Annotated in this window: 45 protein-coding genes and 1 pseudogene (2 of these 46 only partly in view); 11 read left to right on the top strand and 35 right to left on the bottom strand. The window is 66.1% G+C overall.

Features of this window, described 5'->3' with window-relative positions; all coding sequences use genetic code 11:
* Together AC07M7_RS03230 and gap are read right to left on the bottom strand one after the other, a co-directional pair.
* On the bottom strand, positions 1 to 95 hold the start of the coding sequence (locus AC07M7_RS03230; protein ID WP_495206716.1) for a DUF2339 domain-containing protein. 2,578 nt of this gene lie to the left of the window's left edge; 95 of the gene's 2,673 nt are visible here — the first part of the coding sequence; the start codon lies at positions 93 to 95; the stop codon falls past the left edge of the window.
* Positions 96 to 220: 125 nt separating this feature from the next.
* A complete protein-coding gene (gene gap / locus AC07M7_RS03225; RefSeq protein ID WP_495206715.1) occupies positions 221 to 1,225 on the bottom strand; it encodes a type I glyceraldehyde-3-phosphate dehydrogenase in 1,005 nt (334 codons plus the stop codon).
* Between the two features lie 193 nt (positions 1,226 to 1,418).
* Between gap and AC07M7_RS03220 the strand changes: the two genes are divergently transcribed.
* From AC07M7_RS03220 to AC07M7_RS03210, 3 genes are all read left to right on the top strand, one after another.
* Positions 1,419 to 2,048 carry an OmpW/AlkL family protein gene (locus AC07M7_RS03220; protein ID WP_046984265.1) on the top strand — a complete coding sequence of 210 codons (630 nt, stop codon included), beginning with the start codon at positions 1,419 to 1,421 and terminating at the stop codon, positions 2,046 to 2,048.
* 481 nt (positions 2,049 to 2,529) lie between these two features.
* Positions 2,530 to 3,348: a S1/P1 nuclease gene (locus AC07M7_RS03215; protein ID WP_495206714.1), complete on the top strand. Its 819-nt coding sequence runs from the start codon at positions 2,530 to 2,532 to the stop codon at positions 3,346 to 3,348.
* 11 nt (positions 3,349 to 3,359) lie between these two features.
* Entirely contained in the window at positions 3,360 to 4,160 is an 801-nt protein-coding gene (locus tag AC07M7_RS03210) for an MBL fold metallo-hydrolase (protein ID WP_495206713.1), read from the top strand.
* A gap of 65 nt (positions 4,161 to 4,225) precedes the next feature.
* On the opposite strand, the gene AC07M7_RS03205 is transcribed toward AC07M7_RS03210, so the two are convergent.
* Genes AC07M7_RS03205 through AC07M7_RS03195 form a run of 3 tightly spaced genes read right to left on the bottom strand, consistent with a single transcriptional unit; the run spans position 4,226 to position 6,385 of the window.
* Positions 4,226 to 4,789, bottom strand: a complete 564-nt coding sequence (locus AC07M7_RS03205; RefSeq protein ID WP_495206712.1) for a hypothetical protein — start codon at positions 4,787 to 4,789, stop codon at positions 4,226 to 4,228.
* On the bottom strand, positions 4,786 to 6,027 hold the full coding sequence (locus AC07M7_RS03200; RefSeq protein WP_197618993.1) for a TonB family protein: 1,242 nt from the start codon (positions 6,025 to 6,027) through the stop codon (positions 4,786 to 4,788). The genes AC07M7_RS03205 and AC07M7_RS03200 overlap by 4 nt, the downstream gene beginning before the upstream one ends.
* On the bottom strand, positions 6,020 to 6,385 hold the full coding sequence (locus AC07M7_RS03195; RefSeq protein ID WP_482998441.1) for a BlaI/MecI/CopY family transcriptional regulator: 366 nt from the start codon (positions 6,383 to 6,385) through the stop codon (positions 6,020 to 6,022). Before AC07M7_RS03195 ends, AC07M7_RS03200 begins: the two co-directional genes overlap by 8 nt.
* Positions 6,386 to 6,503: 118 nt before the next feature.
* Between AC07M7_RS03195 and AC07M7_RS03190 the strand changes: the two genes are divergently transcribed.
* Both AC07M7_RS03190 and AC07M7_RS03185 read left to right on the top strand, forming a co-directional pair.
* Positions 6,504 to 7,061 (top strand): flavin reductase family protein, encoded by a 558-nt coding sequence (locus AC07M7_RS03190; RefSeq protein ID WP_495206711.1) that lies wholly within the window; start codon positions 6,504 to 6,506, stop codon positions 7,059 to 7,061.
* A 34-nt stretch (positions 7,062 to 7,095) separates the two neighbouring features.
* Positions 7,096 to 9,048 carry an acetyl-CoA hydrolase/transferase C-terminal domain-containing protein gene (locus AC07M7_RS03185; RefSeq protein ID WP_428709425.1) on the top strand — a complete coding sequence of 651 codons (1,953 nt, stop codon included), beginning with the start codon at positions 7,096 to 7,098 and terminating at the stop codon, positions 9,046 to 9,048.
* 93 nt (positions 9,049 to 9,141) lie between these two features.
* Here the strand turns inward: AC07M7_RS03185 and tkt are convergent, their stop codons facing one another.
* The 13 genes from tkt to AC07M7_RS03120 form a co-directional block, all read right to left on the bottom strand.
* Positions 9,142 to 11,139, bottom strand: coding sequence for a transketolase (tkt, locus tag AC07M7_RS03180; protein WP_495206710.1), 1,998 nt, complete (start codon positions 11,137 to 11,139; stop codon positions 9,142 to 9,144).
* Positions 11,140 to 11,353: 214 nt separating this feature from the next.
* Positions 11,354 to 12,673, bottom strand: a complete 1,320-nt coding sequence (locus AC07M7_RS03175; RefSeq protein WP_046984276.1) for a dicarboxylate/amino acid:cation symporter — start codon at positions 12,671 to 12,673, stop codon at positions 11,354 to 11,356.
* 57 nt (positions 12,674 to 12,730) lie between these two features.
* Positions 12,731 to 14,446 (bottom strand): BatD family protein, encoded by a 1,716-nt coding sequence (locus tag AC07M7_RS03170; RefSeq protein ID WP_046984277.1) that lies wholly within the window; start codon positions 14,444 to 14,446, stop codon positions 12,731 to 12,733.
* A complete protein-coding gene (locus AC07M7_RS03165; RefSeq protein ID WP_495206709.1) occupies positions 14,443 to 16,278 on the bottom strand; it encodes a tetratricopeptide repeat protein in 1,836 nt (611 codons plus the stop codon). Before AC07M7_RS03165 ends, AC07M7_RS03170 begins: the two co-directional genes overlap by 4 nt.
* Complete coding sequence (locus AC07M7_RS03160; protein WP_495206708.1) at positions 16,275 to 17,279, bottom strand: vWA domain-containing protein; 1,005 nt, start codon at positions 17,277 to 17,279, stop codon at positions 16,275 to 16,277. The genes AC07M7_RS03165 and AC07M7_RS03160 overlap by 4 nt, the downstream gene beginning before the upstream one ends.
* Positions 17,276 to 17,725 carry a DUF4381 family protein gene (locus tag AC07M7_RS03155; RefSeq protein WP_495206707.1) on the bottom strand — a complete coding sequence of 150 codons (450 nt, stop codon included), beginning with the start codon at positions 17,723 to 17,725 and terminating at the stop codon, positions 17,276 to 17,278. Before AC07M7_RS03155 ends, AC07M7_RS03160 begins: the two co-directional genes overlap by 4 nt.
* Positions 17,722 to 18,651 carry a DUF58 domain-containing protein gene (locus AC07M7_RS03150; protein ID WP_495206706.1) on the bottom strand — a complete coding sequence of 310 codons (930 nt, stop codon included), beginning with the start codon at positions 18,649 to 18,651 and terminating at the stop codon, positions 17,722 to 17,724. Before AC07M7_RS03150 ends, AC07M7_RS03155 begins: the two co-directional genes overlap by 4 nt.
* Positions 18,652 to 18,659: 8 nt before the next feature.
* On the bottom strand, positions 18,660 to 19,685 hold the full coding sequence (locus AC07M7_RS03145; RefSeq protein ID WP_428709420.1) for an AAA family ATPase: 1,026 nt from the start codon (positions 19,683 to 19,685) through the stop codon (positions 18,660 to 18,662).
* 173 nt (positions 19,686 to 19,858) lie between these two features.
* Positions 19,859 to 21,826, bottom strand: coding sequence for a type IV pilus secretin PilQ (locus AC07M7_RS03140; protein ID WP_495206705.1), 1,968 nt, complete (start codon positions 21,824 to 21,826; stop codon positions 19,859 to 19,861).
* 21 nt (positions 21,827 to 21,847) lie between these two features.
* Positions 21,848 to 22,351, bottom strand: a complete 504-nt coding sequence (locus tag AC07M7_RS03135) for a pilus assembly protein PilP (protein ID WP_046984284.1) — start codon at positions 22,349 to 22,351, stop codon at positions 21,848 to 21,850.
* Positions 22,352 to 22,377: 26 nt separating this feature from the next.
* Positions 22,378 to 23,034, bottom strand: coding sequence for a type IV pilus inner membrane component PilO (locus AC07M7_RS03130; RefSeq protein ID WP_135274935.1), 657 nt, complete (start codon positions 23,032 to 23,034; stop codon positions 22,378 to 22,380).
* Positions 23,031 to 23,909 carry a PilN domain-containing protein gene (locus AC07M7_RS03125; protein WP_495206704.1) on the bottom strand — a complete coding sequence of 293 codons (879 nt, stop codon included), beginning with the start codon at positions 23,907 to 23,909 and terminating at the stop codon, positions 23,031 to 23,033. Before AC07M7_RS03125 ends, AC07M7_RS03130 begins: the two co-directional genes overlap by 4 nt.
* A complete protein-coding gene (locus AC07M7_RS03120; protein ID WP_006388916.1) occupies positions 23,909 to 24,967 on the bottom strand; it encodes a pilus assembly protein PilM in 1,059 nt (352 codons plus the stop codon). Before AC07M7_RS03120 ends, AC07M7_RS03125 begins: the two co-directional genes overlap by 1 nt.
* Positions 24,968 to 25,186: 219 nt before the next feature.
* Here AC07M7_RS03120 and AC07M7_RS03115 point away from each other — a divergent pair, with 219 nt between their 5' ends.
* The gene (locus tag AC07M7_RS03115; protein ID WP_495206703.1) at positions 25,187 to 27,610 is read left to right on the top strand and encodes a penicillin-binding protein 1A; all 2,424 of its coding nucleotides are present in this window, start codon (positions 25,187 to 25,189) and stop codon (positions 27,608 to 27,610) included.
* Positions 27,611 to 27,719: 109 nt separating this feature from the next.
* Positions 27,720 to 28,364: a hypothetical protein gene (locus tag AC07M7_RS03110; protein ID WP_046984289.1), complete on the top strand. Its 645-nt coding sequence runs from the start codon at positions 27,720 to 27,722 to the stop codon at positions 28,362 to 28,364.
* A 144-nt stretch (positions 28,365 to 28,508) separates the two neighbouring features.
* Here AC07M7_RS03110 and AC07M7_RS03105 read toward each other — a convergent pair whose 3' ends face one another.
* The 8 genes from AC07M7_RS03105 to AC07M7_RS03070 form a co-directional block, all read right to left on the bottom strand.
* Positions 28,509 to 29,258, bottom strand: a complete 750-nt coding sequence (locus AC07M7_RS03105) for a hypothetical protein (RefSeq protein WP_088480102.1) — start codon at positions 29,256 to 29,258, stop codon at positions 28,509 to 28,511.
* Positions 29,259 to 29,327: 69 nt separating this feature from the next.
* On the bottom strand, positions 29,328 to 34,439 hold the full coding sequence (locus tag AC07M7_RS03100; RefSeq protein WP_495206702.1) for an ESPR-type extended signal peptide-containing protein: 5,112 nt from the start codon (positions 34,437 to 34,439) through the stop codon (positions 29,328 to 29,330).
* A 69-nt stretch (positions 34,440 to 34,508) separates the two neighbouring features.
* On the bottom strand, positions 34,509 to 35,204 hold the full coding sequence (locus tag AC07M7_RS03095; protein WP_495206701.1) for a pilus assembly protein: 696 nt from the start codon (positions 35,202 to 35,204) through the stop codon (positions 34,509 to 34,511).
* A 17-nt stretch (positions 35,205 to 35,221) separates the two neighbouring features.
* The gene (locus AC07M7_RS03090; RefSeq protein ID WP_495206700.1) at positions 35,222 to 36,352 is read right to left on the bottom strand and encodes a CblD like pilus biogenesis initiator family protein; all 1,131 of its coding nucleotides are present in this window, start codon (positions 36,350 to 36,352) and stop codon (positions 35,222 to 35,224) included.
* Positions 36,349 to 39,072, bottom strand: coding sequence for a TcfC E-set like domain-containing protein (locus AC07M7_RS03085; RefSeq protein ID WP_495206699.1), 2,724 nt, complete (start codon positions 39,070 to 39,072; stop codon positions 36,349 to 36,351). Before AC07M7_RS03085 ends, AC07M7_RS03090 begins: the two co-directional genes overlap by 4 nt.
* A 49-nt stretch (positions 39,073 to 39,121) precedes the next feature.
* Positions 39,122 to 39,628, bottom strand: a complete 507-nt coding sequence (locus tag AC07M7_RS03080) for a CS1 type fimbrial major subunit (protein ID WP_495206698.1) — start codon at positions 39,626 to 39,628, stop codon at positions 39,122 to 39,124.
* A gap of 294 nt (positions 39,629 to 39,922) precedes the next feature.
* On the bottom strand, positions 39,923 to 40,288 hold the full coding sequence (locus tag AC07M7_RS03075) for a NirD/YgiW/YdeI family stress tolerance protein (protein ID WP_197619013.1): 366 nt from the start codon (positions 40,286 to 40,288) through the stop codon (positions 39,923 to 39,925).
* Positions 40,289 to 40,397: 109 nt separating this feature from the next.
* Positions 40,398 to 41,165, bottom strand: a complete 768-nt coding sequence (locus AC07M7_RS03070) for an alpha/beta fold hydrolase (RefSeq protein WP_495206697.1) — start codon at positions 41,163 to 41,165, stop codon at positions 40,398 to 40,400.
* A gap of 93 nt (positions 41,166 to 41,258) precedes the next feature.
* On the opposite strand from AC07M7_RS03070, the gene AC07M7_RS03065 reads away from it, so the two are divergent.
* Entirely contained in the window at positions 41,259 to 42,032 is a 774-nt protein-coding gene (locus AC07M7_RS03065) for an AraC family transcriptional regulator (protein ID WP_495206696.1), read from the top strand.
* Positions 42,033 to 42,269: 237 nt separating this feature from the next.
* Here AC07M7_RS03065 and AC07M7_RS03060 read toward each other — a convergent pair.
* From AC07M7_RS03060 to gmk, 9 genes and pseudogenes are all read right to left on the bottom strand, one after another.
* A pseudogene (locus AC07M7_RS03060) lies at positions 42,270 to 43,372 on the bottom strand (hypothetical protein).
* A 204-nt stretch (positions 43,373 to 43,576) separates the two neighbouring features.
* Positions 43,577 to 44,854, bottom strand: a complete 1,278-nt coding sequence (locus tag AC07M7_RS03055; RefSeq protein WP_164158898.1) for a citrate synthase — start codon at positions 44,852 to 44,854, stop codon at positions 43,577 to 43,579.
* A gap of 296 nt (positions 44,855 to 45,150) precedes the next feature.
* On the bottom strand, positions 45,151 to 45,393 hold the full coding sequence (locus AC07M7_RS03050) for a type B 50S ribosomal protein L31 (protein ID WP_006389217.1): 243 nt from the start codon (positions 45,391 to 45,393) through the stop codon (positions 45,151 to 45,153).
* An 87-nt stretch (positions 45,394 to 45,480) separates the two neighbouring features.
* Positions 45,481 to 46,419 (bottom strand): nucleoside hydrolase, encoded by a 939-nt coding sequence (locus tag AC07M7_RS03045; RefSeq protein ID WP_495206695.1) that lies wholly within the window; start codon positions 46,417 to 46,419, stop codon positions 45,481 to 45,483.
* 459 nt (positions 46,420 to 46,878) lie between these two features.
* The gene (gene recG, locus AC07M7_RS03040) at positions 46,879 to 48,990 is read right to left on the bottom strand and encodes an ATP-dependent DNA helicase RecG (protein WP_495206694.1); all 2,112 of its coding nucleotides are present in this window, start codon (positions 48,988 to 48,990) and stop codon (positions 46,879 to 46,881) included.
* Positions 48,991 to 48,997: 7 nt separating this feature from the next.
* Positions 48,998 to 49,384 carry a RidA family protein gene (locus AC07M7_RS03035; RefSeq protein ID WP_012511991.1) on the bottom strand — a complete coding sequence of 129 codons (387 nt, stop codon included), beginning with the start codon at positions 49,382 to 49,384 and terminating at the stop codon, positions 48,998 to 49,000.
* 260 nt (positions 49,385 to 49,644) lie between these two features.
* Positions 49,645 to 51,807, bottom strand: a complete 2,163-nt coding sequence (locus tag AC07M7_RS03030) for a RelA/SpoT family protein (protein WP_046987317.1) — start codon at positions 51,805 to 51,807, stop codon at positions 49,645 to 49,647.
* A 106-nt stretch (positions 51,808 to 51,913) separates the two neighbouring features.
* On the bottom strand, positions 51,914 to 52,213 hold the full coding sequence (gene rpoZ, locus AC07M7_RS03025) for a DNA-directed RNA polymerase subunit omega (protein ID WP_005410877.1): 300 nt from the start codon (positions 52,211 to 52,213) through the stop codon (positions 51,914 to 51,916).
* Between the two features lie 110 nt (positions 52,214 to 52,323).
* Positions 52,324 to 52,989: a guanylate kinase gene (gene gmk, locus AC07M7_RS03020; RefSeq protein ID WP_495206693.1), complete on the bottom strand. Its 666-nt coding sequence runs from the start codon at positions 52,987 to 52,989 to the stop codon at positions 52,324 to 52,326.
* Positions 52,990 to 53,280: 291 nt separating this feature from the next.
* On the opposite strand from gmk, the gene fdnG reads away from it, so the two are divergent.
* The 3 genes in view from fdnG to AC07M7_RS03005 are tightly spaced (at most 10 nt apart) and all read left to right on the top strand, a layout consistent with a single transcriptional unit that may run on beyond the window.
* A complete protein-coding gene (fdnG, locus tag AC07M7_RS03015) occupies positions 53,281 to 56,349 on the top strand; it encodes a formate dehydrogenase-N subunit alpha (protein ID WP_482998424.1) in 3,069 nt (1,022 codons plus the stop codon).
* Positions 56,350 to 56,359: 10 nt separating this feature from the next.
* Complete coding sequence (gene fdxH / locus AC07M7_RS03010; protein ID WP_006389637.1) at positions 56,360 to 57,277, top strand: formate dehydrogenase subunit beta; 918 nt, start codon at positions 56,360 to 56,362, stop codon at positions 57,275 to 57,277.
* Positions 57,274 to 57,671, top strand: the 5' portion of a protein-coding gene (locus tag AC07M7_RS03005) for a formate dehydrogenase subunit gamma (protein WP_046987320.1). It continues 250 nt past the right edge of the window; the window shows 398 of its 648 coding nt (coding positions 1-398); its start codon is at positions 57,274 to 57,276; its stop codon lies beyond the right edge, outside the window. The genes fdxH and AC07M7_RS03005 overlap by 4 nt, the downstream gene beginning before the upstream one ends.

The raw sequence follows: 57,671 nt of genomic DNA, 5'->3' as shown, positions 1-57,671 counted from the left end.
CGGCGACGCAGGCCGGCAATCATCACCAGCGCCACCACCAGCAGCAGCGGGATGGCCAGCAGGACCAGTACGACCAGGGCTATCAGTGCTTCCATTGCGTGCTTCCATTGCGATCCCGCGCCCCAGCGGCAGCGGTCGACCGGCCCATGCTACGACAGTGCCGGCCCCATAAACGACGAACCCCGGCCAGGCCGGGGTCCGCGTGCGATCTTTGCCGGCCTTACTTGGCGGCGACGACCTTGGCCATTTCCAGGCACTTGTTCGAGTAGCCCCACTCGTTGTCGTACCAGGTCACCAGCTTGACGAAGGTGCCGTCCAGGGCGATACCGGCTTCGGCGTCGAACACCGAGGTGCAGGTTTCGCCGCGGAAATCGGTGGCCACGACCTTGTCTTCGGTGTAGCCCAGGATGCCCTTCAGCGGGCCTTCGCTCTGTGCCTTCACTTCAGCGCAGATCTCCGCGTAGGTGGCTTCCTTTTCCAGCTCGACGGTCAGGTCGACCACCGACACGTCCGAGGTCGGGACGCGGAAGCTCATGCCGGTCAGCTTCTTGTTCAGTTCCGGGATGACCACGCCGACAGCCTTGGCCGCACCGGTGGACGACGGAATGATGTTTTCCAGGATGCCGCGGCCGCCGCGCCAGTCCTTGTTGGACGGGCCATCGACGGTCTTCTGGGTGGCGGTGGCCGCATGCACGGTGGTCATCAGGCCGCGCTTGATGCCCCACTTGTCATTGATGACCTTGGCCAGCGGGGCCAGGCAGTTGGTGGTGCACGAGGCGTTGGAGACGATCGCCTGGCCGGCGTAGGTCCTGTCGTTCACACCGTAGACGAACATCGGGGTGTCGTCCTTCGACGGCGCCGACATGATCACCTTCTTCGCGCCGGCGTCGATGTGCTTCTGCGCGGTTTCCTTGGTCAGGAACAGGCCGGTGGACTCGATCACCACGTCCACGTCCACGTCGTTCCACTTCAGGTTGGCCGGGTCGCGTTCCTGGGTCAGGCGGATCTTCTTGCCGTTGACCAGCAGGTCGTTGCCCTGCACCGCCACGTCGGCCTTGAAGCGGCCGTGCACGGAGTCGTACTTGAGCATGTAGGCCAGGTAATCCGGCTCCAGCAGATCGTTGATGGCCACGATTTCGATGTCGTCGCCGAAGTTCAGCACCGCCGAGCGCAGGACGTTACGCCCGATGCGACCGAAACCGTTGATACCAACCTTGATTGCCATGTTCTCAAGCTCCTGCGGCCGCGTCGGGTGCGGCGGGATGGATAGGGCCCACAAGTCTAGCAAACCGAGCATGGCCACCGTGGGCCAGCCCCTGCCGGCAACGGGCTGGCGGACAGGATTTGATCCGGATCAAAGCGTTAGCGCGGCGTGAGGCCGAGACTGTCGCCATCCACCCAGCAACGAGACTACCCCCATGCGCAAGACCTCCCCCCTGATCGTGGCCAGCCTGGCCGCCGCCCTGTCCCTTGCCGCCGCCCCGGCCATGGCCCAGTCCAAGGGCGACTGGACCGTCTCCGCCGGCGTGCACCAGGTGGCGCCGAAGTCGAACAACGGCTGGCTGGCCAACGGCACCCTGAAGGTCGATGTCGACAACGACGTCAAGCCGACCATCACCGGTGAGTACTTCATCGCCGACAACCTGGGCATCGAAGTGCTGGCCGCGCTGCCGTTCAAGCACGACATCAACATCAACGGCCTCGGCCGCGTGGGCAGCACCAAGCAGCTGCCGCCGGTGGTGACCCTGCAGTATCACTTCAACAGCAAGGGCAAGGTGTCGCCGTTCATCGGTGCGGGCGTGAACTACACGACCTTCTTCAGCGAAGACACCACCGGTGCGCTGAAGGACAGCCGCCTGAAGCTGCAGGATTCGTGGGGTCTGGCCGCGCATGCGGGCGTGGACTTCGCGATCGGCGAGAAGGGCGCGCTGCGCGTGGACATGCGCTGGATCGACATCGACAGCAAGGTGAAGCTGGATGGCGAGAAGATCGGCACGGTCAACATCGATCCGCTGGTCTACGGCGCGTCGTACGTCTTCAAGTTCTAAGCGGTGTGTTGAGTGCGGGGGCTTCGCCCCCGCTCCCCCCGCTACATGCAAAACCCTCGCAGCATGTTGCCCCGGTGATTGCCGGGGCTTTTTTTTTTGCGCGAAAAGCACCGGCATCTGGAACTGGGTGGAGAGGGTTGGGTGATCGGGACACGCCGTAAATACGTCCCTGTAGGCTCGATCGCCGCACCCATGCGGCGAACGGTCCCGATCACCCAACCCTTTCCACCCTTCCCATCTGCGCGCGCGTGCCAGCTCAAGCAAGGGCAAGAGCAGAAGCTGTACATCCGAGGCGTAGTGGTTGCCTGCACTTGCGGGAGGCCGATTTTGATCCTGCATTTGTCTTCGATGTTGCCTTTGACCTTTGCATCCGCCTCCGCGGCCATGTTGGATGGGGCTGCAGGGGCAGGCGCTGCAGCCAGCCCCAAGCAGACCGGAACGCGCCGCTCTTCAATCCACCTCCCCCCGCTAGAATGTGCGCATGAAAGCCCTGCACTCCTTCTTCCTCGCCGCCGCCCTGGCGCCGGCCCTGCTGTCCGTCTCCGCCCCCGTCCATGCCTGGGGCGCGCAAGGCCACCGCCTTGTCGCCGAAGTCGCCGACGCCCGCCTCAACCCCACCGCCCGCGCCGAAGTGGACCGTCTACTGGCCACCGAACCGGACGCCACGCTGGCCAGCATCGCGCCCTGGGCCGACCAGCTGCGTGCCAAGGATCCGGGCCTGGGCCGTCGCTCGGCCGGATGGCACTACGTCAACATCGCCGAAGACAACTGCCATTACGAAGCACCGAAGCACTGCAAGAACGGCAACTGCATCGTCGAAGCCCTGAAGGCGCAGAGCACCATCCTCGGCGACCGCAGCCTGACCGATGGCGAGCGCCTGCAGGCGCTGAAGTTCGTCGTGCACCTGGTCGGCGACATCCATCAGCCGATGCATGCCGGCTACGCACACGACAAGGGCGGCAACGATTTCCAGCTGCAGTTCGGCAACCGCGGCACCAACCTGCACTCGCTGTGGGACAGCGGCATGCTCAACACCCGCAAGCTGGACGACGCCGGCTATCTGCCGCTGCTGCAGAGCCAGCGCGCGCCGAAGCTGGCGCGCCAGTCCAACCCGCAGCGCGACCCGCAGACGTGGGCCGAGGCCAGCTGCCGCATTTCCATGCAAGCTGGCGTTTATCCGGCCACGCGTAAAATCGGTGATGAATACACCGAGCGCTACCGGCCGCTGGCCGAAGCGCAGCTGCGACTGGCCGGTGAGAACCTGGCGCAGTTGCTGAACCGCGTGCTCGGCACGCGCTGAGGAGAGTTCCGATGTCGGTCCAGGTGCAGTCGTACTTCCACCGTGACAGCAATACCTTCAGCTATCTGGTCAGTGATCCGGCCACCGGCGAAGCGGCGCTGATCGACCCGGTCCTGGACTACGACCCCGATACCGACGCCAGCAGTGAAGCGCCGCTGCATGCCGCGTTGCAGGCCATCGAACAACAGGGCCTGCAGCTGCGCTGGCTGCTGGAGACACACGCTCACGCTGATCACGTATCGGGTGGGCGCCGTCTCAAGCAACGCTTCCCGCGGGCTACGCTGGCCATCGGCGAAGGCATCCGTGCTGTGCAGGCCACCTTCGCGCCGCGCTACGGCCTGCAGCTTCCTGCGGCGGATGAACTCTTCGATCACCTGTTCGGCGATGGCGAGACCTTCGCTCTTGGCGGACTGCGCTGCCAGGTGATTGCCGTGCCCGGCCATACCAGCGACAGCATCGCCTACCTGATTGACGATGCACTGTTCACCGGCGACTCGCTGTTCATGCCCGACGGCGGTACCGCCCGCTGCGATTTCCCGGGCGGTGACGCCGCGCAGTTGTATCGTTCAATCCAGCGTCTGCTGGCGCTGCCCGATGCGACGCGCGTGTTCGTCTGCCACGACTACGGCCCGGGCGGCCGCGAGTTCGCCAACGAAACCACCATCGGCGAGCAGCGCGCACACAACATCCACGTGCATGACGGCGTGGCCGAGGCGGAGTTCGTCAGCGTGCGCCAGGCCCGCGATGCCACACTGGCCGAACCGACGCTGATGCAGCCAGCGGTGAAGGCCAACATCCAGGGCGGTGCCTGACACACACCGCTGCGCTCGCCGGGCATGGCCCGGCGCTACCGTTTTCGGTCACGCATCGCGGGCGTTCATTTCCCCTGCGTGCGCACTACATGCTGACCCTTCACGATTTCGAACGTAAAGGCGTACTGCAGGGTAACCGCCACCGGTTCGACGCGCTCGGCGCCGCGGCAGTCGCCGCGGTCTGCAGGCGCCTTGCCAGCGGCAAAGTGACATACCGCTGCGGACGAGTACTTCCACATCGCCACCGCTTCCTGTGCGGCCTGCAGAAGGGGCGCATTCTCGCCCGAAGCACCTGCCACGCACTCCGGGCGATCGGCCAACGGCATGCTGCGTTCAACGCTGCCCTGCGCATCGACCACCACCTGCAGGCAGATGGTGGTAGGCGCCAGTTCCACGCGTGGGTCACGGTCACCAACCTGCGGATCCGGTGCCGCGTACAACTGCGGCATCCGGTAGCCCTCGCTCGCGCCCAGCGAATAGGTCTGCAGCTGCCCGCTGCCGCCACCGGTCTGCGGCTGCAGGCGCTGATGGCCGACATTCTCGCTGCGGGTATCAACGGTGGTCAGGCGATCCTGGGTCGCGCACCCTGCCAACAGCGCCGCCGTCATCAACAGCGGCGCGGACTTCACTGGGAGTCCTCGGTGTTGTCCATGGCATAGGTGATCGGAATCTTCACAGCCCCTGCAACGGGCTTTCCGTTCTTCATCGCCGGACGATAGGTCCAGCTCCGCGCAGCGGCGATCGACACCGCATCGAACACACCCGGATTGGTTGCGCTGAGTACCTGGACGTCAGTCGGATGGCCTTTGGCATCCACTTCCACGCGCAGGTTCACCACGCCCACCTGACGCTGCTCGATGGCGGACTTCGGGTAGGAAGGTGGCGGCATCTTGTCGACTTGGATGGGCCTGTCCAGACCCGCCTTGGCGGCATCTTCTTCCGCGTGTTCAAACGGCTCGACACCGATTCTCGGGTTCCCGGCCACGCCCCCCTGGCTGGCCCATGCCACCGCCCCCATTCCCAGGCACAACCCGACCACCAGCACCTGCCCCGACACCCACGGCAATGCCTTCCGCTTGGACTGCTTCAACATGGCGATACGCTCCTTCAACACGGGTTGGCTGCGCCAATGGCAGACCGCTGGCGCAACCGGATGGACCAGCTGCGCCTTCAGCAGCGTGCTGGCGTAGAGACCGCGCAGCGCAGGCTGCGGGGCAATGGTGCGGGCATCGCAGGCCAGCTCCTGGTCACGCAGGAATCGGCGGGCGGCCCACGGCAGAAGCGGATGGAACCAGAACACCGCGCGTGCCATCAGCAGCGCCCCATTGGCCCAGTGATCGCCATTGCGACGGTGGCTGCGCTCGTGCTGCAGGATCAGGCCCTGTTCCTGTGCGGTGAACTGCTGGTCGAAGTCCGGGCCTACCACGATGCGCGGCCGCCACAGGCCAACCAACGCTGGCAGGCCCGGGTCGGCGCTGGCCTGCCAGCTGCCATCGGCGCGTGCACACAGTTGGCCCATGCCACGTTCAAAACGCCGCTGCGCACGTAGATCGCGTAGCAGACAGAGGACCGCCCCCAGCGTCCATGCCAGCAGCAACAGCCCGGCCCACGGCAACGACTGCCCTGTCATGCCTTCGACGGCGCCGGGCAGCACTTTCAACGGCAGCGTTGGCACATGCTCCAGCAGTGCCACCTGCGGTAACGGCAGCAGCAACGATGCCCCCAGCAACGGCAGCAGCCACCAGCTGCGGTAGGCCAACGCCACTCCCCCCAGGCGCACCAGCAAGGGACGCAGCACCGCCAGCACGACCACGCCCACTGCCAGCCACAGGCTGGCTTGCCACAGTCCATCGAGCAGCTCAGTCATGGTCCAGCTCCTGGATCAGCTTCTTCAGTTCGGCGATGTCCTGCGCACTCAACTGGCCGCGTTCGCTGAAGTGCGCGACCAGCGGTGCCACCCGCCCTTCGAAGACGCGGCCGATGAAGTCCTGGCTCTGCGCCTCCACCCACGCCTGGCGCTGCAGCAGCGGCCGGTACAGGTAGCGCCGGCCATCGCGCTCGGCGGCGATCGCGCCCTTGGTCAGCAGACGGTTGAGCAGGGTCTTGATGGTCGGCTCGGCCCAGTCGCGGTGGGCCAGCGCGACCACCACATCGTCGGCGCTACGTGGCGCCTGCTGCCACAGCACCTCCATCACAACGGCTTCGGCTTCGCTGATCGGGGTCATGGTTTACATCCGTAATCGACGACCCGATTACGCGCGTAATCGAATCATCTGTCAAGCCCCTCGACTCCAGGTTCATCGCACCTGCGCCAGCATCGATACCTCCCGCCCCAGGCCTCGGATGAAAGCGCTGCCCAAGAAGGATGTCCCGGTCGAGCAGGCCCGCCGCTTCCTCGAACCCGGCCCGATCGTGCTGGTCAGCACGGCGTGGCGCGGCCAGCGCAACCTGATGACGATGGGCTGGCACATGGTGATGGGCTTCTCGCCTTCGCTGGTCGCCACCTACCTGTGGAACGAGAACCACAGCCATTCACTGGCGCGCGGCAGCGGCGAATGCGTGATCAATGTGCCGGGGGTGGAACTGCTCGATACCGTGGTGGACATCGGCAACTGCAGTGGCCGCGCGGTCGACAAGTTCGCCCACTTCGGGCTCGATGCACAGCCCGCGCGCGAGGTCGGTGCACCTCTGGTCGGGCAATGTCATTCGTGCTTCGAATGCCGCCTCTACGACGATAGCCAAGTGGAATCAAGCAACCTGTTCATCTGGGAAATCGTGCGGGCCCATGTTGCACCACGCCCAAAGCTGCCGCGCACGGTGCATTACCGGGGCGATGGGCAGTTCATGGTGTCTGGCGCCGAAGTCTCGCGTCGACGGCGGTTCAAGCCCGACATGATGTAATGCCAGCACTCCCCCACTCGCAGGACCGCCGCGCATGACCGAACACCTCACCGACCTGGACGCCGCCGTCGACTGGTTGTTTGCGCGCGTGGACGGGCCGCTGCGGATCGGGGCACCGCTGGCACTGGGCAAGCCGCATCGGCTGCTCAATGCGCTGTACGCACGCGTCGAACATGACCCGTCGCGACCGTTGCAGCTGTATACCGCGCTCTCGCTGAACCCGCCGAAGGCACGCGGCAATGGCCTGGAAGCGCGCTTCATGGCACCGTTCGCGCAGCGCCATTTCGGCGACGATTTCCCACGCCTGGCCTATGCCGATGCGATCGCCCGCGATGCGCTGCCGGCACATGTGCAGGTGGAAGAGTTCTACATGCAGTCCGGCGCCCTGCTCGGCTCGCGGCAGGCGCAATCCAGCTATACCAGCCTGAACTACACCCACGCCGCCGATGCCGTGGCCCAACGCGCGCCGCAGGTAATCGTGCAGAAGGTCGCAATGCGACCGGACGACCGGCGGCTCTCGCTGTCGTGCAACAACGACATCACCCAGGACACGCTGGATGCGATTGCCGCGCGAGGCCTGCCGCGCCCGCTGCTGGTCGCCGAGATCGATCCGCAGTTGCCCTACCTGGGCGGCTCGGCCACGGTCGATGTGTCGTTCTTCGATCTGGTGATCACCCCGCCACCGCCGTACCCGGCGCTGTTCGGCCTGCCGCGGCAGCCGGTCGGCGACGCCGACTACGCCATCGGCCTGTATGCCAGCACGCTGGTGCGCGATGGCGGCACGCTGCAGATCGGCATCGGCACGCTGGCCGACGCGCTCAGCCATGCGCTGGTGCTGCGCCACACCGACAACGCGCGCTACCGGCGCGTGCTGCATGCGCTGGATCCGCAGCTGGCCAGCCACCCGCTGGTGCAGGAAGTCGGCGGACTGGAACCGTTCGAAGTCGGCCTGTACGGCTGCAGCGAGATGCTCAACGAGGGCTTCCGCCGGCTGGTGCAGACAGGCGTGATCAAGCGCAAGGTGCACGACGACCTGGCGCTGATGCAACGCATCGAGAACGGCAGCACCTTGTCCATCGATCACGCCACCCTCGCCGCCGAAGGCGAGTACCTGCACGGCGCGTTCTACCTGGGCTCACCCGAGTTCTACGAATGGCTGCGCACGCTGCCGGAAGACGAGTGCCGCGCGATCGGCATGCGCCGCATCAGCGAGATCAACCAGCTGTACGGTGGCAACGAAACGTTGGAACGCCTGCAGCGCCGGCACGCGCGTTTCTTCAACTCCTGCATGATGGCCACCGCGCTGGGTGCGGCGGTGTCGGATGCACTGGACGATGGCCGTGTGGTGTCCGGTGTAGGCGGCCAGTACAACTTCGTGGCGATGGCACATGCGCTGCCGGAAGCCCGCAGCGTGCTGATGTTCCGCGCCGCGCGCGATGACAAGGGCCAGCGTGAATCCAACGTGCGCTGGAACTACGGGCACACCACCATCCCGCGCCACCTGCGCGACATCTACCTCAACGAATACGGGATCGCCGATCTGCGCGGCTTGACCGACGAGGACTGCGTGCATGCGATGGCTGCGATCACCGAAGCACCGTTCCAGAGCGGGTTGCTGCAGCAGGCACACGCCTCGCGCAAAGTGCTGGCGACCACGCAAGCGGATCCCGAACGCCAGCAGCGCAACACGCCGCAGGCATTGGCCGCGGCGCTGGCAGCGTTCCGCGCCGATGGCACGCTGCCGGACTATCCGCTGGGCAGCGACTTCAACGAAATCGAGCAGGTGCTGGTGAAGGCGCTGGGCTGGCTGAAGGCCAACACGCAGACCCGCGGCGACAAGCTGCGTACCGTCTGGGCGGCGCTGCGGCAACCAGCCGGCGACGGCGATGCCGTGTACCTGCAGCGCATGGGCCTGCAGGCGCCGAAGGATTTCGCCGAACGCCTGGATGCGCGACTGCTGCGCCTGGCGCTGGCGCGCACCGCCTGAGAAAAGGGGACGGAGGTTTCCGGTAGGCCCGGAGCTACCCAATAGAGAAAGGCCGGCGTTCGCCGGCCTTTCTTCATTGCACCGCGATGCTGCTTACAGCGCCTTGGCGGCTTCCACCACGTGGGCGGTGGTGATACCGAAGTGCTTGTACAGCTGGTCGGCCGGGGCCGAAGCGCCGAAGGTGTCGATACCGATCACCGCACCGTCCAGGCCGACGAACTGGCGCCAGAAACCGGTGACGCCGGCTTCCACGGCCACGCGCTTGCGCACGGCGTTCGGCAGCACCGATTCGCGGTAGGCCGCATCCTGGCGCAGGAACACATCGGTGGACGGCATCGAGACCACGCGGGTCTTCAGGCCGGCCGCGTCCAGCTGGGCCTTGGCTTCGGTGGCCAGCGAGACTTCCGAACCGGTGGCGATCAGGATCACGTCCGGGGTACCGGCGGCATCGGCCAGCACGTAACCACCGCGCTCGATCTGGGCGATCTGCTCGGCGTTGCGTGGCTGGTGCGGCAGGTTCTGGCGGCTGAACACCAGGCAGCTCGGGCCATCCTGGCGGGTGATCGCGGCCTTCCAGCTCACCGCCGACTCGACCGCATCGCACGGACGCCACACGTCGTTGTTCGGGATGTAGCGCAGCGAGGCCAGGTGCTCCACCGGCTGGTGGGTCGGGCCGTCTTCGCCCAGGCCGATCGAGTCGTGGGTGTAGACGTGGATGGCGTGGGCCGGGATCAGCGCGCTCATGCGCACGCCGTTGCGGGCGTAGTCGCTGAACACCAGGAAGGTGGCGTCGAACGGAATGAAGCCACCGTGCAGGGCCAGGCCATTGGCAATGGCGGTCATGCCGAACTCGCGCACGCCGTAGTACACGTAGTTGGCGTTGGCGTCGTCGCTGGCAACCGATTTGCTGCCCTTCCACAGGGTCAGGTTGGAGTGCGCCAGGTCGGCCGAGCCGCCGACGATTTCCGGCAGCAGCGGGGCGAAGGCTTCAATGGCCAGCTGCGAGGCCTTGCGCGAGGCGATCGTCGGACCTTCAGCGGCCACCTGGGCGATGTATGCATCGGCCTTGGCAACGAAGTCGGCCGGCAGGTCGCCGTGCGAACGGCGGGTCAGCTCGGCGGCTTCGCCCGGGTACTGGCTGGCGTACTTGTCGAACAGCTGTTCCCACTCGGCCTGGCGCAGGGTGCCGGCGCCATTGGCTCGCCAACCGTCGTAGATCGCCTGCGGGATCTCGAACGGGCCGTATTCCCAGCCCAGCTGCTTGCGGGTGGCTTCCAGCTCGTCCTTGCCCAGCGGTGCGCCGTGGCTGGATTCCTTGCCCGCCTTGTTCGGCGAACCAAAACCAATGGTGGTACGGCAGCAGATCAGGGTCGGCTTGTCGCTCTGCGACAGCGCGGCCTCGATGCCGGCCTTGATGCTTTCCGGGTCGTGGCCGTCGACATCACGCACCACGTTCCAGCCATAGGCCTCGAAACGCTCCGGGGTGTTGTCGGTGAACCAGCCCTCGACGTTGCCGTCGATGGAGATGTGGTTGTTGTCCCAGAAGCAGACCAGCTTGTGCAGGCCCCAGGTGCCAGCCAGCGACGCCGCTTCATGCGACACGCCTTCCATCAGGCAGCCATCGCCCATGAACACCCAGGTGCGGTGGTCGACCACTTCCAGCTCCGGACGATTGAAGCGCTGTGCCAGCAGCTTCTCGGCCAGGGCGAAGCCCACGGCATTGGCGAAACCCTGGCCCAGCGGACCGGTGGTCGTTTCCACGCCCGGGGTCTCGTGGCGTTCCGGGTGACCGGCGGTGTGGCTGCCCAGCTGGCGGAACAGCTTCAGCTGCTCGATCGGCAGGTCGTAACCGCTCAGGTGCAGCAGCGCGTACTGCAGCATCGAACCGTGGCCGTTGGACAGCACGAAACGGTCGCGGTTGAACCAGTGCGGGTTGCTCGGGTTATGGCGGAGATAGTCGTTCCAGAGGACTTCGGCAATGTCGGCCATGCCCATGGGCATGCCGGGGTGGCCGGACTTTGCGGTTTCAACCGCATCGGCGGCAAGGAAGCGGATGGCGTTGGCCAACTGGCGACGGGTAGGCTGCGTCATGGTTCTGTCGGAATCGGGAGGCGGCCGCGGACGTGCGGGCGGCCTATTGTCCCATAGTCGTCGGGCGGGGGTCAGTCCAACGTGCCTGGTAGGTGCCGGCCGCTGGCCGGCACTTCATGATCTCCGCCGGATTCCGCATGTGAAAAGGGGTCGGATCCCTTTCCTTGCGGAAAGGGATCCGACCCCGATCAGGTCGCCAGCAGTGGCTCCCGAATCAGTCCTTGTGCGGGGTCAGCGCCGGGCCGTCGTGGCCTTCACCCTTGGCCACCAGCGTGGTCAGGGCCAGGTCACCGGTGACGTTCAGCGCGGTACGGCACATGTCCAGGAAGTGGTTCACGCCCAGGATCAGGCCGATGCCCAGCGGGTTCACGCCGACCATGGCGCAGATCATCGCCACCACCGGCAGCGAGCCGGACGGTACGCCAGCGGTGCCGATGCCACCGAGGATGCAGACGGCCATCACCATGATCTGCTGGCCGATGCTCAGGTCCACGCCAAAGAACTGGGCCAGGAAGATCACCGTCACGCCCTCGAACAGCGCGGTGCCGTTCTGGTTGGCGGTGGCACCCACGGTCAGCACGAAACGCGACACCCGCTGCGGCAGGCCCATCTGGTCGGCCACGCGCAGCGCGGTCGGCAGGGTGGCATTGCTGGAGGCGGTGGAGAACGCCATCACCGTGGCTTCCTGGGTATCACGGAAGAACGACAGCGGCGAACGGCCGGACAGCCAAACGGCCGTACCGTAGGTCACCACCATGTGCAGGCCGAGTGCCAGCACCACCACGCCCACGTAGGCGCCCAGGCGGATGATCAGCTCGAAGCCGAACAGTGCGGCCAGGTTGAACATGAAGCAGGCCACCGCGTACGGCGCCAGGCGGATGACCAGGTTGATCAGGGTCATCGAGATTTCGAACACGCCTTCGATGGCGCGGCGCAACGGGGCGACCTTCTCGTTGTCGGTCAGCACCATGCCGATGCCGAACATCAGCGCAAAGAACATCAGCGACAGGATCGCGCCATTGTCGGACGCGGCCTGCAGCACGTTGCTCGGCACGATAGACAGCAGCATGTCCATGCCCTTCGGCGTGCCATGGATGCCAGCAACGATCTCCTTGCTGCGCTCGGCGTTCTCCGACAGCATCATCGCCGCGACCTGCGGGTCGACGCCGGCACCGGGCTTGAGCAGGTTGACCAGAACCAGGCCGATACCCACTGCAATGCCAGACAGCAGCACGGTGTAGGCCAGCGTCTTCCAGCCGATGCGGCCAAGGGCGCGGATGTCGCCCATCTCCGACACACCCATGATCAGCGCCGAGAAGATCAGCGGCACGATCAGCATGAAGATCAGGTTGAGGAACAGGCCCGAAGCCGGGGTGGTGATGTAGTCCATTACCCATTTGGCACCGGCCTGCAGACCATCGACGCTGCCACCCAGGGCGTGCACGATCAGTCCCAGGACCAGGCCGATCGCGAAGCCGATGCCCATCTTCCAATGCAGGGGCAACTTCTTCTTGTCGGCAGCAGCTGCTGTCATACGGGGGTTTCCTCGAAAAATGAATGCACTCTAACAAAGCGCGCAAGCGTCGCTGGTTCAGGTTCGCCGTGGCGGATACAGCGGCGCAAGGCCAGTGTCAGCGGTGCCCGCAGCCGCCGACCAGTGCGGTCCGTCACGGAAGGCCTCGCGCAGGCGGGTACGCAGCGACGCCAGGTCGCCCTGCCCGCCCCAGCGTGCCTGCTGCAGGTCCTGCAGCACCTGACGCTGGGCCGGCTCGGCCAGGCGGTCGATGACCTGCTCGATACGTTCGACACCGGCCATCGCACACAGTTGCGCTTCAACCTGCTCGAAACCTTCGCCATCCAGCGCGCGGCGCAGTTCGGCCAGACCAGCACGTCCGCTCGCCACAACCGGCACAGCCGAGCGGCCCGCTACCGGCGCCGCCACGCGCGGGCGACGGCCACGCTGCCACCCCCACAGCAGGGTCAGCAGCCACAGCAACGCCAGGCCGATGACAGCCCCCACCCACGGCCAGGGCCGTTCGGACAGGCCACTGGCGCGCGGATCGGTCGCCGCGATGCGGCTGTCCTGTCCATCGGCACCGGGCAGCGCCGCATCGGTGTCGATCGGTGGCAAGGGCGCAGGCGACGCATTGCTTCCGCCGTTGCCCGCTGCGACGGCAAGCGTCAGGTCCGGCAGGCGCGCTTCCTGCGCCTTGCCATTGCGCACGTCCCACCACGGCAGGCGCGGCCCCGGCACCACCAGCGAACCCGGCTGGCGCGGCACGATCGAATAGCGGCGGGTGATCTTCAGCCGCGGCGTGCTGCCGTTGAAGGTCTCCTCATATTGCGCAGGCTCGGCGAAGACCTGCGCGTTGCTGCCGACCTCGGGCACCGGCAGATCGGTGAACTGCGCGCGGGTCGCGCCTTCGGCAATCGCTTCGACCACGATGTTGGCGGCTTCCCCGCTGCGCGCACTGGTCGGCGCGCTGGTGTAGCGCAGCTGCAGGCTCTGCAGCGGCAGCCACGGCTGCGGCGCCTGTGCCGGCTGGGCCTGCACCTGCAGGGTGCGGTCGGCGCCGGTGGCATTCATGCGGCCATCGCCGCCGCCGAAGAAATCATCGAAGAACCCACCGGCACTACGCCCGTTGAAGCGCGCACCGGCCAGCCGCAGTGCACCGCTGCGTTCGGGGATCAGCAGGAAGCGCCGCTCGACCACGTTGTAACGGCGGCCGTTGACCTGGCGCACGTCGGTACGGTCGTCGCCCACCCGCTGCAACGACGCGCCGGCCGGTGTATCCAGCACCAGTTCGCCGGACGCCAGCTGCGAGGCGAAGTACAGCCGCACCACCACGCCTACGCTCTGCTGCACGTACGGCGTCTGATCATCGACAACGGTTTCGATGAAGGCCATCGCGTTGCTGTCCGGACCGGCGACGGGGGCGGCGTCCACCTGCAGGGTCAGCGGCGCGGTCCTCGTGCTGCCTACCTGCAGGCCGGGAATGACCAGCGCACCACTGCGACGCGGTGTCAGCGCCACGCCGTACAGATTGCGCTGCTGCATGGCGCCGTTGCTCCACTCCACCTGGCGGCTGCTGGTCTGTCCGCTGAGGTCGAAGTCGGTACGCAGCGGGTTGAAGTCGGGTGCGCCCTGGTCACTCTCGACGTTGAGGGTGACCGTATCGCCCATAGCAACACGGTCGCGGTCGAGCCAGGCGCGCGGCTGCGCCCACGCCAGCAGCGGCAGCCACAGCAGCAGTGCCGCCAGTACCCGCAGCGGCCAGCGCCCATGCATGTTCATCGCCCGCGTCATCGCCCTTCCTTCTTCCTGCGTTCGTTTTCCAGCTGGAACTTGGCCCGCAGCAACGCGCCCGGATCATCCGGCACACGCCGCATCCACGCCTCCACTGCCTGTTGCTCCTCGCGCTGGCGTGGCGTGGCGCCATCGCTGCCCGGTACCGGTTTGCCGTCCTTGTCGGCCTTACCCTCGCGTGCCTGCTGCATCGCCTGCTGCATGCGTTGGCGCTGCTGTTCATCGGCCTGTGCCTGCGCCTTGGCGTCTTCCACCTGCGGCGGTGCCTGCTGGCCATCGCGGCCACGCTCGCCGGGCTGCGGGTTTGACTGTGTTTTGTCGTCGCCCGGCTTGGACTGGCCCTGCTGGCCCGACTGCGGCTGGCCCTGGCCGGGATTCTGCTGGCCCTGCTGCGGCTGCTGGCCCTGCGGATTCTGCTTGCCCTGCGAATCGTTCTGCTTCTGCTGGCCGCTCTGCTGTGGCTTCTGCTGATCCTGGCCTTGGCCACCGGATGACTTGCGCTTGCGCGCGGCATCGACCACCGCACGGTTGGCCACCGCATCGGCCATGCCCGGATGCAGCGCCAATGCGCGATCGTAGGCGGCAATGGCTTCGTCGTAGTTGCCCTGGCGTGCCAGTGCGTTGGCCAGGTTGTACCAACCGGCATCGTTGTCGATGCCCTCGAACTGCTTGCGCGCACTGGCGAAGTCGCCATTGCGGTACGCCTGCACGCCGTCGGCCAGGCGCTGATGCTGCAGCTGGTCGCTGCGCTTCCACAGCGTGCCCTGTATCGGCTGCGGCGTGGCGGCCGACGGCGCCTGCGCCTGCACCTCGCCCATCCATGGCAGCAGGCCCACTGCCAGTACGGCAGCCAGCAATGCACGGCGACGGAACGCCAACAGCGCCAGGAGCATCAGGGGCGGCAGCAGCCAGAAACCTTCATCACGCCATTGCCTGCCCTCGCCCGGTCGTTCCGCCGTCGTGCCCTCACGCACATCGAGCACGCCCAACGCACGCAGATCGTTGTCATCGGCGGCAATGCGCGCATAGCGTCCGCCGCCGGCCGTGGCCACCGCGCGCAGGCTGGCTTCGTCCAGTGCGGCCTGGCGGATCTGACCACTGCCGTCCCGATAGGCCGCACCGGCTGGCGTACCCAGGCCCAGCACCGACACCTGCATGCCCAGACCGCGGGCCTGTGCTGCGGCCAATCCGGCTTCGCCGTCGGCCTGGTCGGTCACCAGCAGGATCTGCCCGCGCAATGCACCGATCTGCCGCATCAGCCGGGTCGCCCAGTCGATGCCACGGTCGGCGCGCTGGCCATCACGTGGCATCACATCGGGCGACAAGGCATCCAGATACAGCGCGACATTGCTGCCGTCATCGGTCAGCGGCGCCACGGTGTAAGCGTCGTCGGCGTACACCACCAGGCCGACCTGCCCGCCCTGGCGCGCGCGCAGGAGTTCACCCACCTTGGCCCGCGCCTGCAGCAGGCGCGAGGGCGGCAGGTCGGTGGCAGTGATCCGGCTGGACAGGTCCAGCACCACCAGCAACGGTGCGCTGGCCTGGAACATCGGTTGCGCCTGCTGGCGCCAGCTTGGCCCGGCCATCGCCAACGCAGCCAGCGTCCAGCCCAGCAGCAGCGCCCACGGCAGGCGCGAACGACGGCGCGTGCCCGCCGCCAGCAGATGCGGCAGCAGGTGCGCATCCACCGCGTGCCGCCACACGTCGCTGCGCCGCTGCCGGTACAACGCCACCGCGAGGATCAGCGGCAGCGCCAGCAACGCCCACAGCCATTCCGGACGCAGGAAGTGCAGCGCGTTCCAATCAGGAAGATTCGCAGCAAGCGCGATCATCGGCGACGCTCCGGCCACAGCCAGGCCAATGCGCCCAGCAGCAAGGCCAGGCCCAGCGGCCACGCATAGCGTTCCTCGCGCGGGCGCAGGCTCGGACCCTTCGCCGCTATCGGCTCCAACCGGTCCAGCTCGGCATAGATGCCGGCCAGCTGTGCGGTGTCACGTGCGCGGAAGAACTGGCCGCCGGTCATGTTGGCGATCTTCTTCAACGTCGCCTCATCGACCGGATCCTGGTCGGCAGAGATGGGAATACCAAACAAGCGCATGCTGCCGTCACCGCCAAAGGCAACGGTGTGGATGCGCACGCCTTCGGCGCGCGCCACTTCCGCCGCACGCAGCGGTTCCAGCACGCCGGCATTGCTCACGCCATCGGTCAGCAGGATCAGCACGCGCTGGCCTTCGGGTTGGCTGCGCAGCCGCTTCACCGCCAGGCCGATGGCATCGCCAATGGCCGTCTCGCGGCCGGCCAGGCCGACCACGCTGTCGCGCAGCTGATCGCGCACGCTGGCAAGGTCGGGGGTCAGTGGCGTCAGCGTGTAAGCGCGGTCACCGAACACCAGCAGGCCGATGCGGTCGCCAGCTCGACGGTCAAGGAAGTCGGCCAGCACGGCCTTGGCTGCGGTGAGGCGATCAACCGCCTGTCCGCCCAGCACCATATCGCCTTCGCCCATGCTGCCGGACACGTCCATCGCCAGCATCATCTGCCGGCCTTCCTGCGGCGGCGTGATCGCCTCACCCAACTGCTGCGGACGCGCCAACGCCACGCACAGCGCGCACCAGCCCAGCCACAGCAGCAGCGTGCGCAGCCACGACACATCAACGCGGCCGCCACCGGCCAGCGCTTCCAGTTCAGTGGCCGCATACGGCACGCGCAGCGCAGCGCCCGGATCGGCACGGCGTTTCCACCAATGCATCAGCAATGGCAGCGGCAGCGCCAGCAACGCCAGCGGCCACGCCAGCTGCAGGTCCGGCCACGGCCAGTAACTCGCCAGCACGTTCATCGGCGGCGCTCCAGCAGCAGCGCCAGGTAGCGTTCGCGCGCCCAGCGGCGCATTGCGGCCACTTCGTTGACGTCCACGCGTGGGCGATAGGCACCTTCGGCCAACAGGCTTCGGCGTGCTTCCGGCAATGTGCCCTGCGGATCCACGCGCTGCCACCAGGCCTCATCACGCAGCGACTCGCTGCCCGGACGCGCATGGCGGGCGGCACGACGCAGCAGTCCCGCAATGGCCGCCAATTCCGCAGCGGCGTCGTGGCTGGCAGCCAACTCCTGGTCGAACAGCCGCAACCAGCGCTGGTGACGACGGCGGCGGCGGTACCACAGCACAGCCACCACCAGCAGTACCAGCAGCAACGCGCCGCCGATCATCAGGTAGCCCGGTGCCGGTGGCCACCATGATGGTGGCGGCGGCAGCTGCACATCGCGCAGCGGCAGGTTGGCGCTCATGCCGGCACCTCGGTTGGCGACGGTGCCAGCCAGGCATCGCTGGGCGCATCGGTGGACAGCACCTGCACGTCGACACGGCGCGCACCGAGCTGACGCCGCAGTTCCTGCAGCGGTTCAACGAAATGGGCCTGCCAATGCGCCTGTACCTCGCTGCGGCGCAGGTCGAGGCCAATGCGCTGCTGCAGCGTCTGGAACTGCAGCGCGGCCGATGGCGGCTGCAGCTCCAGCGGATCGACCAGCAGCACCAGGCTGAGGTCGTGATGCTGGGCCAGCGCGCTCCAGCGCGCTGGCGGAATACGGATGGCCTGCTGCGGATCGGCCAGCACCAGCATGCGCGCACCCGGGCGCAGCACGCGCGCCGCATGATCCAGCGCGCGCTCCAGGCCGAGATCATCCGGGGGTGGTTGCGCATACCAGCGGGTAAGCGCATCGAGCACGCGCAGCACGCCGCGCGGCCCGCCTGCGGGTGCGATGGGCGGCTCATGATCACTGCCACGCAGGGCACCCACGCGGTCGCCGCGACGCTGCGCCGACCACGCGGCGACAGCCCCGGCACGTGCGGCCTGCACCGACTTGAAGCGTACGCGGGTGCCGAAATACAACGCCGGTGAAGTATCGGCCACGATCAGGCTGACCCGTTCGCGCTCGGCCTGGAACAGCTTGGTGTGGGCACGGCCGGTGCGCGCGGTCACGCGCCAGTCGATATGCCGCGCGTCGTCACCGGCCACGTACTCGCGTGACTCGGCATATTCCATGCCACGTCCGCGCAGCGGTGACGGCGCCTGGCCTGCATTGCCGGCGCGGCCACGGCGCGGCGGCGGGGGCCGCTGCGCAAGGCGGCGCATCGCCACCAGCTCGGACAGCTGCGGCCGCAGCCCGTCGCCATCGCTGACGTTGGATGTGGGTTCCAGGGATGGATCGGTCATGCGCAGGCTCAGGGTGCCGGCACCCGGGCCAGCAGTTCCTGCACCAGGCGTTCGCCGTCCCAGCCTTCTGCGGTGGCTTCGTAGCTGGGCAGCACGCGATGGCGCAGCACGTCGGCGGCCACCGCGCGCACATCATCGGGGGTGACGAAGTCGCGGCCCGCCAACCAGGCGCGCGCACGCGCGCAGCGCTCCAGTGCGATGGAGCCACGCGGGCTCGCACCCCAGGCGATGCGGCGGCCGAGGCCGGCGTCATAGCGCGAAGGATCACGCGAGGCCAGCACCAGCTCGATCAGGTAGCGTTCCAGCGCCGGCGCCATGTGCAGGTCCAGCACTTCACGGCGGGCATCGAACACATCCTGCATCGGCAGCTTCTCCGGCGCCGGTGCGGCTTCACCCAACGCGCCACGGGCACGCTCGCGAGCCAGGCGCAGGATCTCCGACTCAGCTGCCTGGTCCGGGTAGCCGATGCGCACGTGCATCAGGAAGCGATCCAGCTGTGCTTCTGGCAGCGGGAAGGTGCCTTCCTGCTCGATCGGGTTCTGCGTGGCCATCACCAGGAACAGAGACGGCAACGCGTAGGTGTGGCGGCCCACGGTGACCTGACGCTCACCCATCGCTTCCAGCAATGCCGACTGCACCTTGGCCGGTGCGCGGTTGATTTCATCGGCCAGCAGGATCGGGTGGAAGATCGGGCCGGGCACGAATTCGAAGCGGCCTTCCTGCGGGCGCCAGATCTCGGTGCCGGTCAGGTCGGCCGGCAACAGGTCCGGGGTGAACTGTACGCGGGCGAAGTCGGCTTCCAGGCGCGCGGCCAGCGCGCGGATGGCAGTGGTCTTGGCCAGACCGGGGGCGCCTTCCACCAGCAGGTGACCGTCGGCCAGCAGCGCGATCAACAGGCGTTCGACCAGCGCGGCCTGGCCGACGATCTCGGCCGACAATGCGTCGCGCAGCTGGCTGAAAGCGGCATGCAGGCGGGAGATGGCCGGCGCGGGCGGCGGCGAGACGGTTTCGGGCATCGGCGGTGGCAGGTTCATGGGGGCCTTTGACCGGCGCAGGACGGCACGGGTTCCCGACATCATCGCAGGGTGCCCTGCGAATGGCATCAAGAACGGCTGAACGGCCCATCCGCGCATGGTGTGGTTCTACCGGCACAAACGCAGAAGGGCCGCGCATGGCGGCCCTTCTGCGTTTCGCGGGTGACGCGGGCTCAGTTCTGCTTGGCCACGCGCAGCACCTTCGGGGTGACGAACACCAGCAGCTCGGCCTTGTCCTTGTTGCGGCCGCGCTTTTTGAACAGGTTACCCAGGAACGGCACGTCGCCCAGGAACGGCACCTTGCTGATGCTGCTGCGGTCGGTGAACTCATACACGCCACCGATGACCACGGTCTGCCCATCCTCGACCAGCACCGCGGTATTGACCTCGCGGCGGTTGATCGACGGCACCGTGCCGTAGCCCTGCAGTTCGATCAGGCGGTCGACTTCGTCCTTTTTCACCTGCATGTTGAGGAACACGCGGTTGTCGTTGGTGATGGTGGGGGTCACCCGCAGTTCCAGCACCACTTCCTTGAACTGCACGTTTGGGGTGGAACCGGCGCCACCGGCAGCACCGGCGCCGCTGATGGTGACGTAGCCGATTTCCTTGCCCTGCTTGATCATCGCCTCGCGCTGGTTGGTGGTGACCACGCGCGGGTTGGAGATCACTTCACCACGTGACTCTTCCTGCATGGCCGACAGCTCCACGTCCAGCAGGTAGCCTGCGTTGAGGATCGACAGCGCCAGCGAGCCGGGGTTGTTGGCCGCTGCCACCGGCAGATTCCAGTTCAGGCCGCGCTTGATCGTCGGGCTACCCGGAATCGGGGCCGGACCGACACTGCCACCGGCCTGCCATTCACGGACCGCCTTGGCGTTGGCCAATGCCGTATCCACCTGCGAATTGCGGGTAGCCTCGTTGGCATCCAGGCTTCCGCTGAAGTACACATTGTCACGGCTGCCGCTGATGCCGAACTTTGCGCCCAGCTCGCGGGCGAAGGTATCGGTGGCGATGACAATGCGGCTTTCGATCAGCACCTGGTCGACCGGGCGGTCGATCACGCTGATCAGCTCACGCATCCGCGCGATCTTCTTCGGAATGTCGCTGATCATCAGCGTGTTGGTGCGCTCGTCGGCGACGATGCGGCCACGCCCGGACAGGAAGCCACTCTCCTCCTGCGACGACCCACCACCACCACCCGCACCACCGCCACCGCCGATGCCCTTGGCTTCGGTCAGTGCTTTGAAGATCTGGGTGGCGCTGTGGTAGTTGATCTGGACGTAGTCGGTAACCAGGTCCTCGCGGTTCTCGATGGCGATGCGCGCGTCTTCCTTCTCCTGCTCGAACTTGGCCAGTTCGGCCTGCGGCGCCACCCAGATCACGCTGCCGTCGCGACGCTTGTCCAGGCCCTTGGCGCGCAGCACGATGTCCAGCGCCTGGTCCCACGGCACATTCACCAGGCGCAGGGTCACATTGCCCAGCACCGAATCGGACGCCACCACGTTGAGGTTGGACTCTTCGGCGATCAACTGCAGCACGGTGCGCACCGGCACGTCCTGGAAGTTGAAGGTCACCGGCTTGCCAGTGAAACCGCGCTGGCCGACGGCCTTGGCGGCCTGGGTCACGCTGCCGGCAGTAACCGCACCGACGGCGGCCGGGGCCTGCCGCGGGCTGATCTCGACCACGTACTCGTTGCCGCTCTGGTAGGCCAGCGATTCGACCGCACCGCCGGTGCTCAGCACCAGCTGGGTACCGGCCCCGGATGGCTTGGCGTCGATGCGCTGTACCGGCGTAGCAAAGTCGATGACGTTCATCGGCTTCTGCAGGTTGGCCGGCAGGCGGGCATTGCCGACATCGACCACCACGCTGTTGCCCTGCGTACGCAGGTCTGGGATCGCGCCCTGGCCATCGAACTGGACGATCAGGCGCCCCGCGCCATCATCGCCCCGCTTGAAATCGATCTTGGCCACCGACAGGCCGGCCGGCGCGGCGGCCGGTGCCACGGTGGTGCCCACCGGCTTCTCCGCCGGTGCGGCGGCCAGCGCCGGAGCGCAGGCCAGCATCAGCGCGACTCCCAACGCGCTGACACGGTTCAAGGTAGAGCGCCGGATGGGACGCAGCCCCTTGGCTTGGTGAAAGGTCATCGTGCTATCCCCAGTAAACGATCATTGATCTTCAAGCGAGAGCGTTGCCGGCCGTTCCAGCCAGCCACCCGCGCCATCCGGCACCAGTTCGATCAGCTCCACGCGGTCCTCGAAGACCGCCGTGGCGCGTCCGTCGCTCTGCCCCAGGTAGCCACCCGGGCGCACCCGGTAGGTCACCTTGTCCGGCCCCATCACCAGCGCAACGGTACCGCTGCCGGTGCCGATGGTACCGACCATGTCCAGCGCGTCCAGCGGGAAGCCTTCCAGCGGCTCCTTGCGCCGGTTCGGATCCGGCCGCAACCCACCGCTCCCCTGCGGATTGGTCCAGGCATCGGTAAACGGATCGCGCAGGCCCTGCGCGGAGTACTCGAAGGTCTCGAACTGCTGCATCACCGGCAGCGGCTCCAGCGGCTGTGCCGGCCGGGCACGCTCGCCCTCCACCCACTTTTCCAGGTTCGGCGCATCGCCCGGCGTGCTGGTCACGCCACGGCCACAGGCCGCCAGCAGCAGCACCGCGGCAACCATCCCACAGCGTGCAAAGAAGGAACGCGTCACTTCTTGTCCTCCTTGCCGGCTTCAGCCTTCTGCTGTTCCTGGACCTCGGTCTCGTCCAGGTAGCGATAGGTCTTGACCGTGCCGGACAGTTCCAGCGCACCCGCACGGGCACCGCCACCGGTCTTGTCCGCAGGTTTCAGGTTGATGTCGTGCATGGTCAGGATCACCACCCGCGGCAACGATGCCACGCCACTGACGAAGGCACCGAACTGGTGGTAGCTGCCCACCATCTTCAGCTTGATCGGCTTCTCGGCGTAGAACTCCTTCACCTGCTCCTGCTCCGGCTCGAACAGCTGGCTGGTCAGGCCGCTGGACAGCGCCGTCTGCGAGATGTCGATGATCAGGTCCGGCATTTCGGTCTTGCTCGGCAGCTGCCGCAACATCTGCTGCAGCACCTGCTCCATCTGTGCCAGCTGCTGCTTGAGCGGGCCCAGGTTCACCGCGCGTTCCTGCTGCTTGGTGAACTCGGTGCGCAGGTCGCCCTCCTTCGATTCCAGGCTGGACAGTTCGTCGCGCTTGCCGCTGATCAGCAGCATCCAGGCGACGAACATGATGACCAGCGCCAGCAACGAGCAGAAGACGATCTTGGCCTTCTGCGGCCAGTTGCCGATGTCGTTGAAATCCAGGTTCTTCAGATCGATTTTCTGGCTCATGCGCGGTCCCCCTGCAACGGGGCGTTGGAGGCCTGCGGCGGCTGCGCAAGGCGACTGCCCTCAGGCTTGGCCGGTGCCGGCGCGGCCGGCTGGTTCGGCTTGGCCGGCGCGGCGGCCGGTGCAGCCGCCGGGGCCGGTTGGGCCGGGGTCGGTGCAGTGGCCGGGGCCGGCTGGGCTGCTGCCGGTGCTGCGGCCGAAGCTGCCGCGTCCGGGCCTGCAGCAAGCGGTGCCACGGCAGGCACTGCCGCTGGTGCGGCCGCCACGCTGCCATCGGCATTCAAGCCGGGCGTGCCGGTCTCTTCGCTCTGCGCAGGCAGCTTCACCGTGACCTTGAACATGTACGGCAGCGCCTTGATGTCAGACACCGGGCCGGTCGCGTTCTTGTCCGCAGCACTGGCCTGGATGATCGACAGTTCCGGATTGGTCATCCAGCCGGAGGTTTCCAGGTTGCGCATGTACGCCGACACGCGTGCATTGGACTGGGTCCGGCCCTCAAGGGTGAGCATGTCGCCCTCCTGCTGCAGCGCGGTCAGTACCACGCCGTCAGGAATGGTGCGCACCAGCGCGTCGAACAGGTGGACCATCTGCGAGCGCTTGGCCTGCAGTTCCTCGATCACCTTCTTGCGCGCCAGCAGGCGGTCCTTCTGGGCGTCGAGGCGGTCGATCTCCTTGTTCTGTTCCTTGACCTTCTCGATCTCGGCTTCCAGATAGGCGTTGCGGTCCATCTGGCCGCTCACCTGGCGGTCGTAGTAGAACCAGATCACCAGCGACAACAGCAGGCCACCGATCGCGGCCATGCCCAGCATTGCGTAGAACTCGCGCTGGCGTTGCTTGCGCCGCTCGGCGCGCCAGGGCAATAGATTGATGCGCGCCATCAGTCGAAGCTCCTCAGCGCCAGACCGGTGGCGATCATCAGCGCGGGGGCATCCTGGGCCAGCGCATGCGCGTTCACCTTCGGGCCCAGGGTCATCTGTGCCAGCGGGTTGGCGATCACGGTCGGCACGCCCAGCTGCTCTTCGACCATTTCCGGCAGGCCACCCAACACGGCGCAGCCACCGGCCAGCACGATGTGATCGACGCGGTTGAACTCACTGCCCGCATAGAAGAACTGCAGCAAACGGCTGATCTGCTGGACCGTGGCTTCCTTGAACGGCTCCAGCACTTCCATCTCGTAGCTTTCCGGCAGCCCGCCCTGGCGCTTGGCCAGGCCCGCTTCCTCGTAGCTCAGGCCGTAGCGGCGCATGATCTCGTCGGTCAGCTGCTTGCCACCAAACACCTGTTCGCGGCTGTACAGGCTGCGGCCACCGCGCAGGACATTGAGGGTGGTCATGGTGGCGCCGATGTCGACCAGCGCGACCACGCCCTCGATGGACACCGGCAGCTCGCTGGCGACCAGGGCATAGGCGTTCTCGACCGCGAAGGCCTCCACGTCCATCACCTTGGCCTGCAGGCCACCCAGTTCCAGCGCGGACTGGCGCAGTTCCACGTTTTCCGAACGCGACGCGGCCAGCAGCACCTGGACCATCTCCGGGTTGTTCGGGATCGCCCCGATCACCTCGAAGTCCAGGTTCACTTCCTCGATCGGGTACGGAATGTAGTTGACCGCTTCCAGCTCGATCTGGGCTTCCATGTCGTTTTCGTCGAGCTCGGCCGGCATCGGGATCACCTTGGTGATCACCGCCGACCCAGCGACGGCGGCAGCGGCCAGCTTGGCCTTGCTCCCCGAGCGGTTCATCGCACGGCGGATGGCCTCACCCACGGCCTCCACTTCCACGATGTTCTTCTCCACCACCGCATTCGGCGGAAGAGGTTCCACAGCGTAATGTTCCACACGAAAACGGTTGCCACTGCGGGACAGCTGCAAAAGCTTTACCGCAGTCGAACTGATGTCGACGCCTACAAGCGGCGACTGACTTTTTGGGATGAGCCCCACGGTTTCTCCCCTGCCGACGGGCACTTGGACGCAAGACCTGCGCCCGAGCATTAATAACGTATTCTTAGCAAATGGCAACGGCCCTGCTGTGAAGTCCCTCACGGATTCACCATGCAGCCCCTGACTGTTCCCTTTGCGCTCCCCGGCGACGACCCCAGCCGCCACCTTGCGTAATCTATACTCTGCGACCACGAAATTCGCAATCGGAATCTGAACCCGATGACTCGACTCCGCCGCTGGCTGCGCTGGATCTTCCTGATTGTCCTGGTCCTGGCGCTGATCGGCGCGGCCGCCGTAGGCGGTCTGTACTATGCCGTTTCCTCCAAGCTTCCCGACGTGCAGACCCTGCGCGACGTGGAAATGCAGGAGCCGATGTACGTCTACGCTGCCGACGGCAAGCTGATGGCGGTGTTCGGCGAGACCCGGCGCACCCCGATCACCATGAAGGATGTGCCCGAGCGCCTGAAGCAGGCGTTCCTGGCCACCGAGGATGCCCGCTTCTACGAGCATGGCGGCGTCGACTACATGGGCATCGGCCGTGCCGTATGGCTGCTGGCCACCACCAGCGACAAGCGCGTACCCGGTGGCTCCACCATCACCCAGCAGGTCGCCCGCCAGTTCTTCCTCAGCTCCGAGTACAGCTACACCCGCAAGCTGGCCGAGATCCTGCTGGCACGGAAGATCGAGTCCGAGCTGAGCAAGGACGAGATCTTCGAGCTGTACCTGAACAAGAGCTTCTTCGGCAACCGCGCCTACGGTGTGGCCGCCGCCGCCGAGTTCTACTACGGCAAGAAGCTCAACGAGCTGGACCTGGATGAAATGGCCTCGCTGGCCGGCATCCCCAAGTTCCCGTCTTCGGGCAACCCGATCTCCAACCCGGAACGTGCCCGCCAGCGCCGCGACAACTACGTGCTGCAGCGCATGGCCGACCTGAAGTTCGTCAGCCAGGCCGAGGCCGATGCGGCGAAGGCCGTGCCGATGCACGCCACCGCGCATGAGCCGCCGGTCCAGGTCGATGCCCCGTACGTGGCCGAGCTGGTGCGCCAGGAAATGATCGCCCGCTTCGGCGGCGATGTGGTCAACAAGGGTTACCACGTCACCACCACCATCGATGCGACCCTGCAGACCGCCGCCAACCAGTCGGTGCGCGACGGCCTGCTGCTGTACGACCACCGCCATGGCTGGCACGGCGTGGAGAAGCAGGTCCAGGTAGGGGCCAGCGAAGACGCCGCGGCCCTGGCCGAGCACCTGCGCGGCATGTTCGGCCAGGCCGGCCTGCTGCCGGCCATCGTTGCCAGCACCGGCGCCGACGGCAGCGCCACCGTGGTGCTGGCCAATCGCAGCGAGATCGTGCTGCCGGCCGGCGCCGCCAAGTGGGCCAACAAGAGCCCGGCCAAGCTGGTGCAGCGCGGCGACATCGTGCGCGTGCGCGCCGGTGCCAAGGAGGGCGAATGGCTGCTGGACCAGCTGCCGCGCGGCCAGTCCGCGCTGGTTTCGCTGGATGCCCACAGCGGCGCGCTGAAAGCGCTGGTCGGTGGCTTCAGCTTCTCCGGCAACAAGTTCAACCGCGCCACCCAGGCCCGGCGCCAACCGGGTTCGAGCTTCAAGCCGTTCGTTTATGCGGCCGCCTTCGACAAGGGCTACAACCCGGCCTCGATCGTGCTCGACGCCCCGGTCGTGTTCCGCGACCGCCGCGGCAAGACCTGGGCCCCGCAGAACGACGGCGGCGGCTTCCGCGGCCCGATGCGCCTGCGCGAAGCGCTGGTGCAGTCACGCAACCTGGTTTCGGTGCGCCTGCTCGATGGCATGGGCGTGGATTACGCGCGCAAGTACATCAGTGAATTTGGTTTTGCCGAGTCGGAGCTGCCGCCGAACCTGTCGATGTCGCTGGGTACCGCCTCGCTGACTCCGCTGTCGGTAGCCCGTGGCTATGCCGTGTTCGCCAACGGCGGCTCGCGCGTGGACACCTGGCTGATCGACCAGGTGAACGACCGCGACGGCAATCTGGTGTTCAAGGAAAGCCCGGCAATGGCATGCCGCGACTGCGCCGGCAGCAGCGGCCAGCCGGTCAACCAGGTGGTGGACGGCTTCAACTTCGGCGCCCCGGCCCCGAAGGTGGACCCGGCCGCTGCGGCAAAGGCCGAAGCCAAGCCCGAAACCCCGGCCGCACCGGTCAACCCGGATGCACGCACCGCCCCGCGCGCGATCGACGCCCGCACCGCCTACCAGCTGGTGTCGATGATGCGCGACGTGGTCCAGCGCGGTACCGGTGCTCAGGCCAAGGTACTCGGCCGCGAGGACGTAGGCGGCAAGACCGGCTCCACCAACGACCACCGCGATGCCTGGTTCTCCGGCTTCGGCGGCCCGTACGTGACCACCGTGTGGGTGGGCCGCGACGACTTCCGCTCGCTGGGCTACCGCGAATACGGTGGCAAGGCCGCCCTGCCGATCTGGATCGACTACATGCGCACCGCGCTGAAGGACACCCCGATCGCGCAGAACGACCCGCCCAGCGGCATGGTGCAGGCCACCCTCAATGGCGCCACCGAGTGGGTGAAGGTGGAAGACATGGACCGCCTGACCGACTACGACCTGAACCTCAATACGCCGCAGGCCGACGCCGCCGCTTTCGATATCTTCTGAGGAAGGGGGCGATGGGTGCCAACCGTTGGCTGGCGCCTCCGCGAAATACCCACGCAGATGTCACATCCGTGCGCTAGTCTGTAGCCAGGTCGCAACAGGGAGTCATCGCATGCATCGCGCCCGTCAGCATGCTGCCAGCCAGACCCGCGAGCGTCGTCACCGTCTCGCCCACGAAGCCGCGCGCCTGATGGCCGAAGGCGGCATCCGCGACTACCACCAGGCCAAGTTGAAGGCCGCCACCCGGCTCGGCATCCACGACGATGCCTCCCTGCCCCGCAACACCGAGATTGAAGACGCCCTGCGCGAGTACCAGCGGTTGTTCTCCGGGCCCCAGCATGGCAACGAACTGCAGCGCCGCCGCGAAGCCGCAATGCGCGCCCTGGAGTTCCTGCACGGCTTCGCCCCACGCCTGGTCGGCCCGGTACTGGATGGCACCGCCGACGCCAACAGCCCCGTGCAGCTGCACCTGCACAGTGACGACCCGGAAGCCGTGCATCGCTTCCTGGACGAACATGGCATCCCCGCCGAATCACGGACACGTCGTCTGCGCATGGACCGCGAACGCTGCCTGGACGTGCCGGTGTGGGTGTTCAGTGCCGAAGAGCTGACCTTCGACCTGGCCGTGCTGCCCTACGACGCCCTGCGCCAAGCGCCGCTGTCGCCGGTGGATGAGAAGCCGATGCGGCGCGCGTCCGTGGCGCAGTTGCGGCAGGTGCTGGCCGAGGCGGAGATCACCGCGTATATCGGCGGGTGACGGTAGCGCCAGTCTTGGTGGGTGCGGACTGTTGGTCCGCACTGCATTTCAGACTTCCGGATATCTGACTGAAGAGCAGCCGAGCGTGGGCTCGGCTCTACAGGGAGCGTGGCATCCGCGGGCGCCACCTAGCATGGCAGTGCTCTACAGTGGCATGCCATTACCGGTCGTCGGCTCCGGGCCAATCAACCACTCCGGCAACCACGGTGCGGGTGCGCGCTTGGGGTACTCCGCCATCATCCGCGCGTGCATGGTCTGCAGATCGTTCAACAGCCATACCTGGTGAAAGATGTCACTGAACGAATCCGACCAGCCGCTCTTCACCCGTTGGCGATCGACGCTCGTGAGACCGGGCACCAGATCACGCGGGCCATCCAGAATGGGTTGCAACGCCCTGTTGATGCCCGCGTTCTCCGTCGCGGCCTCACGCAGCTGGCTGACGTGCGCCTGCACCCGTGTGCATTGATACGGCACGCAGCCCGCGGTCGCCTCGATGTAATCGGCGATATCCGCCAGCAGGTTCGCCTTCAGCCGCCATGCCACCTCGCCATCCAGCACTTGCCGCACCCGCATCGTACGCACCGTGCTGGCCCGGATCTCCTCCGGCGTGGAGAACGGCTTGCCGGGGGGAGTACCACCATGGCGCACCAGAACAATCCTGTGGATCGCCTCGTTGGTGATGCCCTCCACCCGTAGCGCAGCTACCTGCGGATGCATGCGCGGAAGCGGCACATTGGTGAACCGCCAGTAGTACCAGAGCAACGCCACTACCCCCAGGAAGCACAGCACGCTGGCAAGCATCCAGACGTCCAGATGCCGGGTGTGGTAGTAAAACCGTGCCCGCCAAACGTAGAACGTGCGGTAGCTGATGAATCGACTCACCCATCGGTACATTGCCATCTCCTCGGCAAGGACCCCGGCGCGGCGGGGCTCGTTACGCGCACCACGCCGGGGCGCCATGGCTTACCAGCCGATGCCCACACCCACGCCCATGCTGCGTTCACCGCTGTTGGTGAAGGCACCATTGAGGCTGAAGGTGGCTGAGCCCTTGTCGTTGAGTACGCGCTGGTAACCCACCGCCATGGCCGACTCGCCCTCGGCGTAGCCCACGCCCGCGCCAAGGCGGTTGTAGGTGGCCAGGCCAGCGGTGTTCATGGCCATGGCCGTCTGCGCACTGCTCATCGCCGCCATGCGGTTGAAGCGCTTGTCCATCTTGTCCAGGCGGCGCTCGAAGTTGCTGATCGCCCCATCGGTGTACTCGTTGGCGCGGGCCAGCATTTTTTCCAGCTCGGCGGTATCAACCTGCGGGGTCGGCGCCGGCGCGTCGGCCGGCGCAGGCGTGCCACCGCCGTCAGCACTGGCGATGCCGCCACCGGCACGGCCTGCGGAAGCCGCTGCCGGTTCACCCGATGCGCCGGCGGGACCCTCGGCCTCCGGAGCGGCCGGCGGCGTGGGTGCACTGGCCGACGCCAGCGCCCTGCCCTCCGGCGTGGCATCAACGCGCTGTTCCAGCCCATCGATGCGACCGTCCAGGCGCTGCTCCATGGCATGCAGCTGACCGCCGTTGACCGCATCGCGGCTGCCCGGTGCAATCAGGCCGTTGGCCACGTTGCCCAGCACCATGCCGTTGGCGCCGGCGAGGTTGAGCTGACCCAGACCATCGCTGCGGGTGACGGGGCTGTCCTGGAACACCGAGCGCAGTTGGTTTTCGACCCGATCAACCCGGGTGCCAGCGGTGATCACTGCGCCGTCGAGCGCATTGAGGGCATCACCCAGGGTGTGCTGCGAGCCACCCTGAACATTGAAGGTGGGACCGGCGATGTTGCCGTTGGCATCGACATCACTACCCAGGGTTGCTAGTGCGCCGCGGAGCTGACCGACGGTGGCCGCGTCGTTGGCGTTGCGGCCGCGGGCAACATTCACCAAACGGCGCTGCATTCCGTCATTACCAAAGGAAACAGTATGTGATTCTCTTGCCACAGACTGCGCGCCAATTGCTACAGACTCCACAGCCCCCTTTAGTACGGCACTCGCAGCGCCAATCGCGATTGCACCGGATTCAGCAACTTGAGATTCAGTGCCGAGCGCAAAGCCTCTGGCCGCGCCTTCATGAACGTGCGCAGCTCGCCCCAGCGCCACTGAATTTGTGCCGGAAGCGACTGCATACGCGCCTAACGCCACGGCTCCCTCTGTATCCAGGGAGGCCTCTGCAGAGTCACCCATGGCGATGGCGAATCTCCCCGCCCTTGCGGGCACTCTATCAATTGAATCGCCGAACTTCAGGAAGTTGCTGTTTTCAGCCAAACGCTCAACACTTCGATTCGTATCGTACAGCTGCCTGCCAGTGACGACGTCACTACTACCGGGATTCAGCTCTCCGTCGGCGACTCCGGTCAAGCGTGCGCCAGCAAAATCGACCAGGCCAGCGGCATCGCTGACTTGCATTTCAGCGCCCCCAACTAACTTCTCTCTCAGTCCATCGAGATCATTTCGATTGCGCTCGATCTTCTGTTCGGCAGCGTAGAGCTGACCGCCGTTGACCGCATCGCGGCTGCCCGGTGCAATCAGGCCGTTGGCCACGTTGCCCAGCACCATGCCGTTGGCGCCGGCGAGGTTGAGCTGGCCCAGACCATCGCTGTGGGTGGCAGGGCTGTCCTGGAAGACCGAGCGTAGTTGGTTTTCGATCCGATCGGCCCGATTCTTTCCAGCTACGACAGCACCATCGAGAACATTGAGGGCGTCTTCAACGTTGTTCTGGCTTCCGCCCTGTATTTTGTACGTAGGAAGGATAATGTTTCCGCCCGGGTCAATGCCCGCACCCCCTCCCAGTGCAGCCAATGAGTCCCCGAGCTGCCCAACAGTGACGGCGTCTTCAGCCCCGCGCCCCCGAGCCAGATTGACGATTCGTCGTTTCCTAGTCAGGTTTCCAACAGAAACCACATTCTCTTCGGTCGCCGTCGATGATGCCCCCAATGCAACTGAATACTCTGCACCCGACTCAATTCTGGCAAATCCGCCGAGCGCCACGCCTTCCTTGCTATGAACCGATGACCCGGTACCCAGAGCAAACCCATTTTCCGCGGAGCTATCGACGAACGACGCGCGCCCTAAGGCGACCGATCCCTTTCCTCGAGCTCTGGAGAAAGCTCCTATGGCAGTTGCTCCATCAGTGCCTTCACCAGCCTCAGCACCATCACCAATGGCTACTGAGAACTCTCCTGCCTTGGCGTCAATACTTTCGTCATCGTGCCCGATAGCTATGTACCTAGCCGTCTCTTCAACCTGTGACAGACGCTGATTGGTGACGAACAACTGCCCACCGTTCACAGCATCGGTACTCCCCGCCGAACTGATATCGCCCGCTGCCACGCCCCGTACCTTGCCGCCGTCCATATCGACCGAACCGTCGGCTGCGTAACGGACCACGCCTTCCAGGTCGGGGTCGAAGTTGTCAAACTCGGTACGCAGGTCATCCAGCTCCCGCCGGTTGCCGGCGATACGGGCCTCGTGTCCAGTCAGCTCGGTGGCGTGGCTGGTCAGCAGAGACTGATTCGCAGTGACTTTCTGATCGACGGCGAATACTTGTTTGCCCGTTACCGCATCGGTGCTGGTGCTGCTCAACGTGGCATCAGCCACGTTCACCAGCTTGCGCTTGAGTGTTGCGTTGCCAATAGAGACCTGATTGGTGCCGCCGGTCACCGACTTTTCGCCCAATGCCACCGCATTTTCGTGCGTCGCCTTCGCGTTTCCACCCAGTGCAAGCGCGAACTGGCTCGTCGCACCGGAGGCGCTACCGATCGAGATCGCATTGGTGCCAACGGCATTGGCGTTGTTGCCCACGGCAACGGTCGCCACGCCGCTGGCCTTGGCGACATTGCCCATGGCCATGGCCAGGTGCCCCGTCGCGGTGGCTTTGTTCGCGTCGTTGACATCAGCGGCAGTGGCCACTGCGTTACCAGTGGCGCGTGCTTTGGCGAAGGCGCTGTCCGCGGTAGTCTGCGCAACGTTTGCGGTAGTCTGGGCGTTGGCGGCGGCACTTCGAACCGAGGCCACTTCCGTGTTCGTCGCATTGAGCTGCTTGCCGCTCACCGCCTCGGTGCTGCTGGTGCTGAGCGTTGCGTCAGCCACGCCTGTCACCTTGCGGCTGGCATTGGACTTGTTGCGTACATCCAGCACGGTACCGGTGTTTTCGCTACCCAGGCGTACGTTGCCGGTCACTGAGGTTTGACCGACCAGCCCGCCCAGAGCATTGGCCTTGGCCAACGCATCGTCGGCGGCGGTCTTTGCTGCGCCCGCTGTCGTCTGGGCGCTGGCTGCGGTGGTGCGGACCGAGGCTACCTCGACGTTGGTCGCATTGAGCTGCTTGCCGGTCACGGCCTCGGCGCTGCTCGTGTTGAGCGCGCCATCGGCGACGTTGACGATTTTCCGCTTCAGCGTGTCGTTGCCCACCGAGATCTGGTTCCCTGCGGTGGTCTGGGAGCCATTGCCCAGCGCCACGCTGTCGGTGTGGGCCGCTATGGCGCGGTCACCCAGCGCCACGGCGCTCTCCGCGCGGGCGCTGGCCAGATTGCCCAGCGCGGTGGAGAACGTGCCGGATGCCGATGCTTCACGACCAACGGCCGTCGCTTGGTTGGCGCTGGCGGTAGCTTTGTAGCCTGCTGCTGTTGCGTGGGTGGCCGCTGCGTTAGCATCGTTGCCCAGCGCCACTGCGCGATCGCCAATGGCGCTCGCACGCAAGCCGGCGGCGACCGCGCCATTGCCGCTGCGGCTGAGTGCGCCAATAGCGACTGCGCCAGTGGCGGCGGTGCTTTTCTCGCCCTTGTCATTCACACCGGCACGTGCGTCTGCACCCATCGCCACACCATTGCCGTTGTACGCCTTGGCCGCCGAACCCAGTGCGGCGCTGGCCGTGCTTCCACTGCCTTCAGCCACCGCCGCTTGACCCAGGGCGACAGCTGCAGCGCCGATACGGCCTACGGCAGCATCCGCCGATGCTTTTGCGGCATTGGCGGTGCTGGTGGCAGTGCTCACGCTCTGGTTGGTGGCATACAGCTGCTTGCCGGTGACAGCTTCGGTGCTGCTGGTGCTCAATGCTGCGTCGGCTACGCCGCTGATCTTTCGATTGGCGTTCGACCGGTTACGCACGTCCAGGACGGTGCCGCTGTTCTCAGCGCCAACGCGGATCTGCCCGCTGGCAGATGTCTGCGTGACCAGCTTGCTGTTGTCCAACGCGCGCTCCGCCGTCTCCTTTACACCGAGCAGCTGGCGCCCGTTCACGGCGTCCATGCTGTGCTGACTGACATTGCCGTCAGCGACATAAACGACCCTGCGTGGCGCAGCGGCATTGCCTACGGAGACCACATAGCTCTCCGTAGCTACTGCACCGCGCCCCAATGCCACCGAGCCGGCGCCCTTTGCCTGCGCCTCATAGCCAAGCGCCACACCGTCGTATTCCGCACGAGCACGACCACCTAACGCGATGGCGCCCGTCCAACCCGGTGTACCAGCGTAGGAATCATTGCCGATGGCGATCCGGGAAATACCGCCACTGTTGTCCGCCGTTGTGGCCGCAAAGCCCATGGCAATTCCGTATTGGCCGGATGCACGCGCATAGGTCCCAACCGCCACCGCGCCAAATCCGTCGGCTACCGATCGCGCACCAAATACGGCGCTTCCCCCCTGCCTGGCGCGAGCATCGAATCCGAACACGGCATTGTTGTCACCTACCGAACTCGACCAGCTCCCGAACAACGAGGAGTACTTGCCCTGCATATGGCTTCCAGCACCCAGCATCATGTATGAACTGGTGTTTGGACCAAGCGTGTTTTGGGCCATGCTCGGAACATGGGCCATGAACGGCACGCAGTTGAGGATGATCTGCTCGGGGTTCTGGCACGCGTGATAGGTGACCGCCCCGGCGGTTCCCACACCCGCACCGGGTACGAGCGACGCAGTCACGATCAGCACTGCCGCTCCGACCGATGAGGCCGGCTTACCGCGTGGCGAAGTCAGTTCACTGGCCACCACCCAGCATTGCCGTGCGGTGGACCATAGGCGACGGTAGATCTTGTTCATCGAACTCTCCTTAACAACGATGTCAACAACGCACCCGCCACGGGAATCTGCGTGGCGGGCGTGGAAAAATCAGGGCGTGAGGGTGGTCACGTGTTCGCGATAGCCATCGCGCGTGAGCCGATAGCGCAGCTGCACGGCGTGGCCGGGCACCACCGTGAAGGGCAGCGCAAGGGAACTGCCGGGGTACAGGCTGTGCGATACGTCATGAGCGGTGCAGCGGCTGCCCTCGCAATCGGCGATGCTGGTGATGCCCAGGCGCAGGGTGCCGTCGTTGTACAGCGCATCGCCCTGCACCCGCGGCTGCACGGTGCCTTCGGCCGGCAGCACATTGACCAGCGCACCCCAGACCAGATTCACACCGATACTGGCCTGCGCACCGTCACCGCCCTCGATGCTGGTTTCCTCGGGTCCACGCACCCCTTCGAAGTAGACGCGGTAGGCTGTCTCGGCCTCGACGGGCTGCAGCGGAATCAACCGGATCAACCGGTTGCCGCCGCCCGCGAGGGCGAATTTCCCGGGTGTGATGGCGATGGCCGCCTCGCCCGGCTCGACCTCCACCTCGTGCTCCTGGTCGCTGGCAGGATCTACGATCCGCCGCAGCGAGGCCTGGATGTACTGCGGTTGGGTGGACTGTGAATAGATGCGCATCTGGGTGCTGCGCTTGTCATCCACCGAGGCGCGCATCGGATGCACGGTGAGATTGGCCTGGGCTGGCAACGCCAGCAGCAGCGTCAACGGAATGAGGCAGGCGGCGAGTCGTTTCATGCGGCTTCCTGGGGGGATCAGGGGGTGGTGGTGGGCACACGCAGCTCCACCTGCAGCTCGCCGAAGTAAGTGCCGGCCTGCCGGGTGGAAATGGGAACGCGGGGAATATCGAAGGTGATCGGCGTGGGCACACAGAACACCGGCTGGCTCATGCCCGGCAGGATCACCAGGCGCAGCTGGGCGCTGTCGATGCCGTGCAGTTGCTGTTCCACGCCGTTGGGCATCCGCACCGTCGCGCCGCTATGGGCGAGGCTGACGGTGTAGTCCAGGCGCCGTGTATCGTCGGTACCGCCATCGGTGTGCCAGAGCGAATAGCCGCTGGGACCAGGGGGATGCCCGCCACGATCGCGGACCGTCACGCCGAGATACTGCGCCTGCGAACCGAGGCCGTCGTACAGGCACATCTCCAGCACCGTGCGTCCGCCCACGGTCTGCCCGATGGGATCGTAGGCAGCGTTGAGCTGTACCAGCGGACTAACGTTGTGAAATGCGGGGAAGTAGATCGAGACGGCGTTTCGATCAGTGATGGTGAAGTCGAAGTTAAAGCGATAGGTCGCGACTGATCCTCCATCGGGTTCGTCATGCAAGGTCATCACCAGAACGGCGTCCCAGTGACCAGCCACCAGCCGAGAAAGCTCGTTCTCCGGCAAGACCAAACCAACGCGTGTTCCAACTGTGGGGTCGCCCCCGCAGGCATCTCCCACCGCTATCCAAGGCGGACGAATGGGTGAAAGCCAGTACGTTCCACATACGCGCGTGTCCATCGCGCGATTAATCCACCCGCGCACGCTTATGTTCGTGGTCATGCCCGAGCGCCGTTCCCGCGCTTGAACGGAGATGAGCCCTGGGCCGTCGCCAATGGCGGATATCCCGCTTGTAGGGCACGCACCCGTGGCGGAGTCGCTGGATGACGCGCATGTCAGATGTAGTTGTCCGTACTTCAGTGACCTATCCACGCTGTAACCGAGAACGAACTCGGGAAGCCAGAGCGACATATCCCCAGGCATCGCCGAACGATCCCACGTCATCACGATGTTCTGCGTGGCACTCACCGGGTGGGTTTCCGGCGGCCGCTGCCCCCACGCATTCGGCATCACCAGCAGCGACGCCATCACCAGCATCACCGTCCACACGCCACGCCAGTTCATGGCGTACCTCCAGCGGCTGCGGTCTGCGGCACGACGGCGATCAGGGCCTGTTCCTGCAACAGGCGGGTGACCCGGGCCTGCTGGCGGATATCGGCGGGCAGCTGGGCGACGTTCAACGGCGCGCACTCCACCTGGCCCACCAGCATCACGACATTGCGGCGCTCACGAACCTCCAGCGGGCACTGCAGCAGGTTGTCGTCCTTCAGCAGGTACAGGGTGCGTTCGCGGCGCGGGAAATCGGCGACGAAGCCGCCGTTGGCGCCGGTACCGGGCACCGGCGCGTTGAGGATGCGGGCGCCGCGCAGTGGCGCGCCGGCGATGTCGCGGGCGCTGCCGATGAAGGTGTAGGTCACCTCGATCGGTACCGGCATCTGCACCAGCCGGCCGGGAGAGAGGAACAATGGCCGTGCGCCGCCCACCCCGGTCACGCGGATGGCGGCATCGCTGGTCAGCGCGCTCGCATCCTGAACTTCGGCGCGGTGGGTCTGGTAGGCCGGCAGCGGCAGCAGGCGGCGCTCGCCCAGCGCCAGGCGCTGCCGGCGCAACCCGCCCACCTGCAGCTCGGCGGCCACGCCGGTCAGTTCCAGGTCGTCGGTGTCATCCACCTGTACGGCCAGGCCGGCGTCGGCGCCCAGGCCGCCGCCCCAGTAGAAGCCGCGGCGGCCCAGGGCCAGCCCGGAGCTGTGCGTGGCGCTATAGGCCATCTCGTTGCCACCGCGCTGCTGGTAGTGCGCGAGAGTGGCGCCGGTGTGGCCGATGCTGTTCTGCAGCTGGGCACTGAGCGCGGCACTGTAGCGGTCGTTGTTGTTGCCGCGCAGGTCCAGCGAGGCCTCGCGGTACTGCGTATCCATTTCCTGGCGGACGGTCTGGCCGGCGCTGTAGTTGACGTCCGGCCGCAGGTGCTGCGGCTGCCGGAAGTCGATGCCATAGCGGCGTTGCGAACTGCCGCGCTCGCCGCGTTGCAGGCGGGTCAGGCTCACGTTGAGGTAGATACCGCGGTCGCGGCCGTCGCGCAGGCTGCTGCGCGTATCCTGCTGCCACAGGCCGAGCCGGGTGGAGACACTGAACTGCTGCCAGCGCTGCACGCGGCTGTAGCTGGCCTGCCAGGTGCGGCTGAGCTGCGGCTCGCGCGTGTAGCGCTGCTGCCACGGGGGCAGCAGCGGGTCGAGCCCGGCCATCGGATCGTCGATGTCGCCCGGCAGCAGCGAGCCACGGCTCCAGGTCTGGCGGCGGGTATAGGCCATGTAGGCGCTGCCACCGGCAACCGGCAGCGCGACAGAGGCGCTCAGCGAATCGGCGCAGCCCAAGCGGTCGCGCGCATCATCCTCGAACACACAGGCCTTGCCGCGTACCCGCTGCTGATAGAGATTCCACGAGGCGTGGCGGCGATAGGAGAGCTGGTGCTGCTGGCCGCTGCTGCCGTCGCTGCCCTGCAGGCCACTGAAGGTGGCACGGATATCCTGGGTGGCGAAGGCATGGCGCAGGTCCACACGCAGCTCGCCATAGCTGAAGCCGCCGAGGTCGGCGACGCCGGCGGTGACCGCCGTGGTGCGGCCCAGTGGCACGCGCAGGCCGGCCATGGCGGCCATCTCGCCGTCGAAGCGGTCGCTGCGGCGCTCGTTGCGGCGGCCGCCCTGCAGGAACCACTGCACGCTGCTGTTGGTCCAGTCGCCGCCCTTGTCGAATGGCGCGTCCTCGCTGCGCACCAGCTGGCCATCTTCGTAGACGCGCAGGGTGACGGTGTAGTTGCCGAACGGGAACCGGCGGGTGTCGAGCTCGTTGATGCCAGCCTGCAGGTAGAAGGTCTGCAGCAGGCGCTCGCCATCGAAGGCGTCCACCCGGGCATCGCGCGCCAGCAGCACCGTCAGTGGCAGCGCCTGCACGGCGGCATCGGCATCCACGTAGGCCTGGGTGGTACCCACGCGCAAGCCGGCGAAGCGATCCATCGGCAGCATGCTGAAACTGAAGGTGCCGCCCTGCGGGCTGGACAGGTTGCGGCGGTCCATGCGCCCGGCCTGTAGATAATGCTGCTGGCCCAGGTCATGGCGGTAATAGGCGTTGTCGAACTGGAAATCATCGTGGCGGCGGCCACCGCGGTACTGCTGGCTGTTGAAGTTCCAGTCCACGGCGAGGTGGCCACGTTGCAGCACGCCCAGCGCACCCGCGCCTTGGGCGGTCAGTGCCTGGTAGCCGCGGCCACCGCTGAAATTGAGGGTCTGCTGGTGCAGGAACGCGTTCTCGGCGTTGTTGCTGACCTGATGGAAGCGCTCGGCGGCCGGCTCGGCCGCGATCCACTGGCGGGCGACGAACAGGCGCACCGCGCCCTCGCCTTCGTCATAGAGGGCACGCACGGTGTTGGAGTCCTCGGGGGGATCGAGATAGCCACAGCCGGCACTGCCCCCGCCATAGCGGCAGGCGATATGGCTGTTGCGCGGCAAGGGCTGCGACAGCGCGGGCAGCAACGCCGCCTGCGCCTCGGGGGAAAGATCCAGCGCCTGCAGCACGCGCGCGGGGTCTTCCAGCTGCACCTGTTCCAGGGTCACGCGCACCGGCGAAAGCCCGGCCGAGCGAGCAAACAGGCGCACATCGAGTTGTTCGATCCGGCCTTCAACCAGATCCTCGAAGCCGGGCGGAACGCCGCGTGCCGCGACCAGGGGCATGGCCAACGACAAGGCGAGCGCGACCGCCAGCCGAGTGACGGCCGGTACAGGAACTTTCATGGGTGTCATGCCTGAAGCGGCCGGCCCGTTGCCGGGCCGGCGCGGGGTGTTACGGCGAAGCGGTCTTCTGCTTCATGGCGATGCTGACGATGCCCTCGTAGGCACCGGCGACGGTCAGCGGGGCCTTGGTGGCCTGGGCGATATCCAGGTCCATGATGAACGAGGCGCCCGGCAGCGCACCGTCGAAGATCTCCGAGGCCAGGAAGTCCTTCGGCGCCACGGTCAACGGTGTCTTGTTGAGGCTGACGGTCAACGGGACCGCTGGTGCAGTACCGGTCTTGATGACGAGCATCGGGTCATGCATCACATTGACTTCAATGTCCTTGGTCTCGTCGTTGGTGAACACACGAACGCGCTCTCTGACAGCGGCCAGGCCATCACCCGGGATATGCGTCATTTCCATCATGTCGGGCAGCGGGCTGCCATCAGCCTTCAGCAGGGCCAGCGACAGGTCGACGTTGGTGTAGACCTTGATGTGGGATTCGGCGGCATTCGCGGACAGCGAAGCGGTGGCCAGCGCTGCAGCGAGCGCGGCCTTCTTGAGAATGGCATGCATGTGTGTCTCTCTCGGACAGGGGGAATATGTAGAGCCCCCCTCCCAAGGAGTAAGGGAGGGAAGCGCCGCCCGTGGAGGTGGTCACGGGCGACGGAGAGAATGGTAGGTAGGCCTACCGCACGCTGACCATTCAAGGATTCCTAAATAACTGAACGTTAAGAAGAATCCTTGAAGTCACTCAATGTTTAGGGGTTATGCAATCTTCCTCATACCGCGTTTGCAACAACCCTCATTGCGGGAGATGCCCTTTGTAGAAGTGCACAATGCTCGACGCACGCGTGCACTACCGCCGCCTCAACGCGTGCTGACGATCCGCACATGATCCACGTCGATGTCGGTGGGCTTGAAGCGGTGCGTATCCACTTCACCGTGCAGTTCCACCACGGTGGTCGCGCTGACGGCCTGGTGGCTGGGCAGATCCTTGTCGTCGATTTCCACATCGATCTCGCCGGTTGCGTCCTTGAAGCGGTAGCGCTCGTGGCCGATCTTGGCCACCAGCGTGCCCTGCAGCACCACCGGCTGATCGTCAGGCTGGTCGCGCGCCTCGGCAACCGTGGTGACAGCACTGGTGGCGCCCGGGCCGGTGTACTGGGCGAAGGCGCCAGCGCTGGGCAGGCTCAAGGAGGTGGCGATGAGCGCAAGGGTGAGTCGTCGGTTCATGGGGGTCTCCATGCAGGGATATGTGCCCTCAGCTTCTATCGCCTCGAATGTGATGCCCATGCAATAGATCCGAAAAGATGTGAAAACGACATCCCCTGCCAGAAACCATTCATCCCGGAACCGACACCTCTTTCAGGAACGATTCCATGGCCGCCACCAGGGCCAGCGGCGTTTCGTTCATCGGGTAATGCCCGGCATCCTCCAGGACCTCCATCGTGACCTGCCGGTAGCGGCGCAGATAGGTGCGCTCCATCAGTGCGCGGTTGAAGGTGGGATCGTGCCCACCCACCAGCACCTTCAACCGATGCTTGCCGACGATCTCATTGCTGAAATCGGTATCCGCCCATGCTGGAAGATAGGCGGCAAATGCTGCAGGTGAAGCATGTGCCGCCGAATACGCGGCCTTCCAGTCAAGCCATTGCGCCGGCAGCCGTCCGCCGGTACTGCGATCGATGATGGTCCGACGCACGCCTACGTCCCCGGCTGCCGTTTCAAGCAGGCTTCGCGTCGCGGCGTCATAGGCAATGCCGCCGCAGGGCACCGGCGCAATGGCCACCATGCCGCGTACCCGATCCGGCGCAAGCACGGCCATGCGTTCAATGGCCACGCCGCCCATCGAATGACCTGCCACGCTGAAGCGCTCGTGGCCCAGGGCGGTCATCAGATCCAATGCATCGGACGCAATCTCGCCGATGGTATAGGCCCCCCGTACATCGCGCATGCCGCCGTAGCCACGGCAGTCCATGAAGACATAGCTGAAGTCGTCGCGCGACAGCCATGGCTCGATGGGCTCGAACGCATGCGCGTCGCCGAACCAGCCGTGCAGCATCAGGACAGCATGGGGTCCGTGTCCCACGCGATGGAAAGTATTGGTCATGTGGTTCCATTACAGCTGAGGGGAGCGTTGATGCTAGGCAGCGCGGATCCGGCCCACCGTCGATGACGGGTCAATCGCTATAGAATCCGGGCCATGCGCAATTCGCTGCTTGATCCCTACGAAGACCTGCCACGCGATGTCGTGGTTACCTCGAACGACTACGCAGCCGAGTTCACGTTTCCCCGCCATGCCCATCGGCGCGGGCAGTTCGCGTTCGCTGCGCGCGGCACCATCAGTGTGGCTACGCCGCAGGGGCGGTGGCTGGTTCCCCCACAGCGCGCCTGCTGGGTGCCTGCAGGCCTGGCGCATGAGATGACCATGCGCGGGCCAGTGACGATGCTCAACGCCTTTCTCTCCGCCGAGGCGGCCGACGCAGTGGCGCTGCCGGAGCACTGCCGGGTGTACGCGGTCTCTCCGCTGTTGCAGCAGCTGCTGGAGGCGGCGGTGGACCTGCCCCCGCTGTACGACGAGGACGGGCGCGCAGGCAAACTGATGCAGTTGCTGGTGGCGGAAATCGCATCGATGCCGACACTTTCCCTGCATGCACCGCTGCCCGCCGATGCACGTCTCGCACGTGTCTGCCGCGCATTGCTCGACGTTCCTTCGCTGACAGCCCGCCTCGATGACGTTGCTGCCGAAGCAGGCATGAGCCGGCGCACGTTCACGCGCCTGTTCCGCGCCGATACCGGGGTGGGTTTTGCCGAGTGGCGGCAGCAGGTGTGCCTGCTGGTGGCCATCGAGCGGCTGGGACAGGGCCAGGCGGTGACGCGTGTGGCATTGGACCTGGGCTATGCAAGCCCGAGCGCGTTTTCCGCTGCCTTCCGGCGTGTGCTGGGGTGTTCGCCGAGCCGGTACGCAGAGGCGTAGTACTGGGCCGGTGATTGGCTGTTGTGTGCGCTGCGCGCGTGGGTCGAGCGTGGCTCGACGCTGTAAATGTCCATGCGCAACTGGATGGCATCAGGCCGCCTCGCGGCGGCCTGATGGATCACACTCAACGACACGATCTCAGAAGAAGATCGCGTACAGGATCAACAGCGGAATCGGCACGCCCAAGAACCAGAGCAGAAGCGTTTTCATGGCAGGTCTCCTTGCATCAGATGCGGGTTACAGGTCGCGGCGACGGCCGCCCCAGGTGGCGCTGAGGCTGGCGAAGAACGCGCCGATCAGCAGGGTGATGAACAGCCACAGTGCGGCATAGGCCGTTGCCTTTCGCGCGTCATCGGCAGCTTGCGTGGCGGTGTTCTTGGCCTTTTCCAGCGCAGCACGCATGCGGGTCTGCACGTCGGTCACACGGGCCTGCGCTTCAGCCGGGCTCATGCCCGTCTCGCGTGCGATCAGCTGCGACAGGTACTGTGGGTATCGGCCGGGTCCAGGCCATCCCCCTGCAGACTGTTGACGATGATGCGGTTCACTTCGGCACGGACTTCGCGGCGGTCGCCCATCGGGCCATTGCCCGGCATCGGTCGCGGCGGCGGCGGGGCCGTGCGGGCGTCACGTGGGCCAACGCTGGCGGCGGCCGGGGGCGGCGGCGGTGCGGCAGGGTCCATCGGGCTGGTACCCGGCGCTGCGCCCGCTGCCGGCGCAACCGGAGGTGCGCCGGCAGCGTCCGGGCCCGCCGTGGTGGCACTGCGGAACAGCGAATCCACCCAGTAGTTGAGGTCGCTCTCCGGTGCGCCTGCAGCAGCGCTGCCAGCTCCGGCCACGGCAGCACCGGCAGTGGTGGCAGCGGCGCCTGCGGTCGCGCCGGCAACCTTTGCGCCGGCGCCCAGCACGCCACCGATGGCCGAGGTCAACAGGCCAGCAGTGAGCAGAGTCGCCACAGCCCAGGACACGAAGCCGTGCGCGGTGTCGCGGAAGTAGGTTTCATCGCCGTGCAGCTGCGTCCACTTGGTGCGCAGGCGACCGGCCAGATAACCACCCAGGCCGGAAGCGGCCAGCGCGGTGAAGGTGAGCCAGATGATGCTGGACCAGCCGAAGGTTTCCTTGCTGACGCCTTCGAACGACCACGGTGACACCGAGGACAGACCAAGGCCTACACCCAGGATGAGCAGGATGAGGGACAGTGCAGCGGCGGCAACGGCGCCGGCCAGGATCGCGCCCCAGGACACTGCGCTTTCGCTGGTGGGCGGCACGATGGGTGCGGTAACGACAGCGGCGACGTCGGGACCGAGCGGGCCGCGCTCGGGTGGATCGAATCGGGTACTCATGGGGTGGATGCTCCGTATCAGTGCTGCGGGTGCAGCTGGCGTCCTGAGGCTGCGCGAGCGCTTGTGAAGCTGGCGAGACCCTTGAATCACGCGGTCTTGGCGCGGTGAAGAGCGTGCCAACCAAGGTTGGCATCCACCAGAGCCGAAGCAAAAAAAAAACGCCCCGCGGATGCGGGGCGTTCTCGGCACAACCTACGCGGGCGATCAGCCCTGGTAGTCGCGCACGTCGCTGCCGGTGTAGACCTGGCGCGGACGGCCGATCTTCATTTCCGGGTCGACCTGCTGTTCCAGCCAATGCGACACCCAGCCGGAGGTGCGGCCGAGGGCGAACATGACGGTGAACATCTCGGTCGGGATCTGCAGCGCCTTGTAGATGATGCCGCTGTAGAAATCGACGTTCGGGTACAGCTTGCGGGCGACGAAGTACTCGTCCTGCAGCGCGGCCTGTTCCAGCTTGACGGCCACGTCCAGCAGCGGATCCTGCACGCCCAGCTGCTTGAGCACCTTGCTGGTCATCTCACCGATGACCTTGGCGCGCGGATCGAAGTTCTTGTAGACGCGGTGGCCGAAGCCCATCAGGCGGAAGCCGGAGGTCTTGTCCTTGGCCTTGACCACGGCGGACTCGACGTTGTCGGCGCTGCCGATCTCTTCCAGCATCTTCAGCACGGCTTCGTTGGCGCCGCCGTGGGCCGGACCCCACAGCGCGGTGACGCCAGCGGCGACCGACGCGTACGGGTTGGCACCGGTCGAACCGACCAGGCGCACGGTCGAGGTCGAGGCGTTCTGCTCGTGGTCGGCGTGCAGGATGAACAGCAGGTCCAGCGCCTTGACCACGTCCGGGTTCAGATCGTACTGGCCATCAGCCGACTCGAAGGTCTGCTTCAGGAAGCGGCTGACGTAGTCCAGCGAGGTGTCCGGCTTGTTGGCCGGCAGGCCCTTGCCGTGGCGGTAGATCAGCGCCGACAGGGTCGGCACCTTGGCGATCAGGCGCACGGCAGCCTGGCGGCGCTGTTCGGCGTCGGCCAGGTCCAGCGAGGCGTGGTAGATGCCCGACAGCTGCGCGATGGCGGCGGTCAGGATCGCCATCGGATGGGCATCCTTGGCGAAGCTGCCGATCAGGGTGTTGATCGACTCATCGACGTTGGCTTCGGCAGCCAGCTCGTCGGTGAAGGCCTTCAGCTGCTCGGCGCTCGGGCGCTCGCCGTTGATCAGCAGGTAGGCCACTTCGACGTAGCTCGACTTTTCCGACAACTGTTCGATCGGGTAGCCGCGGTACAGCAGCACGCCCTTGTCGCCGTCGATGTAGGTGATGGCGGACTTGCAGCTGGCCGTCGCGGTGAAACCGGAATCGTAGGTGAAGTACCCCGTTTCCTTGGTCAGCTTCGCGATGTCGACGCAATCGTTGCCAAGGGTGGGTTTGATGACGGGCAGAACGACCGACTTATCGCCGGCGTTGAGCGTGACCTGATCAAGATCGGACACTGTGTGCGCTCCTTCATGGGAAGGCGCCTGCCCAAGCGCATTGGTCAGGCACGTGAATGACGTCCTCGGCCTGTGCCGGGGATCACGCCATTATCGCACAGCAGCATTTGCCCGGCGCTAGACAGAAGTCGTAGACGACAGGCGGCCAGACGCCGGCCGTTGAGCGGCCCGGATCGGCAAAAGCGTTGTCACCCGAACGCAGTGTTCCGTCCATCCAAACGCCCGTTGGGCAGGCGCCGGGGAAAAACAAACGGCCGCGCAGAGCGCGGCCGTCGGTTCGAAGCTGGATCGACAGATCAGCGCGCGTAGCGCTTCTGGAACTTGTCGATGCGGCCCGAGGTATCGATGACCTTGTGCTTGCCCGTGTAGAACGGGTGCGAAGCAGAGGAAATTTCAACCTTCACCAGCGGGTAGTCGTTGCCGTCTTCCCACTTGATGGTTTCCTTCGTGCTCATGGTCGAGCGGGTCAGGATCTTGAAATCGGAGGTGACGTCATGGAAGACGACGTCGCGGTAGTTCGGATGGATATCGGCCTTCATGGGCTCACACCGTAAATGGGCTGGTGGTCAAGAGCGGCATTATAAGCACCGGTTGCCCCTCGGGGCAACCGGTTGCCGGCATCCGGCTCAGGCGGCGCCCAACGCCTGGCGCACCAGGGCCTCGAAACGCCCTTGGTCGTAGGCCATCAGCAGATCGCAGTTGTCCGGCTGGCCGGTCTGGCGGTTCCAGTCGACGATGGTGGCACCGCGGCTGAACGTACCGTTCAGCTCCACATTCAGCGGCCGCGACTCGACCTGCTGCTGCCCTTCCGGGTTCAGCGCCCAGGCCATGGCCAGTGCGTCGGCGGTGTACCAACGGCCGCCCTTGCTGTCTTCGGACAGGCCGCGGGTCTTGCGCGAGATCAGCTCGTAGAAGCGGGCGCGATCGGAATCGGCCTGCAGCCACTTCTCAGCCTCCTGCAGCGGCAGGCCGTGGGCGACAGTGGCCTCCCAGTCGGACACCAGCAGGTGCTTGAAGGTGGTGAACACCACGTGCGCCGCTTCCGGATCGAAGGCGATATTGAATTCGGCCGCCGGGGTGATGTTGCCGTGGCAGGTGACCGCGCCGCCCATCACCACGATGCGCTTGATGCGCTCAGGCAGGGTCGGATCCAGCTTCAGCGCCAGCGCCAGGTTGGTCAGCGGGCCGAGCATCACCAGCATCAGTTCGCCGGCGTGTTCGTGCGACAGGCGCAGGATCGCCAGCGCGGCGTGTTCGGCTTCAGCCTGGCGGCTCGGCGGTGGCAGGTCCACATCGCCATAACCATCACGGCCATGCACGTGGGCGGCGTCGACGGACGGATGCAGCAGCGGATCCGGGCTGCCGGCAAACACCGGCACGTCGGCGCGGCCGACGATGTCGCAGAGCTTGAGGGCGTTGCGGACCGTGTACTGCAGGCCGACATTGCCGGCGGCGATGGTCAGGGCGACCACGTCATGCCGTTCATCGGCAAAGGCCATCAGCAGGGCCAGGGCGTCGTCCACACCAGGGTCGGTGTCGATCAACAGGGGGATCTTGTGGGTCATCGTTGCCGTCTTCAGATCGGCAACGAAGTGTGGACCGGGATGATGACCGTTGCAAGTACGGGGGTCGGCAGGGCTGCGCCCTGCACCCGCAGAGGCAGGAGCAACGGCAACGGCAACGGCAACGTCAAAAGCTGGTTTTCTGGGGGATGGCGGGGTGGGTCCGGTTGCGGGGGACGCCGTAAACCCGTCCTTGGGGGCTTGGCCGCGGCATCCATGCCGCGGACACCCCCGCAACCGGACCCACCCCGCCTTCGACAGATTTCCGCGGTCTGTCGGAACGGCGGATGTTGGTAGGTGTCGACCTTGGTCGACACATCCACGCAATGCGTGGATGAACATGGAAATGATCGAAAGCGCTGTCTGTAGAGTCGAGCCTTGCTCGACTCCCGCGCGCAGCGCGATGTAGATCTACGCCATGCGTGGATGTGTGGACCAAGGTCCACACCCACCAAGGCGGCATTAGGCCGAGGCGTAACGCACGGCGGTGCCGATCCAGCGCTGCACCACACGATCGGCCAGCGCGGGCTGCTGCGCCAGCAGGCGCTCAGCCAGCTCATGCACGCCCGGCAGCAGGCCGGCGTCGCGCGCGAGATCAGCAATGCGGAAACCGGCCAGGCCGGTCTGGCGGGTGCCGAGTAGTTCGCCGGGGCCGCGCAGTTCCAGATCTTTCTCGGCGATGACGAAACCATCGTTGGTTTCGCGCATGGTCTGCAGGCGCTCGCGCGCCATCTGCGAGAGGGGGGCCCGGTACAGCAGCACGCAGCGCGAGACCGCCGAGCCACGACCGACGCGGCCGCGCAGCTGATGCAGCTGCGCCAGGCCCAGGCGCTCGGCATTCTCGATCACCATCAGCGAAGCATTGGGCACATCCACGCCCACTTCAATCACGGTGGTGGCGACCAGCAGGTCGATCTCGCCGGCCTTGAACGCGACCATCGTGGCCAGCTTTTCCGCCGCCTTCAGCCGGCCATGCACCAGGCCGACGCGCACGCCCGGCAGCAGCGCCTGCAGCGATTCGTAGGTGGCCTGCGCCGGCGTGGCGTCGAGCTCTTCGCTTTCCTCGATGAGCGTGCACACCCAGTACACCTGCCGCCCTTCCTGGCAGGCCAGGGCGATGCGCTCGATCAGTTCCGGGCGGCGATCGTTGTTCAATGCGACGGTCTGCACCGGTGTGCGGCCCGGCGGCAGTTCATCGATGGCCGAGACATCCAGATCGGCGTATTCGGACATCGCCAGCGTCCGCGGAATCGGCGTGGCGGTCATCACCAGCTGGTGCGGCACGCTGTTGCCGCCCGCGCCCTTGTCGCGCAGCGCCAACCGCTGGTGCACGCCGAAGCGGTGCTGCTCGTCGACGATGGCCAGGGCCAGATCCTGGAACACCACCGCCTCCTGCATCAGCGCATGGGTGCCCACCACCACCTGCGCTTCGCCGGTGGCGACCTGTTCCATCACCTTGGCGCGCGCCTTGCCGGTGACCTTGCCGGCCAGCCACGCGATGTGCACGCCGAGCGGTTCCAGCCAGCCGCGCAGGTTGTTGAGATGCTGCTCAGCCAGCAGTTCGGTGGGGGCAGCCAGTGCCACCTGCTTGCCCTGCTCCACCGCCAGCATGGCAGCCAGCGCGGCGACCACGGTCTTGCCGGAGCCGACATCGCCCTGCACCAGCCGCAGCATCGGGCTGGGCCGTGCGAGGTCCTCGCGGATCTGCTTGAACACGCGCGTCTGTGCGCCGGTCAGCGCGAACGGCAACTGCTTCAGCAGCGCCTTGGCCAGTTTTCCGGGGCCGGCCAGCGGCGGGGCATGGTGTGCCTGCAGGGCAATGCGCTGGCGACGCAGGCTGAGGTGGTGGGCCAGCAGTTCTTCCATCGCCAGCCGGCGCTGCGCCGGATGCGTCCCGGCGGCCAGTGCAGCCAGGTCGGCATCCGGCGGCGGCCGGTGCACGGTCAGCAGCGCGCTGCGCAGTGACGGCAGGCCCAGGCCATCCAGCCAGCCACTGGGCAGCAGTTCCAACGTGCTTTCCTCGGGCAGGCGGTCCAGCGCCTGGCCGATCAGCTTGCGCATGGTCATCGGGCCAACGCCTTCGACGGTGGGATACACCGGGTCGAGGCGGTCGCCGAGTTCGGGATCGTCGTTGCGGCCCAGCACCTGGTAGCTGGGATGGACGATTTCCAGGCCGAGATGGCCGGGTTTGGGCGTGCCGAAGCAGCGCAGCCGGTTGCCGACCGCGAACTGTCCGACCTGCTGCTGGCGGAAGTGGAAGAAGCGCAGCACCAGGGTGCCCTGCCCTTCGTCTTCCACCGCCACTTTCAGCATCGGCCGGTAGCGCATGCCGCGCTCGACCGCGACCACCCGCCCTTCCACCTGCGCCGGCACGCCGTTGCGCAGGTCTTCGATGCGGGTCAGCCGGGTGCGGTCTTCATAGCGCAGCGGCAGATGAAGCCAGAGATCCTGCAGGGTGGCCAGGCCACGTGTCTGCAGTTTGGCGGCCACGGCCGGACCGACGCCGGCGAGCATCGCAAGCGATGCTTCGCCGGACGGTGACAGGACCGGGGTGACCGCCGCCTTGCGTGCCACGTGGTGGTCAGTCGATGACCATCACCGCGTCAACCTCGAAGTTGGCACCCTTCGGCAGGCCGGAGACTTCGATGGTGGAACGGGCCGGGAACGGGGCCTGGAAGTAGTCCTGCATCACCGCGTTGACCTTGGCGAACTCGCCCAGATCGGTCAGGTACAGGCCCAGACGCACGACCTTGTCCAGCGAGCCGCCAGCGGCTTCGGCCACAGCCTTGAGGTTGTCGAAGGCGCGGCGGGCCTGCGCTTCGACGTCACCGGCGCCGACGATGTCGCCGGTGGCCGGGTCGAGCGGAATCTGGCCGGAGAAATACACGGTGTTGCCGGCGCGCACGGCCTGCGAGTACGGGCCGATGGCGGCCGGGGCCTTTTCGGTGTTGATGATCTGGCGGGACATGGGTCGCTCCGGTGCTTTTGGGGGAAAACAGAGCGGTGATTGTACCGGGTGGGCGCGCATCCACGAATGGCGTGGATCTACCGCGCCGCTTCGGTAGTGCCGGCCGCTGGCCGGCAACCTCATGAACGTCGGAAGCACCGCGAAGTTGCCGGCCAGCGACCGGCACTACCGGAAGCATCCACGAATGGCGTGGACCTGCAGCGGGATTCAATGGGGTCAGAGCCCTCTCCGTTGGAGAGGGATCCGACCCCGGGTTCGCGTTACTGCCGGCGCACGGCCTGCACGACCGACAGGCGGCGCAGGCGGCGCATCACTTCGGCCAGGTGGTTGCGGTCGCGTACCTGGATGTTGAACGCCAGCACGGCGGCGTTGAAGTCGCGGTCCAGGTAGTCCACGCGCTCGATGTTGGAGTGGCTCTGCGCGATGGCCGCGGCCAGCTGCGCCAGCACGCCGGTGCCGTTCTCCACTTCCACCACCAGCGAGGTGTCGTAGTCCCCGGAAACGGTGGTATCCCAGCCGATCGGCACCCAGCGCTCGGGTGACTTGCGCAGTTCGGCCAGGTTCGGGCAGTCCATGCGGTGCACCACGATGCCCTTGCCGGCGGTGTGGTAGCCCATGATCTCGTCGCCGGGAATCGGCTGGCAGCAGCCGGCGAAGGTGACCACGCCGCGTTCGCTGCCGTTGATCAGGATCTTCTCCTGCGAGTGGTGGCGCGAATGCGGGCCGCCCCGCAGTTCGGCGTAGGCCATCAGCGCCTGTGCGGCCTGGGTCGGCATCCAGTTGCCCAGCGCGACTTCGGCCAGCAGCGCCTCCAGGCGCGGGAACCGGTGCTCGGCCAGGAACGCATCCAGGCGTCCCTTCGGCAGCCGCTCCAGCGAGCTGTCCATCGCTTCCAGCGCGCGGTCGAGCATGCGGTGCCCCAGCTGCACGGCGTCTTCGTGCTCCAGCTGCTTGAGCTGGTGGCGGATGGCGGTGCGTGCCTTGCTGGTGACCACGAATTCCAGCCACTGCGGTTTCGGCGTGGCCGAGCGCGCGGTGATGATCTCTACCGACTGGCCCGACACCAGCTTGGTCCGCAACGGCACCAGTTTCTTGTCCACGCGCGAGGCCACGGCCATGTTGCCGACGTCGGTATGCACGGCGTAGGCGAAGTCGAGCGCGGTGGAGTTGCGCGGCAACGCCAGGATCTTGCCCTTCGGGGTGAAAAGGTAGACCTCGTCCGGGAACAGGTCGACCTTCACGTTGTCGAGGAACTCCAGCGAGGAACCGGCAGCGCGCTGCGAGTCGATCAGTTCGACGATCCAGGCATGTGCGCGGCTCTGTGCGCTGTTGGGCGAATCACCACCGAACTTGTAGGTCCAGTGCGCGGCCACACCGCGTTCGGCGATCAGGTCCATTTCCTCGGTACGGATCTGCACTTCGATCGGCGAGCCATACGGCCCGAACAGCACCGTGTGCAGCGACTGGTAGCCGTTGGCCTTGGGAATGGCGATGAAGTCGCGGAAGCGCCCATCCAGCGGCTTGAAGGTAGCGTGCACCGAACCCAGCGCGTGGTAGCAGCTGGGCACGCTGCGCACGACCAGGCGGAAACCGAACACATCCATCACCTGATCGAAGGATTTGTTCTCTTCGTGCATCTTGTTGTAGATGCTCCACGGCGTCTTGATGCGGCTGACCAGGCGGTGCTCGATGCCCTCCTTGGCCAGGCGCTGCGACAACTGCACTTCCACCTGCGCCAGCGCCTCGCGGCGCACCACCGGCTGACTGCGGATGTGCTTTTCCAGGATGGCATGGCGCCACGGATACAGCGCCTTGAACCCGAGGTTCTGCAGTTCGCTCTTGACCAGGCTCATGCCCAGGCGCTGGGCGATGGGCGCGTAGATCTCCAGCGTCTCGCGGGCAATGCGGCCACGTGCCTCGCGGCTCTGCGCGCCCAGCGTGCGCATGTTGTGCAGGCGGTCGGCCAGCTTGATCATGATCACGCGCAGGTCGCGCGACATCGCCAGCAGCATCTTGCGGAAGCTCTCGGCGGCAGCCTCCTGGCGGTCGCGGAACTTCAGCTTGTCCAGCTTGGTCACGCCGTCGACCAGCTCGGCCACGGCCTCACCGAACTCGGCCGCCAGCGCCTCACGGGTCAGGGGGGTGTCTTCGATGGTGTCGTGCAGGATCGCGGCGATCAGCGCTTCCACGTCCAGGCCCAGCTCGGCCAGCACCTGGGCCACGGCCACCGGATGGGTGATATAGGGCTCGCCCGACTTGCGCGTCTGCCCAGCATGCGCGGCGGCTCCAACTTCCCAGGCGCGGCGCAGCAGCGGCAGCTGCTCGGGCGGCAGGTAGTGGGCGGCGCGTTCAAGCTGGAGGACGTAGTCGGGTACGGCGGCAGCGGGGACTGCGGCGACCTTGGCAGTGGGGCCTGGGTTCATGCCCGAAGCCTATGCCAGTGCGCCGTTTACGGCAAATCCTGAATGCGAAACAGCCCGCACGGGGCGGGCTGTTCGGCGTATCCAGCAATGACCTTGATCGATGCGATCAATCGTCGTTCTTGGACATGTCTTCGTCGGCGACCACTTCGGCGGCGGCCCACTCCAGCGCTTCGCGCTCGGCGCGCTCACGCTCGGCCTTCTCGACTTCGTCGATCAGCGCGTTGTCGATCTTGCGGGCGGCGATTTCGCGCAGTGCCAGCACGGTCGGCTTGTCCTCGGTCTCGCTGTTGTCCAGCGTGGCCTGCACGCCGTTGGCGAGCTGGCGGGCACGCTTGGAAGCCATCATGACCAGTTCGAAACGGTTGTTAACGACTTCCAGGCAATCTTCTACGGTGATGCGGGCCATACGGGCTCCCGGCGACCGGTCGGCCGCTCAGTCGAATGAGGGAAAGGGGACGGAGTGTACTGGCAGGGGCTGGACAAAATCAAGCCAACCCCTACCCGATTCTTTTGGAATCAGTCAGTTGCGCCCGGATCAGGGGTCAGCAGCGCCTGGATCAGGCCGGCGTGGCGGACCTTCTGGGCCTCCCGGCGCAGGCGGCTGGCGGTGAAGATGGCACACAGCTCGTCCACGGCGGTGTCAAACACCTCGTTGACGATGACGTAGTCGAACTCGTTGAAGTGCAGCATCTCATCGCGGGCAGCATCCAGGCGCTGGGCGATGACCGCCTCGGTGTCCTGGCCGCGCTTGCGCATGCGGTCCTGCAGGGCCTGCTTGGACGGCGGCAGGATGAAAACGGTGACCGTGCCCGGCACCAGCTGGCGTACCTGCTGCGCGCCCTGCCAGTCGATTTCCAGCAGCACGTCCTGGCCGGCAGCCAGCTGCGGTTCCACCGACTGGCGGGCGGTGCCCTTCCAGTCGCCGTGCACCCAGGCATGCTCGAAGAAGTCGCCGGCAGCGATCATCTGCTCGAACTTCTCGGCACTGACGAAGTGGTAGTGCTGGCCGTTCACTTCACCCGGGCGCATCGCGCGCGAAGTGAAGGAGATCGACAGGGCGATCTGCGGATCACGCGCCAGGGTGGCATTGACGATGCTGCTCTTGCCGGCACCGGAGGGGGCGGCAACGATGTACAGCGTGCCGCGCGCAACGGCGTCCGACGGCTTCGACGGGGCGCTCATGCGCGGAACCCAACTGGTTGATTTCGCAAAATTTTTCCTCAGTGTTCCAGATCCGGCGCGGAGGATCGCGCCAGGACGGCGGGGGCTGCGCGGAACATCCTGGAACCAGGCCCGGCAGACGGCTCCCCGGGGTGCGGGCACGCAACTTTAGCAGAGGCGCCCCTTTCCGCGCCCGGCCAGCAGGGTGCAGGGCCCTGTGCCACATGGGCGTGCGGGGGCCTGTGCTATAACCGGGCCGTACCCACCGACAGCCCGGAGGCCTGCGCCTCCTCGCCATCCCAGGAGAACGGCATGCCCTCGATGAGCCGCCGCCAGTTCCTGAAAGTGACCGGGACAACCCTGGTCGGCTCCAGTCTGGCATTGATGGGCTTCGCGCCCGGCATCGCGCTCGCGGAGGTCAGGCAGTACAAGCTGACCCGCGCGACCGAGACCCGCAACACCTGTACGTACTGTTCGGTGGCCTGCGGCATCCTGATGTACAGCCTCGGCGATGGCGCCAAGAACGCCGAGCCGAGCATCTTCCATATCGAGGGCGACCCGGACCATCCGGTCAACCGCGGCACGCTGTGCCCGAAGGGTGCCGGCCTGGCCGACATCATCCACAGCAAGTCGCGCCTGCTCTACCCCGAGTACCGCGCGCCGGGCTCGAACGAGTGGAAGCGGCTGAGCTGGGACGATGCGCTGGACCGCATCGCCCGGCTGATGAAGGAAGACCGCGATGCCAACTTCGTGCAGAAGAACGAGGCCGGGCAGACGGTCAACCGCTGGCTGACCACCGGCATGCTGGCCGCCTCGGCCACCAGCAATGAAACCGCGGTGCTGACCCACAAGGTCGTGCGCTCCCTTGGCATGTTGGCATTCGACAACCAGGCACGTGTCTGACACGGCCCGACGGTGGCAGGTCTTGCCCCGACGCTAGGCCGTGGTGCGATGACGAATCACTGGGTCGACATCAAGAATGCCGACCTGGTGCTGATCATGGGTGGCAATGCCGCCGAGGCACACCCGTGCGGTTTCAAATGGGTGACCGAGGCCAAGGCCCACAACAAGGCACGCCTGATCGTGGTCGATCCGCGTTTCAACCGCTCGGCCGCGGTGGCCGACGTATACGCGCCGATCCGCACCGGCACCGACATCGTGTTCCTGGGCGGCCTGATCAACTATCTGTTGACAGAAGACCGCATCCAGCACGAGTACGTGCTGAACTACACCGACATGTCGTTCCTGGTGAAGGACGAGTTCGCCTTCAAGGACGGCCTGTATTCGGGCTACAACGAGGAGAAGCGCAGCTACGACCGTTCCAGCTGGGACTACGTGTACGGCGATGACGGTTTCGTGCGCAGCGACCCGACGCTGAAGGACCCGCGCTGCGTCTACACCCTGCTCAAGCAGCACTACGCGCGCTACACCGTGGAGATGGTCGAACGTATCTGCGGCACGCCGGCCGACAGCATCCGCCAAGTCTGGGACATGATCGCGTCCACCGCCGGCAAGGACAAGGCGATGACCATCCTGTACGCGCTGGGCTGGACGCAGCACTCGGTAGGCGCACAGAACGTGCGTGCCGGCACCATGGTGCAGCTGCTGCTGGGCAACATCGGCGTGGCCGGCGGTGGGATGAACGCGCTGCGCGGGCATTCCAACATCCAGGGCCTGACCGACATCGGCCTGATGTCCGACCTGCTGCCCGGCTACCTGACCCTGCCGAAGCAGGACGAGCAGGACTACGACGCCTACATCGCCAAGCGCACGCAGAAGCCCCTGCGCGCCAACCAGATGTCGTTCTGGCAGAACTACCCGAAGTTCCACGTCAGCCTGATGAAGTCGTGGTGGGGCGACGCCGCCACCGCCGACAACAACTGGTGCTTCGACCATCTGCCCAAGCTCGACAAACCGTACGACATGCTGCAGGCGTACGAGCTGATGAACGAAGGCAAGATCCACGGCTACATCTGCCAGGGCTTCAATCCGCTGGCCTCGGCGCCGAACAAGGGCAAGCTGATCAGCGCGTTCTCCAAGCTCAAGTTCATGGTCAGCATGGACCCGCTGGAAACCGAGACCATCGCGTTCTGGCAGAACCACGGCGCGTTGAACGACGTCGACCCGGGCACGATCCAGACCGAAGTGTTCCGCCTGCCGACCACCTCGTTCGCCGAGGAAAACGGCGCGGTGGTGAACTCCTCACGCTGGCTGCAGTGGCACTGGAAGGGCGCCAATCCGCCGGGCGAAGCACGCAGCGACATCGAGATCATGTCCGAGCTGTTCCATCGCATCAAAGCGATGTACGAGAAGGACGGCGGTGCGTGGTGGGAGCCGGTGCGCGACCTGGCCTGGAAGTATTCCAACCCGGCGCTGCCGACGCCGGAAGAACTGGCGATGGAATACAACGGCAAGGCGCTGGCCGACGTGTTCGATCCGAAGGACCCGACCAAACTGGTGCGCAGGGCCGGCGAGCAGCTGGCCGCGTTCGGCGACCTGCGCGACGACGGCAGCACCTCCTCCGGCTGCTGGATCTACATCGGCGCCTGGGGCCCGACCGGCAACATGATGGCGCGGCGTGACAACAGCGACCCCACCGGCATCGGCAACACGCTGGGCTGGGCCTGGGCGTGGCCTGCCAACCGCCGCGTGATGTACAACCGCGCCTCGTGCGACGTGGCCGGCCAGCCGTTCGATCCGCGGCGCACACTGCTCGCCTGGAACGGCAGGAACTGGGGCAGCGTGGACGTGCCGGACTTCAAGGCCGACGAAGATCCCGCCGGCGGCATGGGTCCGTTCATCATGAACCCGGAAGGCATCGCCCGCTTCTTCGCCAAGGCAGGCATGGCCGAGGGCCCGTTCCCGGAGCACTACGAACCTTTCGATACACCGCTGCGCAGCAACCCGCTCAGCCCCGGCCAGGCACTGACGCTGAACAACCCGGCGGCCCGCGTGTTCGACAGCGATCGTGCACAGATCGGTTCGCCGGATGAGTTCCCGCATGTGGCCACCACTTACCGGTTGACCGAGCATTTCCACTTCTGGACCAAGCACGGCAAGCTCAACGCCATCATCCAGCCCGAGCAGTTCGTCGAGATCGGCGCGGCATTGGCCGACGAGCTGGGCATCAACAACGGCAGCCGCGTGCGGGTCAGTTCCAAGCGCGGCCACATCGAAGCGGTGGCGATGGTGACCAAGCGCATCAAGGCCCTGCAGATTGATGGCAAAACCGTGCACCAGGTGGGCGTGCCGATCCACTGGGGCTTCCTCGGTGCGGCCAAGCCCGGATACATCGCCAATACGCTGACCAACGCCATCGGTGACGGCAACTCGCAGACGCCTGAATCGAAGTGCATCCTGGTCAAGGTCGAGAAGGTGTAGGAGACACGCCATGTCACTGCAATCGCTGGATATCATCCGCCGCTCGGCCACCACCACGCCCTCGCCGGAGGCACGTGGTGCGCACACCGGCCAGGTCGCCAAGCTGATCGATGTGAGCAAGTGCATCGGCTGCAAGGCCTGCCAGGTCGCCTGCATGGAGTGGAACGACCTGCGCGACGAGGTCGGCAGCTGCGTTGGCAGCTATGACAACCCGCCCGACCTGAGCGACCAGTCGTGGACGGTGATGAAGTTCCGCGAGTACGAGGACGAGAAAGGCAAGCTGGAGTGGCTGATCCGCAAGGAAGGCTGCATGCACTGCGCCGACCCGGGATGCCTGAAGGCCTGCCCGTCACCGGGTGCGATCATCCAGTACGCCAACGGTATCGTCGACTTCCAGGAAGAGAACTGCATCGGCTGCGGCTACTGCGTGACCGGCTGCCCGTTCGACGTGCCGCGCATTTCCAAGAAGGACCACAAGGCCTACAAGTGCACGCTGTGTTCGGACAGGGTGGCGGTGGGCCAGGAACCGGCCTGCGTGAAGACCTGCCCGACCGGTGCGATCACCTTCGGCAGCAAGCAGGCGATGACCGAGCATGCCGCGGGGCGCGTGGAAGACCTGAAATCGCGTGGCTACGAAAACGCTGGCCTGTACGACCCGCAGGGCGTCGGCGGAACCCACGTGATGTATGTGCTGCAGCACGTGGACAAGCCCGAGCTGTACGCCGACCTGCCCAAGGACCCGCGCATCAGCCCGATGGTGGAGGTGTGGAAGGGCGTGGCCAAGCCGCTGGGCGTTCTGGCGATCGCCGCCACCGCCTTCGCCGGCTTCCTGCATTACATCGGCATCGGCCGCAACACGGTGAACGATGAGGAAGAAGAAGAGGCCGAGCACGAGGCGAAGAAGATCGAAGAGGAGCAGCGGCCATGAAGTACGCCCCGCACCCGCGGCAGATCGTGCGCTACCGCGCACCGACCCGCATCAACCACTGGATCGTGGCGATCTGCTTCGTGCTGACCGCGCTGTCCGGGCTGGCCTTGTTCCACCCTGCCCTGTTCCCGCTGACCCAGCTGTTCGGCGGCGGGCCGTGGACGCGCATCCTGCACCCGTTCATCGGCCTGGCGATGGTGGTGGGCTTCGCCTTGCTGGCGTTCCGCATGTGGCGCGACAACCTGCCGACCGCCGACGACGGCAAGTGGATGCGTGGCATGCGCGATGTGCTGCGCAACGAGGACGAGAAGCTGCCGCCGGTGGGGCGCTTCAATGCCGGCCAGAAGCTGCTGTTCTGGGCCATCATCGGTTGCCTGTCGGCGCTGCTGCTGAC

The sequence above is a fragment of the Stenotrophomonas sp. GW821-FHT09E08 genome (assembly GCF_059416125.1).
This window is presented reverse-complemented; position numbering and strand designations above follow the sequence as displayed.

Coding starts and splice junctions, on each gene's coding strand:
- AC07M7_RS03145 (WP_428709420.1), bottom strand. CDS start 19,685: ATGAACCTGCCACCGCCGATGCCCGAAACCGTCTCGCCGCCGCCCGCG.
- AC07M7_RS03080 (WP_495206698.1), bottom strand. CDS start 39,628: ATGCATGCCATTCTCAAGAAGGCCGCGCTCGCTGCAGCGCTGGCCACC.
- AC07M7_RS03030 (WP_046987317.1), bottom strand. CDS start 51,807: ATGAACCCAGGCCCCACTGCCAAGGTCGCCGCAGTCCCCGCTGCCGCC.
- AC07M7_RS03090 (WP_495206700.1), bottom strand. CDS start 36,352: ATGAACTGGCGTGGCGTGTGGACGGTGATGCTGGTGATGGCGTCGCTG.
- AC07M7_RS03160 (WP_495206708.1), bottom strand. CDS start 17,279: ATGAACGTGCTGGCGAGTTACTGGCCGTGGCCGGACCTGCAGCTGGCG.
- AC07M7_RS03095 (WP_495206701.1), bottom strand. CDS start 35,204: ATGAAACGACTCGCCGCCTGCCTCATTCCGTTGACGCTGCTGCTGGCG.
- AC07M7_RS03110 (WP_046984289.1), top strand. CDS start 27,720: ATGCATCGCGCCCGTCAGCATGCTGCCAGCCAGACCCGCGAGCGTCGT.
- tkt (WP_495206710.1), bottom strand. CDS start 11,139: ATGACGCAGCCTACCCGTCGCCAGTTGGCCAACGCCATCCGCTTCCTT.
- AC07M7_RS03085 (WP_495206699.1), bottom strand. CDS start 39,072: ATGAAAGTTCCTGTACCGGCCGTCACTCGGCTGGCGGTCGCGCTCGCC.
- gap (WP_495206715.1), bottom strand. CDS start 1,225: ATGGCAATCAAGGTTGGTATCAACGGTTTCGGTCGCATCGGGCGTAAC.
- AC07M7_RS03195 (WP_482998441.1), bottom strand. CDS start 6,385: ATGACCCCGATCAGCGAAGCCGAAGCCGTTGTGATGGAGGTGCTGTGG.
- AC07M7_RS03105 (WP_088480102.1), bottom strand. CDS start 29,258: ATGTACCGATGGGTGAGTCGATTCATCAGCTACCGCACGTTCTACGTT.
- AC07M7_RS03035 (WP_012511991.1), bottom strand. CDS start 49,384: ATGTCCCGCCAGATCATCAACACCGAAAAGGCCCCGGCCGCCATCGGC.
- fdxH (WP_006389637.1), top strand. CDS start 56,360: ATGTCACTGCAATCGCTGGATATCATCCGCCGCTCGGCCACCACCACG.
- AC07M7_RS03210 (WP_495206713.1), top strand. CDS start 3,360: ATGTCGGTCCAGGTGCAGTCGTACTTCCACCGTGACAGCAATACCTTC.
- AC07M7_RS03115 (WP_495206703.1), top strand. CDS start 25,187: ATGACTCGACTCCGCCGCTGGCTGCGCTGGATCTTCCTGATTGTCCTG.
- AC07M7_RS03155 (WP_495206707.1), bottom strand. CDS start 17,725: ATGAGCGCCAACCTGCCGCTGCGCGATGTGCAGCTGCCGCCGCCACCA.
- AC07M7_RS03045 (WP_495206695.1), bottom strand. CDS start 46,419: ATGACCCACAAGATCCCCCTGTTGATCGACACCGACCCTGGTGTGGAC.
- AC07M7_RS03190 (WP_495206711.1), top strand. CDS start 6,504: ATGAAAGCGCTGCCCAAGAAGGATGTCCCGGTCGAGCAGGCCCGCCGC.
- AC07M7_RS03140 (WP_495206705.1), bottom strand. CDS start 21,826: ATGACCTTTCACCAAGCCAAGGGGCTGCGTCCCATCCGGCGCTCTACC.
- AC07M7_RS03075 (WP_197619013.1), bottom strand. CDS start 40,288: ATGAACCGACGACTCACCCTTGCGCTCATCGCCACCTCCTTGAGCCTG.
- AC07M7_RS03130 (WP_135274935.1), bottom strand. CDS start 23,034: ATGAGCCAGAAAATCGATCTGAAGAACCTGGATTTCAACGACATCGGC.
- rpoZ (WP_005410877.1), bottom strand. CDS start 52,213: ATGGCCCGCATCACCGTAGAAGATTGCCTGGAAGTCGTTAACAACCGT.
- AC07M7_RS03165 (WP_495206709.1), bottom strand. CDS start 16,278: ATGATCGCGCTTGCTGCGAATCTTCCTGATTGGAACGCGCTGCACTTC.
- AC07M7_RS03065 (WP_495206696.1), top strand. CDS start 41,259: ATGCGCAATTCGCTGCTTGATCCCTACGAAGACCTGCCACGCGATGTC.
- AC07M7_RS03200 (WP_197618993.1), bottom strand. CDS start 6,027: ATGACTGAGCTGCTCGATGGACTGTGGCAAGCCAGCCTGTGGCTGGCA.
- AC07M7_RS03150 (WP_495206706.1), bottom strand. CDS start 18,651: ATGACCGATCCATCCCTGGAACCCACATCCAACGTCAGCGATGGCGAC.
- AC07M7_RS03220 (WP_046984265.1), top strand. CDS start 1,419: ATGCGCAAGACCTCCCCCCTGATCGTGGCCAGCCTGGCCGCCGCCCTG.
- AC07M7_RS03135 (WP_046984284.1), bottom strand. CDS start 22,351: ATGGTTGCCGCGGTGCTGCTGCTGGCGGCCTGTGGCCGTGGCGTGACC.
- AC07M7_RS03125 (WP_495206704.1), bottom strand. CDS start 23,909: ATGGCGCGCATCAATCTATTGCCCTGGCGCGCCGAGCGGCGCAAGCAA.
- AC07M7_RS03175 (WP_046984276.1), bottom strand. CDS start 12,673: ATGACAGCAGCTGCTGCCGACAAGAAGAAGTTGCCCCTGCATTGGAAG.
- AC07M7_RS03170 (WP_046984277.1), bottom strand. CDS start 14,446: ATGACGCGGGCGATGAACATGCATGGGCGCTGGCCGCTGCGGGTACTG.
- AC07M7_RS03070 (WP_495206697.1), bottom strand. CDS start 41,165: ATGACCAATACTTTCCATCGCGTGGGACACGGACCCCATGCTGTCCTG.
- AC07M7_RS03100 (WP_495206702.1), bottom strand. CDS start 34,439: ATGAACAAGATCTACCGTCGCCTATGGTCCACCGCACGGCAATGCTGG.
- AC07M7_RS03050 (WP_006389217.1), bottom strand. CDS start 45,393: ATGAAGGCCGATATCCATCCGAACTACCGCGACGTCGTCTTCCATGAC.
- AC07M7_RS03185 (WP_428709425.1), top strand. CDS start 7,096: ATGACCGAACACCTCACCGACCTGGACGCCGCCGTCGACTGGTTGTTT.
- gmk (WP_495206693.1), bottom strand. CDS start 52,989: ATGAGCGCCCCGTCGAAGCCGTCGGACGCCGTTGCGCGCGGCACGCTG.
- AC07M7_RS03215 (WP_495206714.1), top strand. CDS start 2,530: ATGAAAGCCCTGCACTCCTTCTTCCTCGCCGCCGCCCTGGCGCCGGCC.